We start from the raw sequence: 57671 nt of genomic DNA, 5'->3' as shown, positions 1-57671 counted from the left end.
AAGGTCCAATTGGCGTTGGTAAAACGTCATTATCCAATAAAATTGCAACTCACTTTTATTATCATTTATTAAAAGAAATCGTTGAGGAGAATCCGTTTCTCGGAAAGTTTTACGACAATATTGAAGAGTGGAGCTTTCAAACAGAAATGTTCTTCTTATGCAATCGATTTAAGCAACTAGAGGACATTGAGAAGCATTACTTGAACCAAAGTAAGCCCGTCGTTTCTGATTATCATATAATGAAAAATATGATCTTTGCGAGACGGACATTAAAACCGGAACAATACGAAAAATATGAACAAATTTTTAATATCTTAACCCAAGACTTAGCCAAACCAAATGTCATGATCTATATCCATGCTAGCCTTGATACGTTGTTAAAACGGATTGAAAGTCGTGGCCGAGAAGTTGAACAAAATATCCAATCAGACTACTTACAACAACTATCTGAGGACTACGAGGAATTTATGAATCATTTCGAAAAGGAAAACCCTGAAATTCCTGTCATCCGTATTAACGGAGACGAAATTGATTTCGTTAAACATCAATCTGATTTAGATTATATTTTGACAGTCGTGCAACAACATATTAACAAAGGAGAATTTATATCATGAGCGATCTAAACCAATACGGCATCCCGAAAAACGCGGTCATAACTGTCGCCGGAACAGTAGGGGTCGGTAAATCAACAATGACGAAAGCGCTAGCCAATAAAATCGGCTTTCGTACATCTTACGAAAAAGTTGAAAACAACCCTTACCTAGATAAATTTTATTATGATTTTGAACGGTGGAGCTTTCATTTACAGATCTACTTCTTAGCTGAACGATTTAAAGAGCAGAAAAGGATCTTTGAATACGGGGGTGGGTTCATCCAAGACCGTTCAATTTACGAAGATACGGGCATCTTCGCAAAAATGCATTATGACAAAGGAACGATGACCCCTACGGATTATAATACGTACAAGCATTTATTCGATTCGATGGTGATGACACCATACTTCCCTCACCCTGATCTCTTAATTTATCTAGAAGGCTCATTTGACGATGTTTTAGAGCGAATTAAGAATCGTGGGCGTGAAATGGAGCAAGAAACACCAATCGAATACTGGCGTGAAATGTATGACCGTTATGAAGAATGGATCAATAACTTCAATACATGCCCAGTGATGCGTATTAATATCAACGATTATGATTTACACAACCCGAATACATCAGTCGATCCCATCCTTGAGCGCATTGGCAATCATATTCAAACTTCAAGACAATATATTAAATCATAATAAAACGCTCTATACGCCGATCGGCGTATAGAGCGTTTTTATGTCATCAATCACATACGATTAATCATATGACAGTGATTATCGTCATAATATTCAAACTTTTGATAAAGGCATAAAAAAATGGCTACATCATGTAACCAATTACTCTAAAAATAATATGGCGGAGGAGGAGGGATTCGAACCCCCGCGGGGCGTAAACCCCCTGGCGGTTTTCAAGACCGCTCCCTTCAGCCGAACTTGGGTACTCCTCCGTGAACTCACAAAACAAAATATATCATATGGTTCGACATTATGCAAGGTGTTTTGTGAAATAATTATATTTTCTTGCGTAGGCGCCTTTAAGACGCATTTTGTCGACCAACGATTGTTAGTATACCACAGCTCACAAACATTTATAAAGAGGAAAATAATAAAAATTTCGATGAAACTTATATTCTTAATGTTCTTACAAATTAGTGAGCTTCACACTCCTGCATAAGACAAATATTAACCCTCCGCTTAGGTCATACAGATCACTTAAGCAGAGGGTCTTTAATTTATTGGCTAATACGTTCCACATTACCCATATAAGGCTTTAGCACGTCTGGAACGGTAACTGATCCATCATCGTTTTGATAGTTCTCTAAAATCGCGGCGACAGTTCGTCCTACTGCTAGGCCTGAACCATTTAAGGTATGCATGTACTCTGGTTTGCTGTTCGCTTCACGACGGAAGCGTAAGCCAGAACGTCTTGCTTGGAAGTCTTCGAAATTCGAACAAGAAGAGATTTCACGATACGTCTCATAACTTGGAATCCACACTTCAATATCGTACTTTTTCGCTGCTGTGAAGCCCAAATCACCTGTGCACATATTCATCACACGATAAGGTAATTTTAATTGCTGCAGCACTTCCTCAGCGTCGTTTGTGAGCGACTCTAATGTCTCATAAGACTCTTCAGGTTTTACGAGTTGAACGAGTTCGACTTTATTAAATTGGTGCTGGCGGATTAATCCACGCGTGTCACGACCAGCTGAACCCGCTTCACTACGGAAATTCGTGCTAAATGCCGTAAATTTCTTCGGCAAATCATCAGCCGTTAAAATCTCATCACGGTGATAGTTCGTCACAGGCACTTCAGCTGTTGGAATTAAGAAATAATCCCAATCTTCTAGTTTGAAGACATCTTCACCGAACTTCGGAAGTTGACCTGTTCCTGTTAAACTATCGCGATTAACGATTTGTGGTGGCATCATTTCTTCATAACCATGACGATCTGAATGTAAGTCCATCATGAAGTTAATTAACGCACGTTCTAAGCGTGCCCCTAGACCTTTATAAAAGGCAAAACGACTGCCTGTGACTTTAGAAGCGCGTTCGAAATCAATAATGTCTAACTCATCTGCAATATCCCAATGTGGCTTAACATCGAAAGCAAATGACGGCACTTCTCCCCATTGTTTTACTTCAACGTTATCATCTTCCGTTTCGCCAATTGGAACTGACTCATGAGGAACATTTGGAATCGAAAGCATTAACTGGTTTAATTTCGTCTCAACTTCATTTAGTTCATTGTCGATCTCTTTGATGCGGTCACCCACTTCACGCATTTCTTTGATCAAATGATCAGCATCTTCTTTATTTTTTTTCAGTTGAGAAATTTCTTTGGAAACTTCATTTCGACGTGCTTTTAACTCCTCTGATTCTTGGATGTAAGCACGGCGCTTTTCATCCCAATCAAGAAACTGATCGAGATCCGTTAAATCTTCTCCTCGGTTTTGCATCTTTTGTTTCACTTCATCAAAATTGTCACGTAAAAATTTCATGTCTAACATACATTTGACCTCCCTAATATCGTTAATCCAATAAAAAAACGCCCCTTTACTGCACATGCAGTAAAGGGACGAGTATAACCCGCGTTGCCACCCTTGTTGAAGGTCTTAAACCTTCCAACTTGTACAGTCATAACGGGACTGTTTTCCGGGTAAACTTACGTCATCATTCAGTTCACCTGCTCCAGGATGGATTCGCGGTCTGTTTATACTAGTTCACAGCCACCACTAGCTCTCTGTGATAAACACCTACCACTACTAATTCCTATCAGCGCAATTAATTCATTACTATTGTAGCTTTTAATATACCTTATTTTTTAGACAGAAGCAAGTTTTGATTGTTCTACCATATCGATAAAATAAGCCATTAAGCGATGATCATCAGTCAGTTCTGGGTGAAATGCTGTGGCTAAATAATGTCCTTGTTTAGCCGCAACTATTTTATCACCATATGTTGCTAAAACCTCTGTGTCATGGTGTACATCAAGAACATAAGGGGCACGAATGAACACCGCTTCAAAATCATCTGCCACCCCTTTAATTTCAAGTGGCGCTTCAAAGCTTTGTTTTTGACGTCCAAACGCATTACGAGCCACTGTCATATCCATTAAGCCTAAATGATTGTCATCGTCATTTTCGATCTGTGAAGCGAGTAGAATTAATCCTGCACACGTTCCAAAGATTGGTTTACCAGCTTGACCAAATTGAACAAGTGCATCAAAAAATCCGTAACGGTCAATTAATCTGCGCATCGTTGTGCTTTCGCCGCCAGGTAAAACTAACCCATTGACAGCTTCTAATTGCTCCACTTTTTTAATTAATACTGCATCGTGACCACATGCCTCAATTGACTGGATGTGCTCTCTAAATGCTCCTTGTAAGCCTAATACACCTATTGTTGCCATGATAAGACTCCTTTACTCACTACGATCTTGCATACGATCGTTACCTTCAAGCGTTGATGTTTCAAGACCAGGCATTGCTGTACCTAGATCTTTAGATAACTTAGCAATTAGTTCATAGTCTTGATAATGGGTTGTTGCTTCGACGATTGAGCGGGCGAATTTCTCTGGATTATTCGATTTGAAAATACCAGAACCAACAAATACGCCGTCCGCCCCTAATTCCATCATAAGCGCAGCATCAGATGGCGTTGCAATGCCCCCAGCAGCAAAGTTTACAACTGGTAAACGGCCTTCTTCTTGTACCTGCAAGAGTAATTCATATGGCGCGCCCGTTTCTTTGGCATACACCATTAGTTCATCTTTTGCCATATTCTGAACGTAACGAATTTGTGTTTGAACTTCACGCATATGACGAACAGCTTCAACAATATTACCTGTTCCTGGTTCGCCTTTCGTACGTAACATAGAAGCACCTTCACCAATTCGACGCAAAGCTTCGCCTAAGTTACGGCAACCACAGACAAATGGCACGGTATAATCATTCTTATCAATGTGATAAATATCATCAGCAGGTGTTAATACTTCACTTTCATCAATATAATCTGCACCCATTGCTTCTAGCACGCGCGCTTCCACAATATGACCGATTCGTGCTTTAGCCATAACTGGAATACTCACCGCATTTAACACTTCCTCAGTCACTGTTGGATCTGCCATACGAGCAACTCCACCTGCAGCACGAATATCTGATGGCACACGCTCTAGAGCCATGACAGCAACAGCACCTGCTTCTTCTGCAATCTTAGCTTGCTCAGCATTCACAACGTCCATAATGACGCCGCCCTTTTGCATCTCAGCCATTCCTCTTTTCACACGATCTGTACCGACATTTGACATATGATCTCCCCCTATAACCTATCAATCTGTATTATTAAGCAAATAACCCTTTGATACTATTAAATAGTCCAACAAAGAAGTCACCAATTGCTTGTAGCATTAACATAAACCAATTTGATTTCTCGACACCATTATTGGTTTCAACTGGAACTGAAATAGTAGACTCATCTGATAAAATATTACCATAATTTTGTTCTCCATCATATGTTAACACTAATTCGCCAACTTCTAAACCTTCTTCTACTGGCGCCTCAATTGCACCTTCATCATTTAAGACATCTTCATTAATTTGATAATTGACTGAATACTGATCCTCTTCACCTTCACGAATCATCGCTTCTATCGGTTCAGCAGACGCAATCTCAACTTCATTCTCTTTTCCTTTTACTACAGGAAGCGTTGATTCGCCTTCAATTTGATGGCCTTCCTCAAATAGAGTTTGATTTGAGAAACTATTAAAGCCATAATCAAGTATTTTCTGTGTTTGACTAAAACGTTCTTCTACACTATCTGTACGCATGACAACTGAGATTAAACGTGTACCGTCACGCTTAGCTGTTCCAGTAAAGGTGTAACCTGCTAATTCTGTACGACCTGTTTTAAGACCATCTAAGCCTTCATACGTATATTGTGCAATATGACCTGGCATACCAGGAAGCATCCAGTTAAAGTTAATCATTTCATTTCCTTCAAATTCCTGCGTCGGAACACTCGATATTTCTAAGGCTTCTGGATAATCATTGACTAAATGATAAGCAAGCTTGGCCATTGATTTCGCAGAAATTAAGTTATTATCGTCAGGGTTTGTTCCCTCTGGGTAGTTTTCACCTAAACTACTATTAGATAAACCAGTCGAATTAACGAACTCTGCATCTTCTAAGCCCATTTCCTCTGCTTTTTCATTCATCATTTTAACGAATTCGCCTTCTGAACCTGCGATGAGCTCGGCTAATGCAATGGTAGTCGCATTATCCGAATAAATCGCCATCGCATCATATAACTCTTGAACTGTGTATTCATGATCTAAACGAAGACCAACCCCGGAAAAAGAATTATTAGCCGAAATAGAATAGGCATAATCACTGATCTCTGTTGTTGTATCCCAACTGATATCACCATCTTCAACGGCTTCCCATACTAAGTATTCTGTCATAACCTTCGTCATACTTGCTGGTGGTAATGCAATATCAGATTCTTTCTCAAATAATATGTTTCCTGTTTCTGCATCAACTAAAATAGCTGACTCCGCTTCAACATTAATTTCAGCATGCGCTGTTGTCACGCCTGTCATCAATAAACTAAACACCATCACCGTTAATACGAGGATGCGTGTCAAATATGTCTTTGTTTGTTTCATTCTCGGTTCCCCCATGTCTCATTAATCCTTTTCGAATCAATTCTGTACCGTTTTTTATTATACAATATTTTGAGTCTCACCACATCGCCAATTTAAAGAAATTTTAAAATGTGAGTATCGACTTAAACAAGATCAACTATTTATAAAACAAAAGTCACTAGCTACATATAGCTAATGACTCTATAAGATTTCTTCAATATATAAATCTTTTTCATCAATAAGATTTAAAATCTCTTTATTTTTCCTTAATCGAACGAGCGGTCTAGTGGGATAACGCTCATCTGTAAAAACGATCGTCCCATACTCATTATTCGATAACTTGATTTCCGTTCCGTTGCCGAAATTAACAATACATCTAACAAGTTCATTCAATACTTCCATATCCAATTGTGTTAATTGGTCTTTTCGCATCTCTTCGATGACTTTATAAGGCGATTGTTTTTGACGATACATTCGCTCAGAAGTCATGGCATGAAACATATCTGCCACGGCTAAGATTTTTGCAAAACGATGCAATTTATCCATTTTTACGCCTAATGGATAACCTGACCCATCTAACCGTTCATGATGCTGTAAAACAGCTATTTTAACATCTTGGTTAAACGGTTCCTTTTCTAGTAAACGATAAGATTCAATAGGATGTTTCTGAATTTGTTCATATTCATTATAGTCTATCGACCGCTCTTTTAAATAAACGTCCTTTTGTGACTTTAACATCCCTAAATCTGATAAATAAGCAGCTAAGGCAACACTATGACGCTCACTCTCATCAAACCCTAGCCGTTTAGCTAAATATGTTGAAATAACAGCCATTGCCACCATATGATAATACATATACAATTTTGGATCGTTATAATGATGTAGTTTTAAAATGACATCACGTTTATCCTCAGCTTGCTCTGTTAAGGGCAAAATTAATTCGCGAATCCTTTTCGAATCAAGTGGTGTACGGTAATCCCAATTCTCAAAGATTATTCGTGTTTGTTTAACGACATCCACGAAGTGTTCAAAGAATGGCAATTTTTGAAGGGATTGTTCTTCTTCTTCGGTTAATTCTTCTGCTTCAAACTCTTCACCTGTGACAAGTTTATTAGCCACTTCAATTTCACTAATCCTGAATTTTTCTAGTACTTGGATATGAATAGGTTCCACAACCGTATTGCGTGGAATAATAGGTGTCACTGTATTTCCTATTACGTCTTTCGTAATTAAACAACCTGGCACAATTTGTTGTGGATGCACTTTCATAACCTAACACCTCTATTATTCTTCTTCAGGGGATTCACCGTCTTCTAGTGTTTCTTCTTCTTGGTTTTCTATTTCCTCTTCTTCATCTTCTTTTTCAACGCGGGCAACAGTCGCTACCTCTTCTTCATCACCTAAGCGAATCAGTTTAACCCCTTGCGTATTACGACCTGTCGTTGAAATCGATTCTGATGACATACGAATTAATACACCATCAATCGTCATAATCATTAAGTCTTCTTCGCCTGTTACAGGTTTAACGGCTACAACATGTCCATTACGAGGGTTTAATTTACACGTTAAAATACCCTTACCGCCACGGTTTTGCATGCGATATTCTTCTTCAGGTGTACGTTTACCATACCCTTTTGAAGTGACAGTTAAGACCTCAGATCCTGGTTCTAAGATATCCATGGAAATAACAGCATCATCTTCGCGCAATGATATACCTTTAACACCAGATGCCGTACGTCCCATCACTCTAACATCTTCTTCGTTAAAGCGAATTAAATGTCCTGCTTTCGTACCAATCATCATTTGTTTACTGCCATCAGTTAGGCGAACGGAGATTAATTCATCATCTTCACGTAAATTAATTGCTCGCAATCCACCTCGGCGAATATTCGCAAATTGTTCAAGCGTCGTACGTTTGGAAATACCGTTTTTCGTTGTAAAGAATAAGTACCAATCGCTCAAATATTCTTTCACCGTAATCACAGCATTTACCCATTCATCCTGATCAATTTCGATCACATTAATTAACGGAAGACCTTTAGCAGTACGACTGAACTCAGGAATTTCGTATCCTTTCGCTCGGTAGACTTTCCCTTTATTCGTAAAGAATAACAGCGTGTCATGAGTGGACGTGGTTAGTAAATGCTCCACGAAGTCATCATCATTCATATTCATACCTTGAATGCCTCGTCCACCGCGGTTCTGTGTCTTATAAGTCGTTGCAGGCAGTCGTTTCACATAGCCTTTATGCGTGACAGTGACGACAACCGTTTCTTCAGGAATTAAGTCTTCATCTTCAATTAAATCAGCGCCACCAACTGTAATATCTGTTTGGCGTTTGTCATTAAAGCGCTCTTTAAGTTCAAGTAACTCTTCTCGAACAATTTCAAGCACTTTATTTTCATCAGCTAAGATCGCCTTTAATTCAGCAATTAATTCAGTCAGTTCTTGATATTCATTTTCGATTTTCTCACGTTCTAACCCTGTTAAACGTTGCAAACGCATGTCTAAAATCGCTTGCGCCTGTTTTTCGGATAATCCAAAACGAGAGATTAGTTCATCCCGAGCAATATCTGTTGTTTGTGATTCACGAATCAGCGTGATGACCTCATCTAGATAATCAAGCGCTGTACGTAAACCTTCTAAAATATGAGCACGGGCTTCCGCTTTATCCAGTTCAAACTGAGTACGGCGCGTAATAATTTCTTTTTGGTGTTCTAAGTAATGACTTAATGTCTGTTTTAGATTCAATACTTCTGGTTGTCCATTAACAAGAGCCAGCATATTGATTCCAAAAGACGTCTGTAAGGCAGTTTGTTTATATAAATTATTTAAGACAACATTCGGATTAGCATCACGACGAACTTCAATCACGATTCTTAAACCATCTCGGTCAGACTCATCGCGTAAATCGGTAATGCCGTCGATTTTCTTATCTCGTACGAGTTCCGCAATTTTTTCGATTAAGCGTGCCTTATTTACTTGGAACGGGATTTCATTGACAACAATTCGTGGTTTGCCATTTGAATCCTCTAAAATATCAGCTTTCGAACGAATTGTAATAGACCCTTTACCAGTTTCATAGGCATTACGTATTCCACTACGACCTAAGATTTCTCCACCTGTTGGAAAATCAGGTCCATAAATATAATCATCCATCAACTCTTGGATCGTGATATCAGGATTTTCACTTAAAGCTAAAACCCCATCAATCACTTCACCTAGTTGGTGCGGTGGAATATTAGTCGCCATACCGACAGCAATTCCAGAAGCACCGTTTACAAGTAAATTAGGGAAACGGGCTGGAAGTACGACTGGTTCTCTTTCAGTGCCGTCATAGTTATCATCATAATCAATCGTATCTTTATTAATATCGCGCAAGATCTCCATCGAAATCTTGGACATTCTAGCTTCTGTATAACGCATCGCAGCAGCTGAGTCACCATCTACTGAACCGAAGTTACCATGGCCATCAACAAGCATGTAACGGAAGTTGAAATCTTGTGCCATACGGACCATTGCTTCATATACGGCTGAGTCACCGTGCGGGTGATACTTACCAATGACTTCACCGACAATACGTGCGGATTTTTTATAGGCTTTATCCGAATACATGCCTAAATCGTGCATCGCATACAGAATACGACGGTGAACAGGTTTTAACCCATCACGTACATCGGGTAAAGCACGTGAAACAATGACACTCATCGCATAATCTAAAAATGAGGTTCGCATTTCTTGACCTAAATTAATTTCTTGGACTTGAGGACGTTCTTGATCCAAAAGTAATTACCTCCCTAACAGAAGAACATGAACGTTTGAAGCAAACGTTCATGAACTTTTATTAAACATCTAAGTTTTGTACATATTGTGCATTTTGTTGAATGAAATCGCGTCTAGGTTCTACTTGATCACCCATTAATACTTGAAAGATCTCATCGGCATCCATTGCATCCTCTAAGTTAACCTGAAGCAATGTCCGCGTTTCTGGGTCCATCGTTGTTTCCCATAATTGCGACGGATTCATTTCACCTAAACCTTTATAACGTTGATAACTAATTTTAGGTGAGGCTGGCAATTCATTATAAATGCGCTCCATTTCAGCATCATTATACGCATAGTAAATTTGTTTACCTTGCGTCATTTTATACAATGGTGGCTGAGCGATATAGACATACCCATTTTCTACTAATGGGCGCATATACCGGTAAAAGAAGGTTAATAATAATGTACGAATATGGGCTCCATCAACGTCAGCATCCGTCATGATCACAACTTTCTTGTAACGGGCTTGCGATAAGTCAAATTCTTCTCCAATGCCTGTTCCTAAAGCGGTAATCATTGAACGAATTTCGTTATTCGATAAAATCTTATCGAGTCGTGCCTTTTCAACGTTAATGATTTTACCGCGTAACGGAAGAATCGCTTGATAATGACGATCACGACCTTGTTTAGCTGAACCACCCGCTGAGTCACCCTCTACGATGTATAATTCACTAATATCAGCATCTTTGGATGAACAATCAGCTAACTTACCAGGTAAGCTAGATACTTCTAATGCACTCTTACGACGTGTCACTTCCCGTGCTTTTTTCGCAGCGATTCGAGCGCGTGAAGCCATTAACCCTTTCTCGACGATTTGTTTAGCCACTTTGGGATTCTCAGCTAGAAACTGTGAGAATTTATCGGCGAAAATTTGATCCGTAATGGTTCTGACTTCACTGTTACCGAGTTTCGTTTTCGTTTGGCCTTCGAATTGTGGGTCAGGATGTTTTACAGAAACAATCGCTGTTAAACCTTCGCGCACATCGTCACCAATTAAATTCGGATCATTTTCTTTATATAAATTATTGCGGCGAGCATAGTCATTAATGACACGTGTTAAAGCTGTCTTAAAGCCTGACTCATGCGTTCCACCTTCTGTTGTTTGAATGTTATTAGCAAATGAATATAAGTTGCTAACATAGCCGTCATTATATTGAATAGCGAATTCAACCGTAATATCATCGAGTTCATTCTCACCATGAATTGGTTCGTGTAATGCCTGACGCGTATGGTTTAAATGCTCAACATATTCTGAAATACCGCCTTCAAAATAAAATTCTTCACGTATTGGCTCTTCTTCACGTAAATCTTCTAAGGAGATTTTTAATTTTTTATTTAAATACGCTAGTTCACGCGTACGATGTAATAATTGATCATAGGAATACTCTTCTGTTTCAGTGAAAATGCTTGGATCAGGTTTAAAACGCGTTTTCGTTCCTGTAATATCTGTTTCACCAATGGCTTTCACTTCATCATCGGGAATTCCGCGTGTATAGCTTTGGTAATAAAGGGTACCATCACGATGAACAAACACTTCACATTCGCTGGATAATGCATTAACAACTGAAGCCCCAACACCGTGAAGACCGCCTGAGACTTTATACGACCCACCATCGAACTTACCACCTGCGTGAAGGACAGTCATGATAACCTCTAAAGCTGGTTTACCTGCCTTTTTGTGTAAATCAACAGGAATTCCTCGGCCATTATCGATTACTGTAATGCTATTATCTTTACCAATTTGGATCTCAATTGTGTCACAATGACCTGCTAACGCTTCATCAATACTATTATCGACGACTTCCCAAACAAGGTGGTGAAGACCACGTTCACTCGTAGACCCAATATACATACCTGGTCTTTTACGAACAGCTTCTAAACCTTCTAATACTTGAATTTGGCTCGCACCATAATCCCCTTGTTGCATTAAATTATCTTCCATAGACATTGTCTCACCTTCATTTTCATAATGATCATGCTTTTATTTTAGTTCTGTCAAAACTAGTGAGTTGATTTGAAATATCAATTAAAGTACTTAGTTGTTGAATTGGGAGTAGCGAAGGTGGCGACTCCTGGTCGACTAAGTTCGGTCACGTCCTGTGACCAACGTCGACATTAGGCCGTCCGGGCCGTCATGGGAATAGCACGTGTCTCGAGACCCCGTAGGCCACGCTTTTTAGGCCGAGGAGGCTCGAGCCGTGCCCACGGAAATCGTCCACCGAAAGCGGATCCCAATATCAACAACGAACCTTATCAGAGCTCTAATTTAAATCCGGTGTTTCGTCCGCGATATCTTCTATTCCATCTAACATATGAGATAATTGCGACCGTTTATTTAATGTTGCAACGGATAAAGAACTAAAATAAATCTGGTCTGTTGTGATCACAATTGCCTTAGGTTCTTCAAATGGCACTTCCACAACATTTCCTGCTTTTCGTTGATTAAAAATCATCTCTTCAACAATCGAAGAAGAATGATAGAGGTTATAATCAATGATTGAAACAACTTCACTTGAACGTATAACGTGTTCATCACCGATATGAATAAACAACCTGAAACCTCACCTTTCTTATTTCAAACATCCGTTATGAATATTAAACATTTTAGCTTGCTTCAATGTATCATGATGAATCCCATCAACACTCGTTGTCGTAACAAACGTTTGGACTTTACCTTGAATGGTATTGAGTAAATGCGATTGCCTGTGATCATCCAGTTCACTTAACACATCATCAAGCAATAACACTGGATACTCACCAACTTCTTGTTCTATGAGTTCAATTTCTGCTAATTTCAAAGATAATGCTGTTGTTCGTTGTTGTCCTTGAGAACCATATGTTTGGACATTACGACCATTCACTTCAAACATTAAATCATCACGGTGGGGACCAGCTAATGTTGTCCCACGTTCCACTTCACGGTCTTCAATCGACGTGAAATGGGCTTTATATATTTCTATTATTGTTTCCAAATCCGCATCCTCTGATACGTCAATGGTTGGTTCGTAATTAATAGTGAGCTCTTCTAAACCGCGACTTATACCATGATGGATCGGAATTGCCCACTCTCTTAATTTTTGTAAGAATTGCAGTCTTCTAGTTAAGACAATACTACCGTGTTCAATTAATTGCTCAGTCAAAATATGTAACATAGTCCGATCTTGTTTTGATTGTCTTTGTAAATCTTTTAATAGCGCATTACGCTGTTTTAAGATTTTTTGGTACTGACCGAGGTGATAAATATAAACTGGTTGAACCTGGCCCAATTCCATATCAATAAATTTACGACGTTCCTGTGGGCTTCCTTTTACTAAATTCAAATCTTCTGGTGCAAACATGACAACATTAAGTGAACCAATATAATCGCTTAATCGCTTTTGTTCTATATGATTGAACTTAGCCTTCTTCCCTTTTCCTGAAAAAATCACTTCGAGTGGGAAAGTACGATTTCTCTTAAAGATGTTCCCTTTTATTTTACCATACTCTGAGTCCCATTTTATTAATTCTTTATCTTTTGACGTTCGGTGAGATTTCGTGAAGGCTAATACATAAATAGCTTCCATCAAATTTGTTTTACCTTGGGCATTTTCTCCAATCATGACATTGATTTGATGATCAAATTCTAAAGATAATGAATCGTAATTACGATATTGTTCAATTGTTATATTTTCAATATGCATCATGAGACCCCTAAGTCTTTAATCTTCTTTAGTAACAATAAACGTACCAACGTCCTCTATCTCAACTTCATCATTAAGATACAATTTCCGTCCGCGACGTTGATCTTGTTCACCATTCACATAGACATTGAAGTCTTGTAAAAACAACTTCACCATCCCGCCAGATTCAACGATATTAGCCAGCTTAATAAACTGTCCTAGGGTAATTTCTTCTGTTTGGATTTCAATTGGTTCAGCCATGTTGTCACCTCATTTTATGAATTACTCTTAGAATTTCCCTAACTATATATTTTACTAAAAATTTGCCGATAAGAAAAGAAAACTGAGCCGTAGAGTTAAAAAGTTCTCTTTAGGCTCAGTTAGCTTGGAAGTTAATTAGTACGTTCTAACTGGTGTGATGAGTTGTAAAATGTGTTCCGAATCGTCCGTTGGTTGAATGATAAATGGTCGCATAGCCCCTGTGAAACTGATTTTAACTTCTTCGGCATCGATTGCTCTTAAAGCATCAATCATGTATTTAGCATTAAATGAAATCTTTAACTCTTCACCAGAGATGTCATTTGTTTTTAGCATTTCTTCTGCTGTTCCGATTTCTGGTGAGTTACTCGAGATTTCTACTGTATTCTGTTCTTGAGTCACTAATTTAACGATATTATTGCGATTATCTTTCGCTAGTAGACTAGCACGATCAATCGTTTGCATTAGCTCTTTAGCGTTAACATGCACTTCTGTTTTACTTTGATCTGGGATTAAACGTGATGTTTCTGGATAATTGCTATCTAATAAACGAGATAAGAAGAATAAATGCTTGGTTCTAAATAGAATTTGATTATCCGCAACACTAATCTGGATTGACTCTTGAGATTCATCGAGTATTTTATTTAATTCACTTAAACTTTTACCAGGGATTACAGTGTTTTTGAATTCTAGTTGGATCACGTCTTCTTCCATTGAGACACGGCGCGAAGCTAGGCGATGACTGTCAGTCGCAACAAGTTCTAGCTCACCATTTTCTAATTTAAAATGAACACCCGTTAAGATTGGACGAGTTTCTGATGTTGAAACCGCAAAATTTGTTTGGCGAATTAATGTTTTTAATAAATCAATTGGCATATGAAAACTATTTTCGGTTTCTAACATTGGGAGTTGTGGATATTCTTCTGGATCTTGTCCATTCAATTTGAATTCTGCTTGACCTGAACGGATTAAAATATTCAAGTCACCATCAGATTCTATTTCAACGGTTTCATCAGGTAACTTTTTAATAATGTCTGGTAAGAACTTGGCTTGAACGACAATTTTACCTGGGTTTATATCATGAATGTGAATGATGCCATCTTCTTCTTTAGGAATAATTGATTCGATCGTTACATCAGAATCACTACCTGTTAAAGTCACTTCATCTTCAGTCGCTTCGATTTTCATTCCGGACAGAATAGGAATAGTTGTTTTTGGTGAAATAGCTTTCATTACGTCTTGGATGCTTTTCATTAATTGGTCACGGTTAATGACGATTTTCATAAGTGCCTCCCCTTAAATACGTGTCATATTATTTATTTTGTTTTAATAATTTCAGTCATAATAATAATAGGGCATGTGGATTTGTGGAAAACTGTCGAAATATCGCTAAACGTTTGGTTATCCACATGTGCATAACTTGTGCTTAAGGTTGTTATTTTTGTCCACATTATTCACAACATCATTGTGATTAACTTGATTTAATTTGTTCGGTTAATTCGTCAATTTCTCGTTGGAGTTGAATATCATCAGCCATCATTTTAGAGATTTTTTCGTGCGCATGAATCACTGTTGTATGATCACGTCCCCCGAATTCCTCACCAATTTTAGGTAGTGAAAAATCCGTTAATTCGCGTGTTAAGTACATCGCAATTTGACGAGGAAAAGCGACTGATTTTGTTCGTTTTTTTGCTGCGAAATCTTCTAAATAGATATTAAATCGATTCGCGATCACTTCTTGGATTCCTTTAATCGTAATTTCTTTCGGTCTAGCATGCGGCACGATATCTTTAAGTGCATCTGCTGCAAGTGAGGCGTCGATCTCTTCATTGACTAGAGAGGAGTATGCAACAACACGTATTAGTGCCCCCTCTAATTCCCTGATGTTCGTGTCAATTTGATTAGCGATATAAAGCATGACCTCGTTAGGGATTTCTAAGCCATCCGCTTTTGCTTTCTTGCGTAAAATAGCAATCCGCGTTTCTAAGTCAGGCGGTGTAATATCTGTAATTAACCCCCACTCGAATCGTGACCGAAGTCGATCTTCAAGTGTCGGTATTTCTTTTGGAGGTCGGTCACTAGAAATGACGATTTGTTTATTATCTTCATGTAAAGAATTAAAGGTATGGAAAAATTCTTCCTGCGTTTGTTCTTTTCCAGCTAAAAATTGAATATCATCAATTAAAAGCACATCGACATTTCGATATTTATTACGAAAATCAATGGTCCGGTTATCACGAATTGAGTTAATAAACTCGTTAGTGAATTTTTCAGATGAAAGATAGACAACCTTAGCATCTGGATTATGTTCAATCACATAATGGCCAATCGCGTGCATTAAGTGGGTTTTACCTAAACCAACGCCACCATAAATAAAGAGTGGATTATAAGCTTTTGCGGGTGCTTCTGCAACAGCTAGTGAAGCAGCGTGTGCGAAGCGGTTTCCAGAGCCTATGACAAAGGTTTCAAAGGTATATTTGGAATTAAGCATGGTCTTGGAATCTTGCTCATTTGACTTTGCTTGATTCACCTTTTTCATAGGTTGAGAATCTTCGTCCATGGATTGACTAGATTCAGGAATGACAAATTTGGGCGTTAATTGTGAACCTGTTATGTCATAAACTGTTTCAGAAATTAATTCAGCATAACTGTTTTCTAGCCAGTCACGAGCAAATTCATTAGGGGCTACAATGTAGATTGCATCACCTTCAATGGATCTTGCTTCTGTTGATTTTAACCAGGTGTCGAAACTGGGTTTACTGACCTTTTTCTCGAGTTCGTTTAGAGTCTGATTCCAGAGGTCGGAGATGTTTTCCAAGCTAGTTTCACATCCTTTCTAAGATGTTTTAATGGATCGATTGAGTCTGTGGATGGTTTAACTATGATTATATGCCAAATGATAACATTTATCGACAACATCCACACTATTGTGTATAACCATAAAAACAGCCTGTGCAAATTTATTCACAACGTGTCCACAGTCTGTGGAAAACGTATGTTTGGTTATTCATTTATCCACTAGAAAAACACTATAATCATATCAAACTAAACCAGATGTTGCAATGGTTATAACAACTTATCCACATTTAAAACAGACCTCTTTATAATTATTATCCACAACCGTGAATATTGTGGGTTTTGTTGTTTAAAAATGTGGATATAATAAAAGAAAAAATAAGTTTAAGAACAGGGGTTGTGGATAAAAGTTGGGAGCTTAATTTTAGTGTTGTGGATATAGCGTTGGATTATAGTGAAAAGGGAAATTGCTTATATTTAAAAGAGAGGAAATAAGATTTTGGAAAAGGCACGACGCTATTTAATTTTCTATATAAAAAGTTAAGTGAGTGACGCTTCCTGATCTTGTTTTAACTAAGTTGGACAAGCAGTTGCTTAACTGTGGATAGTTTTTTTGAAGTTTTAGAGGACTATTAACATGTGCATAATTTAAATGAATCTCTATTTGAGTTATCCAGACACTTACGTTATAATGTACATTGGTTTGTCTATTGACATTCAAGGGAAACTTTTTATATACTATTTTGGACTGCTTATTGAACGTTTAAGTTTGTCGCCTAGGAGGTGTAGAATATGAAACGTACGTACCAACCAAATAAACGTAAACGCAACAAAGTGCACGGCTTCCGCGCACGTATGGCTACAAAAAATGGCCGTAAGACACTAGCGCGTCGTCGTCGCAAAGGTAGAAAAGTTCTATCTGTCTAGACCACTGAAGCTTGATCAGTGGTCTTTTTTCTAGTTTTAGTTTAGTTTTGTGACATGTTAATCGAATTAGTTCGATTTAAAGCATAGTGCAGTGATTGTATTACAGTTGGGATGATGATGGTTGAAAAAAGCTTATCGGGTGAAGAAGAATGAAGAGTTTCAAGAGATTTTCAAAAAAGGAGATTCTTTTGCGAATCGTCAACTCGTCATTTATTCATTAAAAAAAGAAGGCCAATCTCATTTTCGTGTCGGTTTCTCTGTTGGAAAGAAAATCGGCAATGCTGTAATGCGTAACCAAATTAAGCGATATTTACGTGAGGCATTCCATGAATTAGCACCTTATATTGAAGTTGAATACGATTATATTATTATTGCCAGAATGCCGACGCGAGAGATGGGCTATCATGAAATTAAAAGTAGTTTACAACATTTATTAAAGAAAACGAAAAAAATTCGTCACTAAAAAGTCTAATAAATTGTAGTATCACTTATTGAATAATGCTAAAATACGTTTAGTAAAATAGCTTTTCTTTGTTTAGAAAGATAGGAGGAACATGAAAGTGAGTAAAAGACTATTACTCATCGGGGTATTAATTGCCATGACAGCCGTACTATCAGGTTGTTTTAATATTGATGAACCGATCACACCAGAAAGCGAAGGGATTTGGAATAGTTTCTTTGTTTATCCTTTATCGTTTCTTATCACATATATTGCTGAAGATATCTTCACTCATAACTTTGGAATGGCGATTGTGATTGTAACGATTTTATTAAGAACATTAATTTTACCATTGAACATTAAGCAATTGAAATCAACGCAAGCGATGCAAATGATTCAACCAGAATTACAAGAAATTCGTGAAAAGTATTCATCTAAAGACGCTGAAACACAACAAAAATTACAACAAGAAACAATGTCGTTATTCCAACGTCACGGCGTAAACCCATTAGCAGGTTGTTTACCGATCTTTGCACAGATGCCGATCTTAATCGCATTCTATCATGCAATTTCTAGAACAGAAGAAATTAGTGATTATGGCTTCTTATGGTTCCAATTAGGTGATCCGAGCCCAATATTAGCGATTATTACATCCGCAACAACATTTGCGCAGCAGAAGATTATGATGTCTGGTTCATCAGCTGGCGATAATCCGCAAATGAAAGTCATGCTATATGTATTACCAGTTATGATTGGTGTATTCGCATTCTTCTTCCCATCAGCATTAGCGCTGTACTGGGTGGTAGGTAACTTCTTTATGATTGCTCAAACATTATTAATTCGTAAACCAATGATGCGTGAATTCGAAAAAAATAATGGAGGATCGAAAAAGTGAGAGAAATAACGGCGAGTGGTCTAACAGTTGAAGAGGCAAAACTAAACGCACTTGATCAATTAGGTTTAAATGAAGATCAAGTGACCGTTGAAGTGATTGATGAAGGTAAGAAAGGTTTGTTCGGCGTATTTGGTACGAAACGTGCTTACGTTAAAGTACAAGAACGAGAAGACTTAGTAAGTGATGGTAAAACGTACTTAAAACAAATGGTTGAACAAATGGGCACATCCAATGTCGATATCAAGGTTCACCAAGATGATGATGAGATTAGATATGAGTTAACAGGTGATGAAATCGGAAAACTCATTGGAAAACGCGGTCAAACATTAAATGCCTTACAGTATCTAACGAGTTTAGTCGTTAACCAACACCGCGGTGTTCATTATACTGTCGTTGTTGATGCAGAAGGTTATCGCGAACGTCGTAAAGAAACATTAGAACAATTAGCGAATAATCTTGCGAAAAAGGCGACGCGTACTGAAGAAGATGTATTCATCGAACCAATGCCATCTTATGAACGTAAAATCATTCATACGGCTCTTCATGACCACAGCGATGTTTCAACTTACTCAGACGGACAAGATCCTAATCGAAGAGTTGTCATTCGTCCACGTAAATTAGACGACTAAAACAAAGTAGCTAGCCTCTGTCTAAGAGGTTAGCTATTTTTTTGGGGTTTAATATTTAGATAAGTAGTTTTAAATTCAATTTAATTTAGCTCTTAGTTGTTGAATTGTGAGGAGCGAAGGTGGCGACTCCTGGTCGACTAAGTTCGGTCACGTCCTGTGACCAACGTCGACATTAGGCCGTCCGGGCCGTCACGGGAAAAGCACGAGTCTCGAGACCCCGGAGGCCACGCTTTTAGGCCGAGGAGGCTCGAGCCGTGCCTGCGGAAAGCGTCCACCGAAAGCGGATTACAATATCAACAACGGACTTTAGTTAAACTTATTGATGAATGAAATGATTTAGGCAAATGTTGAAACACTGTAAAACAACATTTTTACTGATGTTACCAACCGGTATAATTCTTTTCTTTTGACGTGTTTTGTGTTATTGTTTTAAGTTAGGAAATTGATGCGAAAGGGGTGAAGGTTATGGAACAAGATACGATAGCAGCGATCTCGACACCACTTGGTGAAGGGGCAATTGCGATTGTTCGTTTAAGTGGTGATGAAGCGTTAGCCATCGCAAATCATGTTTTTTCAAATAAAGATTTAACACAAGTAGATAGTCATACCATTCAATATGGCACATTAGTCGATCCGAAAACCGATGAAAAAGTTGAAGAAGTGATGGCTTCCGTGATGAAGGCGCCTAAAACCTTCACCCGTGAAGATATTGTTGAGATCAACTGTCACGGCGGCATGGTTTCAGTTAACCGTGTCTTACAACTTGTACTACGTTACGGTGCTCGCTTAGCTGAACCAGGTGAATTTACGAAGCGTGCCTTTTTAAATGGTCGAATTGATTTGTCACAGGCTGAAGCGGTCATGGATTTAATTCGTTCCAAAACAGACCGTGCGATGTCGCTGGCTTTGAAACAAATGGATGGACGGTTATCACAATTAATCCGTGATTTGCGCCAACAATTGATTGAAACGGTTGCGCATGTAGAAGTGAATATCGATTATCCAGAATATGATGACGTTGAAGAAATGACGAATGAGTTGTTAAAAGAACGCGCTCGAAACGTTAAAAGTGAAGTTCACACGTTATTAAGAACCGCAAAGCAAGGGAAAATTTTGCGTGAAGGAATTGGAACAGCCATTATTGGTAAGCCGAATGTTGGAAAATCTTCCTTAATGAATATATTAGCTCATGATGATAAAGCGATTGTGACAGAGGTGCCTGGAACAACGCGTGATGTCATTGAAGAATACGTCAATGTGCGTGGGGTCCCGTTACGCCTGATTGATACAGCAGGAATCCGTGAAACAGAGGATATTGTTGAAAAGATCGGAGTAGAACGCTCTCGCCAGGCACTACAAGATGCGGACTTAATTTTACTTGTCTTAAATGGCAATGAACCATTAACTGAAGAGGATCGAGCTTTATTCGAGGCAGCTAAGGATCTTGACTCAATTGCTATTGTGAATAAAACAGATTTAGACCAACAAATTAATATGGACGAAGTAAGAGAAGTAGCCCAAGGTTCACCTGTGATTACAACATCACTTATTGAGGAACAAGGCATTGACGAATTAGAGCAAGCAATTGCTGATACGTTCTTCGATGGTGAAGTTGACCAAGGTGATCTGACTTATGTTTCGAACGTGCGTCATATCCAACTATTAGAACAAGCGAACGAAGCGTTGGATGATGCTTTAGAGTCATTGGAAATGGGAATGCCATTAGATCTCGTTCAAATAGATATTACAAGGACGTGGGAATTACTCGGTGAAATTATCGGTGAAGATGTGAGTGAATCACTCATTGATCAGTTATTCTCCCAGTTCTGTTTAGGAAAATAATTAAAGGAGGTTATCGTCATGTATGAAGCAGGACGTTATGATGTTATTGTCATCGGTGCGGGTCATGCAGGCGTCGAAGCAGGTTTAGCTGCAGCTAAACGTGGAGCAAAAACGTTAATGCTCACACTAAACCTTGATTTGATTGCTTTTATGCCATGTAACCCATCGGTTGGCGGTCCAGCTAAAGGCGTTGTTGTTCGTGAGATCGACGCACTAGGTGGACAAATGGGTAAAACGATTGATAAGACCCATATTCAAATGCGTTTACTCAATACAAGTAAAGGCCCAGCAGTTCGTGCACTGCGAGCTCAAGCTGACAAAGTATTGTATCAACAAGAAATGAAACGCGTGCTTGAAAATCAAGAAAACCTAACCCTAAGACAAGGTATGGTTGAAGAATTACTCGTTGAAGATGGTGCTGTTAAAGGCGTTAAAACAGAAACGAAAGCTTGTTATTATGCAGATCAAGTGATTGTTACGACAGGTACATTTATGCGTGGTAAAGTGTTGATTGGTGACATTGAGTATGAAAGTGGACCTAACAATCAACGACCAACCATCACACTGTCTGAACAGTTAGATGATCTAGGCTTTGATATTGTACGTTTCAAAACAGGAACACCAATGCGTGTGAATTCTCATAGTATTGATTATTCTAAAACAGAAATCCAGCCAGGAGACGAAGTACCACGTGCGTTTTCTTATGAAACAACTGAGTATATCTTAGATCAAATTCCGTGCTGGCTCACGTATACAGGTGAAGTTACTCACCAAATCATCGATGATAATCTAGCAAAATCTGCGATGTATTCAGGTGCTGAACGTGGAACTGGACCAAGATATTGTCCATCAATCGAAGATAAGATCGTACGTTTTAATGATAAGCCACGTCACCAAGTTTTCTTAGAACCTGAAGGACGCAATACAGACGAAGTGTATGTGCAAGGGTTATCAACTTCACTACCTGAGTATGTTCAAAAAGAAATGCTTGAAACAGTTCCAGGATTAGAGAATGCTGAAATTATGCGTGCAGGCTATGCGATTGAATACGATGCTGTTGTGCCGACACAATTATGGCCAACACTTGAAACGAAGAAAGTCGATGGCTTATTTACAGCCGGTCAAATTAATGGCACAAGTGGTTATGAAGAAGCGGCAGGTCAAGGCCTAATGGCTGGTGTGAACGCAGCGGCTAAAGCGCTTGATAAAGAAACGCTTATCTTAGATCGTTCACAGGCTTATATTGGAGTCATGATTGATGATCTCGTAACTAAAGGTACGGATGAACCTTACCGTTTATTAACATCACGTGCTGAATATCGTCTGTTGTTACGTCACGATAATGCCGATCTACGCTTAACAGATATCGGTTATGATATGGAATTAATTCCAGACGAACGTTATGAACGATTTAATCACAAGAAAGAACTAATTGAAGCGGAAATTAAACGCTTATCAGAGGTTCGTTTGAAACCAACAGAAGATGTGCAACAAACGATCCAAGATAAAGGCGGTTCACCGTTAAAAGATGGTGTCTTAGCTGTTGATCTTCTGCGTCGACCTGAAATGACTTATGAAACGATCGTGCAATTGGCACCACATGATCATGAATTACCAGCAGATGTAGAAGAACAAGTTGAAATCCAAGTTAAATATGAAGGTTATATTAAGAAATCTAACCAACAAGTCGATAAGATGCGTAAAATGGAGAATAAGAAGATTCCGGAAAATCTTGATTATGACGATGTAGATAACTTAGCAACTGAAGCACGAGAACGTCTAAAACGTGTACGTCCATTATCAGTGGGGCAAGCTTCACGCGTATCAGGCGTTAACCCAGCAGATGTTTCCATTTTACTCGTTTATCTAGAGCAGGGTAAGCATGCTAAAGTAGCAGCGAATGAATAGAGGGTGCTTATGAACGAAAATCAATTCCAAGAGGCCTTGCAAGCGCAAGGAATTTCATTAACTGAAACACAATTACAGCAATTTCGAACGTATTATGACGTGTTAGTTGAATGGAATGAAAAAATGAACCTGACAGGGATCACAAATCGAGAAGATGTCTATTTAAAACATTTTTTTGATTCCATTTCAGCTGCTTTTTATACCGATTTTGCTTCAGAACCTTTATCAATTTGTGATGTAGGGGCAGGGGCTGGATTTCCATCGATTCCGCTCAAAATAGTGTATCCACATTTACAAATCACGATTGTCGATTCGCTAAAAAAGCGAATCACTTTCTTAAATCATTTAGCTGATCAATTAAATCTATCTGATGTTGCATTTTATCATGATCGTGCTGAATCATTTGGTAAAAATACCAAGTTTCGTGAATCATTTGACTTTGTACTAGCACGAGCGGTTGCGAGAACATCAGTTTTAAGTGAATTATGCTTACCACTCGTTCGAACAGGTGGCACATTCATGATGATGAAAGGTGCCGATATAAATGAAGAACTTGAGCAAGGTGGTATGGCGATTAAAGCTTTAGGTGGTGAATTAGTTGAAACGTCTAAATTTCAGCTACCAATTGAACAAAGCGATCGCCATATTGTCCTGGTCAACAAAAAACGAAAAACACCTAATAAATATCCTAGAAAACCTGGCACACCAAACAAAGATCCGATCGAATCTTGATTGGTTTGTGCAGTTTTTGACGGATAGTGGCGATTGATTATTTAGAAGTTTTTCTTTATATTTCGATTCATTCTATGGTATTATAATAATAGAGTGCATAGATTGAGACGGTTTTAAATAAGTTGTTGAGTAATGATAGAAATGAAATGTTTCACGTGAAACATTTCATTTTTTACATAGCTTAAGAGAGTTGTAGAAGGTAGGTGCCAACAGGATGAGTTCGCTAAGTAGGTTGTTTGGCAAAGGGGAAACGAAAGACGATTCGCAAAATGAAATTCAGACGAATGAAGTGGTTGATTTAGAAATCCAACGTATTGAGCCAAACCAATATCAACCAAGAACGATTTTTGATGAAGATAAAATTGCTGAATTGGCCCAAACAATTCATACCCACGGAATGATTCAGCCGATTGTCGTTCGTCAATTACAAGACGGTGAATCATATGAATTGATCGCTGGTGAACGCAGATGGCGTGCTGTATCAACATTAGATTGGAAAACAATACCTGCTATTGTTAAGAACATGACCGATACGGAGACAGCGTCAGTTGCTTTAATTGAAAACTTACAGCGTGAGGAATTGACCGTCATAGAAGAAGCAATTGCATATGATCAATTACTTCATTCACATGGGCTTACACAGGAAGCATTAGCGCAACGTTTAGGTAAGAGTCAGTCAACGATTGCTAATAAGATGCGTTTGTTAAAATTACCAAGTGTTGTTCAACAAGCTCTACTAAACAAGCAAATTTCTGAACGACATGCTAGAGCGTTGATTCAACTTCAAGATGAAACGTTGCAGGAACAAGTTTTATCACAGATTATTGAAGAACAATTAAGTGTTAAACAAGCAGAGGATCGAGTTGAATCGATTCTCAATCCGGAAGAAAAGACTGATGAAAAGAAAAAATCAAAGCCAAAAGTTCAGGGCGTTAATAAAGACATAAGAATTGCGCTTAATACAATTCGTCAGTCTCTTAGTATGGTACAAGATACAGGTATGGATGTAGAAACCAAAGAAGAAGATGACGAAGATTATTACCAGATTACGATTAAATTACCAAAGAAATAAAGAACAACATTTGTTTTTCCCATCTTTAATGTAAAGATGGGACTTTTTTCACTTCATACAAGGTTAATTTTAGTGAAGGATTGAATATAAGACTATTTTTAATAAGAAAAGACTTAAGGTATTTATACTCGAAACGAGCTTTTCATGATAGAATACTAATATCGATGTTTAAATTTAGGCAGGTGACATTATGGGCAAAGTAATCTCCATAGCTAACCAAAAAGGTGGCGTTGGAAAGACAACATCAGCAGTGAATTTAAGTGCTTGCTTAGCAAACTTGAATTATAAGGTATTACTTGTTGATATTGACCCACAGGGGAATGCAACAAGTGGTGTCGGAATCAATAAAGGTGATTTAGACTCATGTATTTACGATATTTTAATAGAAGAAGAGGATGCACATTCTGTCTGTGTAGCATCGAAAGTACCTAATTTAGATGCGATTCCTGCAACGATTCAATTAGCAGGATCTGAAATTGAACTTGTACCTACGATTTCAAGAGAGTTGCGGTTACGCAAGGCATTAGAATCAATACGTCATGATTATGATTTTGTGATTATTGATTGCCCACCATCACTTGGATTATTAACTTTAAATGCTTTAACAGCTTCAGATAGCGTGATTATACCTGTCCAATGCGAATATTACGCACTAGAGGGATTGAGTCAATTACTTAATACGGTTCGTTTAGTTCAAAGAAGATTGAATCAACATTTGCAAATCGAAGGTGTATTATTAACAATGCTTGATGCGCGTACGAATTTAGGCATACAAGTGATCGAAGAAGTGAAGAAATACTTCCAAGACAAAGTGTTTGATTCAGTTGTACCGAGAAATGTTCGTTTAGGTGAGGCACCAAGTCATGGTGAGCCTATTATTCAGTATGATTCAAAATCAAAAGGTGCAGAAGTTTATAGTGACTTAGCGAAGGAAGTGATTGCCAATGGCCAAAGGGTTGGGTAAAGGACTAAATTCTATTTTTCAAGATGTCGATTACCATGCTGAATCGGTTCAAGAAGTTGATATGAGTCAATGTCGGCCGAACCCATATCAGCCCCGTAAAGTATTTGATACAGAGGCTATTGAAGAATTAAAAGATTCGATTTTAGAACACGGCGTCCTGCAACCCATTATTGTCCGTCAAGCGATTAAAGGGTATGAAATTGTGGTTGGTGAAAGACGTTTCCGTGCGTCTAAAGAAGCCGGTTTAACAACAATTCCAGCAGTTGTTCGTGAACTTACAGATGAACAAATGATGGAGTTGGCATTACTCGAAAATCTACAACGTGAAGACCTAAGTCCGATAGAAGAAGCGGAAGCATTTGATCGTTTAATCAATGAATTAAAGATTAGACAGGATGATTTAGCGAAGCGTCTAGGTAAAAGTCGTCCGCATATTGCTAATATGGTTCGTTTATTATCCTTGCCAGAACGGGTGAGGGCTCTAGTAAATAGTAAAGAACTATCAATGGGGCATGCGCGAGCGCTCTTGTCAATTAAGGATGAAGAGCAGTTAATGTTAGTAACAGAGAAAATCCGTAAAGAGGGCTTAAACGTCCGTCAAACTGAACAGTTGATTACGAAGTTGAATAATAAGCCTAAAAAGAAAACGAAAGAGAAGAAAGACGTTTTCATTTCCTCAAAGGAATCTGAGCTGCAAGAACGGCTCGGCACAGGTGTTAATATTCAACAAGGAAAGCAAAAAGGGAAAATCGAAATCGAATATTTTGATCGAGAAGATCTAGATCGCATTATTGAATTATTAACGAATGCTTAATATTTAGTCTATCCTTTATAGAAGGATAGGCTCTTTTTTCAAATTGAAATTGGTTAAGTATTAAAGATAAGCCAATGTTTCACGTGAAACATTAACGATTGCTTTAAAGTGTGGTGATACATATGGAATTGCTTGGGCCTATTGTGAATGGGTTTGGCATTGTAGTTGGTACATTAATAGGTTTGTTTTTTAGTCGTATCCCTGAGCGTTTTAAAGAGACAGTTATGAGCGGAATTGGTCTAACTGTCATATTAATTGGGTTATCAATGAGTATGACATCAGATCGGATCGTGGTTATTTTGCTCAGTCTCTTAACAGGTGCTATTATTGGCGAGCTGTTTGATATTGATGAGAAATTAAATCGTTTGGGTGGCTTTATCGAAGCAAAATTCAAAAATAATACTCACTCAGAATCTAGAATTGCAGAAGGCTTTGTAACAGCATCACTTATATTTGTTATTGGTGCTTTAGCTGTGGTGGGCGCGCTCGATAGTGGTTTAAGGGGGGACCATGAGGTGTTATTTACCAAGTCGTTAATTGACGGCTTTGTAGCACTTGTATTAACGACCACTTTAGGGATAGGGGTCATCTTTTCAGCTATTCCAGTGTTATTATATGAAGGTGGCATAGCATTATTCGCCACACAAATCGATCGCTTTGTCTCAGAATCATTTCTCGATTTATTTATTGAAGATATGACATCGACAGGAGGTCTGTTGATTGTGGCAATTGGTTTGAATTTAATTAAAGTGACTAATATTCGTGTAGCTAACTTATTACCTAGCCTTATTACAGTTGGTTTTATTTTATATGCCTATACGCAAGTTGAATTATTATTTTAGCAGAAAACCCGTCTCAATCATGAGCTTGATTGGGCGGGTTTTGTTTGTGTATCTCTAATGTGACGTAAACGATAGTTTAGTAAGGATAAGGCTTGAGCTGTTGTTTTTGCTAATTCCATAACAATAGATAAACGGGTGCTTTGAAGCACTTGTAATGGCATAACCCCTCCCACATTGACGATGCCTTTAATAGATAAATCGCCAACTGCAGGAATTGATTGGTCGGTAGCAGCCCCAGGTAACATAGAACCACGCTCAACAATGATCGAGTGTTGAGACTCAATGGAGCCTAAAGCTGCATCTATGGCAATGATAAAAGGCTTTTCGAAGGTTTTATTAATATTATTTAAGATTTCCTCTAGATTCTTCGCATGAACAGGGTGATCAAGTGTGCCATAGATAATAAATTGGTCATGCTGCCGTTGATGAATAAAACTACCAGTTAAGGGTCCGAAACTATCACCCGTTGACCGGTCAGTACCGATGCATAAAATGATAATCTCACAATTAGGGCTATGAATCGATTGTTGGATTTGGTTAGTTAATTTCCAAGTAATATGTGGCTCTTGGTAGTGCACAGAAAATAGATAATCGTCTTCTGACTCTCGCATAGGCGTCACTCCTTCAGCATATGTATAAATAGTATATGGATAAGCTGTTGTTTTTATACGTAATATGAGGCGGAGGACGTGTATGGCTAAAGGAATTCAATGGATTGGTTTAATTGTCGCAACTATGATAGGAGCGGGATATGCTTCAGGACGTGAGATCTGGGAGTTTTTCGGTCATGAAAGTAGTTTAGCTATCGTGTTATTTGCAATACTATTTACTTTGAGTTGTCACGCCATATTAACCTTGAGTTATGAACTTAATAGTGAAGATTACATGCCGCTATTAAAACGGTTAGTGGGTGAGCGGTGGGCGAAATTTTATGACTGGAGTGTCTTGTTATATTTATTTACAACGATATTTGTTATGATATCAGGGAGTGGCGCGACAGTTGCTGTATTTGATTGGCCAACGATTGTGGGTGTGATCTGTATGGTGGTCGGTTTGCTGGTCATTATACCTAGAGGGATGGATGGCATTCTATCAATCAATCGACTGTTACTACCTGTGATGATTGTTGCTTTAGGTGTTGTGCTTATTCTGTTTATTTGGCGAGAAGATGTTCCGTTACTTTATCATGATCTAGCTGATCAGGATAATTGGATGGCTTCTATTCCATTTACATCATTGAATGTGATACCATTAATAGCAGTGTTGGGGGCAATAGGGAAGAAGATTACAAGTTATTTAGAAATATATATTGCAAGTATCGGGAGTGGCCTGATTTTAGGTGTATTATCCTATTTATATAATATTAGCTTAATTCAAGTGGCTGACCAATTATATTTTTACGACATTCCATTATTTGCGATCCTTTATGGATATCGAATTGAAATATTTTTTGGGATGACTGGATTATTAGTATTTGCGATTTACACTACAGCCTTAACTAGTTTATTTGGGTTAATCGCACGGCTTCAATCACAGATTGACTTTAGTAAAGGGAAATTAGGCATCTTAATCATTGGACTAGCTTTACCTTTTACTTTTGTAGGTTTTTCAAATTTAATTAGTTTTCTATACCCCCTTTACGGTGTTATAAATCTTTATGTCTTAGCTATGTTATTATTATTTCCTATTATTAAACGAGCGAAGCAGCACAAAATTTGATAAACTATAAGTGTAAGAATGAACGGGAGGTAGGATGATGAATCAACCAGAGTATGAGTTACATGATTATGTAGAAATGAAAAAAGAGCATCCATGTGGCTCTAATGAATGGCAAATCATTCGCATGGGCATGGATATCCGCATTAAATGCCAAGGGTGCGGCCATAGTGTTATGATCCCTCGGAAAAAATTCAATAAGAATGTAAAAAAAGTGATTAAAAATGAAGAAAAATCATAAATGTTTCACGTGAAACAATCGATAAATTTTTGAGAAAATACAAATAACCTTTATTTTAAGAAAAACAAAGGTGCTAATGCCTTTGTTTTTTTGATTTTCGTAGCGGTTGTTTTTTTCTATATAAATCACTATAATTGGTATGACTAATCTTGAAATTGGGACCGGAAAATTGAAGGAGTGCAATAAAACATGTCATTAACAGCAGGGATTGTTGGTTTACCAAACGTAGGGAAATCAACATTATTTAATGCAATTACACAAGCTGGAGCAGTATCAGCAAATTATCCGTTTGCGACGATTGACCCAAATGTTGGAATCGTAGAAGTGCCAGATCAACGTTTGTTTAATTTATCAGAACTCGTACAACCTCAAAAAACAATTCCAACCGCTTTTGAATTCACAGATATCGCCGGCATTGTTGAAGGTGCTAGTAAAGGCGAGGGACTTGGAAACCAGTTTTTATCGCATATTCGCCAAGTAGATGCGATTACTCACGTTGTGCGTTGTTTTGCGGATGATGATATCACACACGTTTCAGGACGTGTAGATCCAATTAGCGATATAGAAACGATTAATTTAGAGCTCATTTTAGCTGACTTAGAAACTGTAACGAAACGATTGCCAAAAGTTGAAAAGTTAATGAAGCAAAAAGATAAAGATGCGCAGTATGAATATGAAGTGCTGGAGAAATTGAAAGAAGCGTTCGAAGCAGAGCAACCTGCAAGAGCGATTGAATTCACTAAAGAGCAAATGAAGTATGTTAAATCGCTTCATTTATTAACGATTAAACCTATTTTATATGTAGCTAATGTGGGTGAAGACGAACTGCTAGAAGCTGATGAGAATGAAAAGGTGCAACAGGTGAAAGAGTACGCGGCTAATGAAGGTGCCGGCGTAATCGTGGTTTGTGCTAAGGTTGAATCAGAAATCGCTGAATTAGAAGGCGAAGAGAAAGCTGAATTCTTAGATGAATTAGGGATCGAAGAAGCAGGATTAGATCAATTGATAAAAGCGTCTTACGATATGTTGGGTCTTGCAACGTTCTTTACGGCGGGTGAGCAGGAAGTTCGTGCTTGGACGTTCAAGAAAGGTATGACGGCACCACAAGCAGCTGGTGTGATTCACTCTGACTTTGAGCGTGGTTTTATCCGTGCGGAAACCGTTTCGTACGATGATTTGATGGAAGCTGGTTCAATGGCTAAAGCTAAAGAACAAGGCAATGTTCGCTTGGAAGGAAAAGAATACATTGTGAAAGACGGCGATGTCATTCATTTCCGATTTAACGTATAAAGACTTGATCAATGGTTGTCATTGCATTTAGTTTTTGTTATAATCTTATGATGTGAGTAATTGACAAGAAAAATTACTCCTTGCCCTATTTAATGGGCCGCTAAGTCCAAGAGGAGGTGAAGACGGATGAATAAATACGAAATCATGTACATCATCCGCCCAGACATGGAGGAAGAAGCTCGCCAAGCTGTTGCCGAGCGTTTCAACAAAGTCCTAACTGATAATGGTGCGGAGATCGAAAATGTAGATGAAATGGGTATGCGTCGTTTAGCTTACGAAATTAATGACTATCGTGATGGCTATTACGTTGTGGTTAATTTCACAGGCGACTCGGCAGCTATCGAAGAATTCGATCGTCAAGCGAAGTTCACTGATGACATTATTCGTCACATGGCAGTTCGCGACGAACAATAAGGAGTGTTTGATGTGTTAAATCGTACAGTATTAGTAGGTAGGTTAACGAAAGACCCTGAACTACGTTATACAGCGAATGGTGTTGCTGTTGCTAATTTCACATTAGCTGTAAATCGCCCTTTCTCTAACCAACAAGGTGAACGAGAAGCGGATTTCATTAATTGTGTTATTTGGCGAAAACAAGCGGAGAACCTAGCTAGCTACATGGGTAAAGGTAGTATGGTTGGGGTTGATGGACGTATTCAAACGCGCAGCTTTGACAATCAAGAAGGTAAACGAATCTTCATGACCGAAGTTGTAGCAGAAAGTGTTCAATTCCTTGAGTCAAGAAACAGCAACCAGGGTAAACAAGGTGGACAACCTGGAAACACATCAAACCAAGCGCAACAATCAAATCAAGGCGGGTATCAACCGCAGCAACAATCACAATCAAAAGAACAGAATCCATTTGAAGATAGTGGTGAACCAGTCGATTTATCAGACGATGACTTACCATTTTAAAATCATCATTTAAAGGAGGTAGTCTCAAATGGCAGCACGTCGTGGACGCAAACGTCGTAAGGTTTGTTATTTCAAAGCTAACGGCATTACACACATCGATTATAAAGATGTTGATCTTCTAAAACGTTTCATTTCAGAGCGTGGTAAAATCTTACCTCGCCGTGTAACTGGAACGTCTGCCAAGTATCAACGTAAATTAACAGTAGCTATTAAGCGCGCTAGACAAATGGCTTTATTGCCATACGTTAACGAATAAGTTATCAAATGGTGTTGTAAATCATCGGATTTACAACACCATTTTATTTATTCTTCAACTACATAATTAGAACGTCATATTATGTCTGTTCATTAAGTGTTATTTCATATATGATAGATATAACTTTATCTTAGTGGTTTGTTTTTACATTTTGAAGTGATCATTGGTAAAATAGTAATAAGCGACTGACAAATTGAAATGAACAGATTAATTGAGGTGCCAGCTATGACTGACAAACGAATCATTCAACATGCCGCCACATATGGTTTAACTTTCTTAGGGTTATTGATGGTTACATTCTTTGTGCCCATGATTAGTGTTCTAACCATAATCCTTTTACCGATTCCGATGATTATTTTTTCATCGAAGTATGGTTTTAAACCAGCGCTGTTTCTGTGGCTGTTTGTTTTGGCTATAGGTATGTTACTAACATGGTTTACGCTACCGTTCGTCCTCATTATGGGCCTAGGTGGGTTAATGATTGGTGTTGCTATTAATCAAAATCAACATCCGTATGAAGTTTTAGCCAAGGGAACGATCGCTTTTGTTGTGACATTAGCCGTTGTCTATGCATCAACCCAACTGATCTTTAATATGGATTGGGTAGGACAGTTTGAAGCGTCCATGGAAGAATCAATAGATACAACAGTTTCAACTGTCGAAGACATTGGAGTCGATGTCTCATCTGAAGATTTAGAGATCGTTAGAGAAGGGTATCAAGAATTGATTTATTTATTACCAACGTTGATGGTGTTGGTTGGTCTTTTCTTGGCTTTCGTATCGCAGTGGTTAAGTTATAAATGGATGAATCGTAAAGAAAAGAGGAATTACAAGTTCCCACCATTTAGGGACTTTTCATTTCCAACGAGTATTATATGGTTTTTCTTGCTAGGTATTATTATGTCATGGATTTATACCGATCCAGCTGATACGATGTACTTAGCAGCCACTAATCTGTACGCCCTACCAGGGTTGTTATTAGTATTACAAGGCTTATCATTTACTTTTTACTATACACATTATAAAAATTGGAATAAATCAATTCCAATTATTGTTGTAATTGCATTTGTGCTGTTTCCGTTTTTGCTCGTATTTCCGCTACGAATGATTGGAATCATTGATTTAGGGTTGCAATTACGGAAAAGACTTGAAGGAAACAAATAAGTGATAAACTTCATCTTAGGAGATGACGTGTTATGAATGATGTCAAAAAGTTAATCACAAATAGAACCATTTGGCTATTACACGTGTTAACGGTTGTCCTACTCTGTATTGTATTTTATTATCATTGGATCGTTGGGATCGTTTTAACGGTTGTTTTTGCCTTGATTATTGTCTCAGGTTTAAGAGCGGAAGACCGTTTGAAACGTAAAATTGAGCAATATATTTCAACGCTATCCTACCGAGTGAAAAAGGTCGGTGAAGAGGCACTATTAGAGATGCCTTTTGGAATCGTCTTGTATAATGATGAGTACCAAATTGAGTGGGCCAATCCGTACATGAATGACTTTATGGAAGCGGACGATACTTTAATCGGAGAGAGTTTATCAGACTTATCTGATGACCTTATTAAAGCGATTAAAGATGAAGATGATGAACTACGTATAGAAATTGACGGCAAGGTTTATCGTGCTGTCATTAAGCGAGAAGAAAAACTCGTTTATTTCTTCGACCGAACCATGTACGCAGACTTAGAAACACGTTACCAAAATGAAGAAACGGTTTTATCCATTATTTATTTAGATAACTACGAAGAATTAACTCAAGCAATGGATGATACATCGAAAAGCCGTATGAATTCACGTGTGACTTCCATTTTAAATCGTTGGTCAAAAGAGTATGGATTTTACTTGAAGCGGACGTCACAGGAACGTTTTCTTGCTGTGATGAATCGTGAAATCTTAGAGAAGTTAGAATCAAGTAAGTTTGAAATACTAGATGATGTTCGTGAATTGATTTCTGACCAAAATGTTCCGTTAACCTTAAGTATTGGTATAGGAAGAGGGACGGCTGATTTACGAGAATTGGGTGACATGGCACAGTCAAGCTTAGACTTAGCCTTAGGTCGTGGTGGTGACCAAGTTGCGATCAAAGATGAACACGGAAAAGTGAAATTCTTTGGTGGTAAAACTAACCCAATGGAGAAACGCACACGCGTCCGTGCACGAGTTATTTCTCATGCATTACGGGAATTGGTTAATGAAAGCGAGCAAGTACTAATTATGGGTCATAAAATGCCGGATATGGACTCGATTGGTTCATCGGTTGGTATTTTAAAACTGGCTCAACAAAATAATAAAGAAGGCTATGTTGTATTTGATCGAGATGGCATGAATACAGGTGTTCAAAAGTTAATCGATGAAATAGATGAAGATGACTCGTTAGCTGAACAATTCGTCTCACCAGATGAAGCGTTAGATATGGTGACGAAGAATACGCTTATTGTCGTTGTCGATACGCATAAACCGTCGATGGTGATGGAAGAAAAATTATTAAATCGAACAGAACATGTTGTGGTGATTGATCACCATAGACGGGCCGAAGAGTTCATCAATGATCCGACACTCGTTTATATGGAACCATATGCCTCATCAACTGCAGAACTCGTAACAGAGTTGTTACAATATCAAGATGGACGGGTGAAATTAAGTACACTCGAGTCTTCAGCTCTATTAGCTGGCATCATTGTCGATACGAAGTCGTTCACATTACGTACAGGGTCGAGAACGTTTGATGCAGCGTCTTATTTAAGGTCGAAAGGGGCAGACACCGTTTTCGTTCAAAAGCTGCTTAAAGAAGATCTAGACGTTTATGTGAAACGAAGCGAACTGATTAAGAATGCGACGATCTTTAAAGAAGGTGTCGCGATTGCGAAAGGTAATGAAGGCGAGAGTTATGGGCCGATTATTATCGCACAAGCAGCTGATACGTTACTGACGATGGATGGGGTGCAAGCATCCTTTGTCATTTCCGAACGAAGTGACAATCAAATTGGTGTTAGTGCTCGTTCATTAGGTGATATTAACGTTCAGGTCTTGATGGAGAAAATGAACGGTGGTGGCCACTTAACGAATGCGGCGACTCAATTAGAGGATACGACCATTGAACAAGTAGAAGAACAATTACGAGATATCATCGATGACTATATGCAAGGAGGGAATTCGTCATGAAGGTAATTTTCACAAGTGACGTTAAAGGTAAAGGCAAAAAAGGTGAAGTAAAAGACGTAAATGAAGGTTATGCACGTAACTATTTACTGAAACACAATCTAGCAGTTGAAGCGACAAAAGGAAATCTCAAACAGCTAGAAGGACAGAAGAAGAAACAAGAAGAAAAAGAGCAAGAAGAGCTAGATGAGGCCAAACGACTAAAAGATACACTTGCGGACTTAACCGTTGAATTATCTGCGAAATCAGGCGATGGTGGCCGTTTATTTGGTTCTGTAACAAGTAAGCACATTGCTGATGAATTAAAGCAAAACTATAATATCAAAATTGATAAACGTAAGATTGAACTCGATGAACCTATTCGCACACTAGGTTACACAAATGTTCCAGTCAAATTACATCCAGATGTAACAGGAACGTTAAAGGTACACGTCGCAGAGAAGTAAGGGAAGCACTCCGGTGAAGAGGAGGAACGAATGTGGCTGAAGATATGACAAACGATCGCACCCCGCCTCATAATATAGAAGCAGAACAAGCTGTTTTAGGGGCAATATTTCTAGAACCGAATGCTGTTGTGACTGCGAGTGAAATTATCTTACCTGAAGATTTTTATCGGGTAAGTCACAAGCGCGTGTTTGAAATGATGGTTCAGTTAATGGACAGGGGCGAACCGATTGATTTAGTAACCGTGACAACCGAATTATCAAATGCCGACATGTTGAATGATATAGGTGGTGTCTCATACTTAACAGACATTGCTAATTCAGTCCCAACGGCAGCTAATATTGAATATTACGCTCAGATCGTAAAAGAGAAATCGACTTTACGACATATTATTTCATCTGCTACAGGAATAGTAACGAAAACATTTGAAGAAAATGAAGCCGTCACTGAATTACTTGATTATGCGGAACGATCAATTTTAGATATTTCACAAGCTCAATCCTCAGGTAAGTTCCGTAATATTAAAGATGTTTTAGTCAATGTTTATGATAATATTGAACAATTACACTATAATGATGAAGATGTGACGGGGGTTGCGACAGGCTTTAATGATTTAGATAATATTACATCTGGCTTTCAGAAAAATGACCTCGTGATTATTGCTGCCAGGCCATCTGTAGGTAAGACGGCCTTTGCGTTAAATATTGCTCAGAACGTGGCGATTAATGCTCAAGAAAATGTTGCCTTATTCAGTCTGGAGATGGGCGGTGAACAACTCGTTAGCCGTATGCTATGTGCGGAAGGTAATATCGATGCCCAACGTCTCCGTACTGGTAAGCTTGAAGATGAAGACTGGGGTAAATTAACGATGGCTATGGGTAGTTTATCAAACGCCGGGATTTATATTGATGATACGCCAGGTATTAAGATTAACGAGATTCGCTCAAAATGTCGTCGTCTTAAACAAGATCAAGGCTTAGGCATGATCATGATTGATTACTTACAGTTAATCCAAGGTTCTCCTGGAGGCAGTGAGAGTCGTCAACAAGAAGTGTCCGAAATATCACGTTCACTTAAAGCGTTAGCGCTTGAGTTGGGCGTTCCTGTGATCGCACTATCCCAGTTATCGCGTGGGGTCGAGCAACGCCAAGATAAACGACCGATTATGTCTGATTTACGTGAATCAGGAAGTATTGAGCAGGATGCTGATATCGTCGGTTTCTTATATCGTGATGATTATTATGAAGAAGAAAGCGAAAAAGAGAATATTATTGAGATTATCATTGCTAAGCAACGTAATGGTCCTGTCGGTACAGTTGAACTGGCTTTTGTGAAAGAGTACAACAAGTTCGTTGATTTGGACAGGCGTTATAGTGATGCAGATATTCCACCAGCATAACCTACACCATTAAGATGTGTAGGTTATTTTTTGCCATAAATACGTACATTATCAAATTTAATTAAAGTTTTATTCGGATTTTGTTTCAATAGGTATCTTGTTTATGATAATATAGCCGTGGATGAAAAAGATATCGGAATGTTTAGGAGGAATCAGCATGACGACAGCAGTGGTTGTAGGAACGCAATGGGGAGACGAAGGAAAAGGTAAAATTACAGATTTCTTAGCGAAACAAGCAGATATTGTCGCACGTTATCAAGGTGGCGATAACGCTGGCCATACGATTCAATTTAATGGAGATACGTATAAACTCCACTTGATTCCATCAGGTGTGTTTAACCCTGATAAACTATGTTTATTAGGCAACGGCATGGTCATTAATCCAGAATCTTTGAATAAGGAAATGAATTATCTAAAGGAATTCGGGATTACCTTAGACCATTTACGCATTAGCAACCGTGCTCACGTGATTATGCCTTATCATATTGAGCTAGATCGTTTGCAAGAAGCGGCTAAAGGGAAAGAAGCTCAAATTGGCACAACTCAAAAAGGGATTGGTCCTGCCTATAGTGATAAAATTAACCGACAAGGTATTCGAATCGCAGATCTCATTGAACCTGACGAGCTATATGCACGAGTGACTCGTGAAGTAGAAGAGAAAAATCACTTATTAACCAAATTATACGATGCAGAGCCGCTAGATGCTGAAGAAATTTACGAAACATACCGAGCTTATGGCGAACAATTAGCACCGTTTGTAACAGATACATCATTTATATTAGATGAAGCTCTAAACGAAGGCCAAGATGTCTTGTTTGAAGGGGCACAGGGTGTCATGTTAGATATCGACCATGGTACTTATCCTTACGTGACTTCATCGAACACATCAGCTTCTGGCGTTGCAACAGGAAGTGGAATCGGTCCAAATAAGATTGATCGAATTATTGGTGTTTCAAAGGCCTACACTTCACGTGTAGGAGACGGCCCGTTTCCTACAGAGTTAGATGACGAGGTCGGTGAGCAAATCCGAGAAGTTGGACGCGAATACGGTACGACAACAGGACGTCCTCGTCGTGTCGGTTGGTTTGATGCGGTTGTCTTAAACCACGCTCGTCGGACAAGTGGTGTGACTGATTTATCATTGAATTCATTAGACGTAATATCAGGACTAGACCAAGTGAAAATTTGTGTTGGTTATGATGTGAATGGTGAAACAATCAAGAGCTATCCAGCGACTCACCAAACGTTAACGTCATGTACACCAGTTTATGAGACTTTGCCAGGCTGGCAGGATGATTTATCGAATGTCCGTTCATTTGACGATTTACCTGAAGCGGCACAACATTATATTGAGCGCATCGAAGCTTTAACTCAGACACGTGTTTCAATCTTTTCAGTTGGACCAGACCGAGACCAGACAATTGTCCGTCACGCACTTTTCCAGTAACTTATTAAATAATCTCTTGATTTTATTTAATAAGTAGAAGAAGATATCTCATAAATAGTGCTATTAATTTAATAAATTATGAGCTCATATAAAGAACCCGCCTCCTCAACTGGTATGAGGAGGCGGGAATTTTTATTAATTTTATAAAATAGCTTGTCAAAGAGAAAAGGGCTGTGATAAGATTTAATCTGTCGGCAAAAGGTCCGGTAGTTCAGTTGGTTAGAATGCCTGCCTGTCACGCAGGAGGTCGCGGGTTCGAGTCCCGTCCGGACCGCCATTTTAACCGTGTTTCACGTGAAAACAAGATCATCACCTAAGTCTGTAAGCACTCAAAACACTATTTATTAGACAATATTTTAATATTTGATATGGCTCGGTAGCTCAGTCGGTAGAGCAACGGACTGAAAATCCGTGTGTCGGCGGTTCGATTCCGTCCCGAGCCACCATTTTTACACAGTTAATAGGCTGTGTCTTTTTTGTATCAATAAATTGACAATATTATCCATTAATAAGTAATTTAACTACCATTACATTGGTTGGAGTTGAAATTTATTCCAAGTTCTATACAATTTCATTACAAGTGTGTTAAAACGGTTTATTCTAGTAAAGAATTTATGGTACATTGTAAAATGTCAGTTTAAATCTATCTAAATATAATAGAGTAAACATATAAATAACATAGGAACTTATTGGGGGAAAAGAAATTGGTTAACTTGAGGACGTTAATGTCTCATAATAAGACACAAATCAGCAATCTCCTCAATCAATCTTGGCTAAAGAAAATAGTTGTAACATCTGTTTTAGGTGCAGGATTGATCTTCGGAACGGTTCACGCTGATAGTGAAAACGTTAATCTATCAAATGTATACCACGTCTACATGGATGATAAACATATAGGAACGGTAGGAAATAAAGAAGATATTCAAGATTTTATAGATGAACAAGAACAATCAGCTGAAGAGTCTCAGTCCGGTGATAATATCGACTTGGTACCAGCTCAGGATATTAAATTCGTTGAAGAATTTGTCTTCTCAGAGCCAGATGGTACAGATCAGGTAAAGACTAAATTAGAAGACGACTTATCATTTGCTGCATCAGCTATTGAATTAACAGTTGATGATCAGGTGCTTGGTTATGTAAACAATTTAGATGAAGCCAATGAAGCAGTCAACCAAGTTATTGACGACCATTTACCAGATGATGTTGATCAAGATTTCGAACTATTAAAAGAGAAATTCGATAAACAAGATCAATCAGCGAAAATCAGTCAGTTGCTACCAGAATCATCATTAGAGACTGATTTATCTGATAACCCAGATAAAGAAAATCAAGAATTATACTTCCAACAATCCATCGAACTAGATGAAGGTTCTACTAAATTAGACGTTGGATTCACTGAAAATGTGTCATTTAAAGAAACAAAAGTAGAATCTCAACAATTACTAGAAGTTGAACAGCTAGCTAAGCTAATTGAACGAGGCGTTGAAACAGCACAGTCTTATAAAGTTAAAGATGGTGAAACATTATCAACTGTTGCTAGTAAGCATGATTTAAGCACTGATGAGTTAGTCAGCTTAAATTCAGATATAGAAGAAGATAGCGTGATTCAAGTAGGGCAAAGCCTTGACGTAAAAGGGATGAGTTCTCTAGTTGATGTTAGTTATACGAAAGAAGTGACAGAAGAAGAAACGATTGAATACGATGAAGTGACAAAAGATACTGATTCACTTTATGAAGGTGAATCAGAAGTAGAGCAAGAGGGATCTGATGGTAAGAAAGAAATCACATATCAGGTTAAAGTAGAGAATGGAGAAGAAGTCTCTAAGGAAAAATTAGATGAAGAAGTCGTAAAAGAAGCTCAGGATAAAATTATTAAAGAAGGAACTAAAGTGATTCCTTCACGTGGTACAGGTGACTTCGCTTGGCCTGCTGTAGGTGGTCATTTAACAAGTACTTATGGTCCACGCTGGGGTTCTCACCATAATGGAATTGATATTGCTGGTGTCAGTAATCGCACGATCAAAGCTGCTGATAACGGAAAAGTTGTTGAAGCGGGATATCATTCGGGTGGACATGGTAATCGTGTTATTATTGACCATAATAATGGTTACCGTACGTTATACGCTCATTTGTCATCGATTGATGTCAATGTTGGCCAAACTGTCCAAAAAGGACAATCGATTGGTCAGATGGGGAATACTGGACGTTCAACTGGCGTTCACCTGCATTTAGAACTTAAGAAGAATGGTAGTTCCATTAATCCTGGACCTTATTTCAAATAAGATTAGAACCTCTAGCTAATATTAGCTAGAGGTTCTTTAAATAGGGCCAGGAAGTGTAGTTATAGTAAAAATCGGGAAATAGTAAGACAATTACGCTAAATTACGATAGAATAGTAAGTAAATACGTTTAAGGATGGTGTCAGATGATGCGACATTTAGTTTTAGTTGTCGATGATGAAGAACCCATTGCAGATATATTAAAATTCAACTTAGAAAAAGAAGGCTATGATGTAATCTGTGCTTATGATGGAGACGAAGCAGTCAATTTAACGAAACAAGAAGACCCCGATTTAATCTTGTTAGATATTATGTTACCTGAGAAAGATGGTATGGAAGTTTGTCGGGAAATTCGTCAAGATTATCAAATTCCGATTATAATGCTGACAGCCAAAGACTCAGAAATTGATAAAGTGTTAGGATTAGAACTAGGTGCTGATGATTACGTGACGAAGCCATTCAGTAATCGGGAGCTAATTGCCCGTGTCAAAGCAAATTTAAGACGTCGCGGGACAGAAGGGCAAGAATTACCTCAAGGGTCGATTCCTAATATTAAAATCGGTGGCCTTGATATTAACCGTGAAAATTATTCCGTCACACGCTACGGAGAACCTGTAGACTTAACACACCGAGAGTTCGAACTTTTATTATATTTAGCTAAACATATAGGACAAGTCATGACACGTGAACATTTACTTGAAACCGTATGGGGTTACGATTATTACGGCGATGTCCGGACGGTGGATGTGACTGTTCGTCGTTTACGTGAAAAAATTGAAGATAACCCAAGTAACCCGACATGGATTGTGACGCGACGAGGTGTGGGCTACTACCTACGAAATCCTGAGCAGGAGTAGATTGAATGAATAGGCTTAAAAGCTTCTTCAAATCGATTCAACTAAAATTTATTATTATTTATATTCTATTATTACTGATTGCCATTCAAGTGATTGGTGCTTATTTTGCCCGTCAACTTGAAACGCAATTATTAGATAATTTTACTGAATCGATTAACGACCGTGTGGAATTACTGAATTACAACTTAGAACAAGCTCTATCCGCTGAACGTGAAGAGGACGGACCAACACTTGAACAAGACGTTCAGTCGATTATTTATGATTTTGATTCAGAAGACATTACCAAAATCCAAGTGATTGATAGTAATAATCGTGTTTTAGGAACCACGAGTCAATTCGACCAAGAGAATGTCGGCAATCGAACGACAGAGCTGAGGATTCAAAGAGCTCTCTCTGCTGGTAACAGGGAAGAAACGATCGTATATAATCCTCAAATCGGGCACCGTACTCTTGTTATTTCTACGCCAATTGAAGCAGATGGTGAAATCGTCGGGGCACTGTCACTTGAAGCATCGATTGAGAGTGTGTATTCGCAGCTAGATGATATTAATAGTATCTTCGCAAACGGGACAATGCTAGCCATTACGGTTTCTGCCTTATTAGGTGTATTAGTTGCCAGGACGATCACTCGACCCATTATGGAAATGCGAAAACAGGCGAAAGTGATGGCAACGGGTGACTATTCTAATCAAGTAGAGGTTCATGGTGAGGATGAAATTGGTCAATTAGCAGTCAGTTTCAATGAATTAAACGAGCAATTACATTTGGCTCAAGCGACAACTGAAGAAGAACGGCGTAAACTAAGTTCCGTCTTATCGAATATGACGGATGGTGTGATTGCGACAGATGACTTTGGTGATATCATTTTAATGAATGAGCCCGCAGCGAAATTAGTCGGTAAAGAGTACGTTGAAGTCCAAGGACAACCACTTCTTGATGTGCTCGGTTTATATGATCATGTGGATCACTTAGATGAAATTAAGGATCTTAGCAGTACAATTATTGACTTTTCAGATGAAGATCAAGAATTATTACTAAAAGCCAACTTCTCAGTCTTTCAAGATGAAGATGAGGAGATGAATGGATTCTTAACCGTATTAAGTGATGTTACTGAAGAAGAGAAAGTGGAACGCGAACGACGCGAATTTGTGGCTAATGTTTCGCATGAGTTACGTACACCACTAACCACGATGCGGAGTTATTTAGAAGCGTTAACCGACGGGAATACATGGCAAGATGAACAGATTGCACCCAAATTCCTAAATGTCGTTCAAAATGAGTCTGAACGAATGATTCGACTCGTCAATGACTTATTACAACTGTCAAAAATGGATAATAAAGATTACCGTTTGGAGAAACAGCGAACAGAATATATTGCGTTTATTGATCAAATTGTCGATCGATTTGAAATTAATATAAGGTCGGGCCTTTCAATCGAACGTGACTTGCCGAATAAACGCTATTACGTTTGGATGGATTCCGATAAAATCACACAAGTGATCGATAATATTATCTCTAATGCGATGAAGTATTCTCCAGAAGGCGGTCAAATCAAAGTCAAAGTTGAAGTCCAAAAACACCACATCGTCACGAAAGTTACTGACGAGGGTGTTGGTATTCCAGATGAGAAGATCGATAAAATCTTTGATCGCTTCTATCGTGTTGATAAGGCTCGAACACGTCAGTTAGGCGGAACGGGACTTGGTTTGGCTATCGCAAAAGAAATAATCGAAGCACATGATGGAACTATTCGTGCAGAAAGTCGTGAGAATCAGGGTACCACGATTTCATTCCGTCTACCGCTGATGCGTAAGAAACGAGGGTGATGAAGCATGAATTTAGAAAAATTAAAAACAGCTGTATTAGTGATCCTCGTTGCGACAAGTTTAGGACTAACATTTGCCCTATGGACGTATCAACCTCAATACGAAGAAACGGATGAGATTACGTATTTAGAAGAAAATGAACTAGACGGCGAGCAGCAGACAATTAGCGATGTCATTTCGCCGAAGCATATTATTTTTCATAATAATGCTCATACGACTCCGCGGAGTAAATCGAATGAACAACAATTGTTCCAAGAGATGTCTGATTGGGCATTTTCAGAATTGGATCAGTACCCGTCAGAAGACGCAAGTAGTGTATGGACACCAAATGTGGAAGTTGTAATGCCAGTAAGTGTTCCGTATGAGATGATTAATCAACTATTTAATGTTGAGGATACCACCAATCTACAAAATGAGTCGTTTAATCGTGTCTTCTTTCAATTAACCCAAGGGTCAGAAGAACAAATTCGAGTGAGTTTCACTTCAGATACGCATGACCAAGTGTTAAACGGTTTAATTGAGTCTGTTAGTGCTTATGAACATTTACAAAGCTATATATACGATGACAATATGATTCCTGTGGAGAAGGTTGAGCTTCACGAAGACCAACCGACTGATTATGTCTATTTAACACAGGAAGATACAACCGTAACAGAGCACACTGTATTAATAGATGAGTTGGATGATCAACCATTAAAAAATGTGTTATTCAGCAATCCCACATTAATTAGTCAACAAAATACAGGCGACGATTATCAAGAAGTATTAACAGATGGCACACGCCTATTAAGATATAATAATGCATTTAGTACAGGTCGTTATATTTCTTACTACAAACCTCCGACTCAAGAACTGAGTGATTTAAGCTTAATGGAGCTACTGAATCGAAGTGTTGAACACACGAATGATTATAATGGTTGGACGAATAATTTTAACGTTAGCCAGTTAAGTGAACAAAACCAAATGATTCAGTATCGATTACACCAAAATGGCTATCCTGTATTCGATGATAATCAATATGTGACGTTGCGACAGGAGTGGGCTAACCAAGAACTACAGTTGCTGAAACGACCGTTGTTTAAATTAACGACACCGTTTCAGGATCATGATGAGGTTGAACTTCCTTCAGGTGTATCGATTTACGATTACTTAGAGAGTAGCTCCCAAGAAATTTCACTATCATTAGTCAGTGATATTAAAATGGGCTATCAGTTGAGTGAAGAAGAAGGATCGAGTAACGTGTTATTCTTGGAGCCAACATGGTTTATTAAATACGCAGGGGTATGGCGTCCGTTTGGCTATTTTGAAGAACGAATTACCCTGCAGGAGGATGGATAAGCATGCAGTGGGGACAAATCAAAACATTGTTTATAATTAGCTTTCTCATCCTTAATGTGTTTTTAGGACAACAATTGTTTGAAAAAATCAGTGACACAGATTTGGAACGGTCGTCACAAGCAAGTTTTGAAGATCGCTTAAACGCACAAGAAATCGAAATCGGTGAATTGCCAGAACCAGGTGAGGAAGAGGTCTATATTTCATCGAATCGTTATGAATTCACAGAAGAAGACTATGACAATATAGATAACTCATTTAATAATCAACAAATGGTGATTATGAATGATGATACGATTGTGAGCCAATTCAATGAACCCCTTGAACTTGATGGAGGGGATAATGACGTATTAGATCATGTGTATCGTGGTGAGGAATATCAGTTCTGGAAATCGTATAACGATCGGATAATCTTGTATTTCCAAAAACAGAACGATCGACCCGTTTTTTTCAATTATTCAGGTGTATTAGCTGTACTCTTAAATGAAAATGGCGAAGTGACAAGCTACGCTCAAACCTTATTAGGTGAACCGGAAGAAGAAAGTGAACCACAAACTGTTCTTGATCCGATGAGTGTCATTAAAATCTTATATTCTGACGTATTAGAGAGCCAAGATGAGATTACGGACATGAGTTTGGGGTATCATACTCTAGTGCCATTAGAAGAAGGGGAACAAATCTTTACTCCAACATGGAAAATCACAATTAATGATGAAGAAACACACTTTGTGAATGCGATTGAAGGACAGGTCATCCCTAATGAGGAAGAGGAGTTTGTTGATTCCATCACCTATTTTGTAGACTATCAAGTAGAGGAACTGATTCGGAGTGAAACAGAATGAGCTTAGAATTTAGTGTTTTAGCATCAGGAAGTTCCGGGAATGCATTCTTTATCGGAACAGATCAAACGAAATGGCTCGTTGATGCAGGGTTAAGTGGTAAAAAGATTGAAACATTACTTGATGAAGTAGAAGTCAATCCACATGACTTAGATGGTGTCTTAGTCACGCATGAGCATAGTGACCATATTAAAGGGTTAGGTATCATGGCTAGACGCTATAACTTACCGATTTATGCTAATGAGAAGACATGGGATGCTATGAATTCATCGATTGGCAAAGTCAGCCAAGAGCAGAAATTCGAATTTGATATGGAAACTGTTCGAACCTTTGCTGACTTAGATGTCGAAAGTTTCGGCGTGTCTCATGATGCGGCAGATCCGATGTTTTATGTCTTTCACCATGAAGGAAAGAAAGTCGCTCTATTAACCGATACAGGCTATGTGTCAGAACGAATGAAGAAAACCGTCGAAAATGCTGATGCAATTCTATTTGAAACGAACCATGATGTGGGTATGCTACAAATGGGTCGGTATCCGTGGAATGTGAAGCGGCGAATTCTCAGTGATTTAGGTCATGTGTCGAATGACGATGCCGCATGGGCGATGATGGATGTCATCGGTAATCGAACGAAACAAATATTTTTAGGTCATTTAAGCCAAGATAACAATATGGTTGATTTGGCGCAGATGAGTGTTTCACAAACCTTAACCCAATATGACTATCCCATCGGAGACGGCTTGGACCTTGTCCCGACAAGTCCAATTAAGCCGACATCTTTGATACGTTTATAACGTTGGTAGGAGATTCTAACAACGTTGTAATAGATTAAAATTCCATAGCGAGGTGGTAAGATGAGTTATGATGACCAACACGAGCATAACCAGACACCTAAGTCTAAATCGAATAAATCATGGCTTATAGGTGTAGTGGGTGCAGTTATTGGCTCAATTATCATGTTTATTTTGCTAACGTCATTCACAGATATGAATATGACGTTAGGTGAGTCGAATGATTCAAATAATACTGAGGAAACGGATAACGGAAACTCAGAAGAGTCACAAGGACAAAGTGGCGACAGTGAATCCGAAAGTGTTAATGTCGATATTTCCACACAAACAACAGAAGTGGTTGATAACGTATCGAATGCCATAGTTGGTGTTGTGAACATACAAGAACAGAATATTTTTGGCCGACAACAGCAAAACTCTGGACAAGGCTCAACAGGTTCTGGTGTTGTCTATAAAGAACAAGACGGCTCAGCTTATGTCGTGACCAACCATCACGTGATTGAAGGCGCTAGTTCAGTTGAGGTTGTTTTCCAAGACGAAACACAAGTGGAAGCCGAAGTTGTCGGAAGTGACATGTACACTGACTTAGCTGTTCTACGTATTGATAACGAACATGTCAGTGAAGTCATTGAGTTAGGCGAATCAGACTCCTTAAATGTAGGTGAACCAGTCGTCGCGATTGGTAACCCATTAGGTTTACAATTTGCAGGATCTGTAACTAAAGGGATTGTTAGCGGTAAAGATCGCTTAATTCCAGTCGATCTAGATGAAAACGGATCTAAAGACTGGCAAATGGAAGTCCTACAGACAGACGCAGCCATTAACCCTGGTAACTCAGGTGGTGCACTGGTCAATATGGAAGGTCAACTTGTCGGGATTAACTCCATGAAAATCTCTTCTGCTCAATTAGAAGGACTAGGCTTTGCGATCCCGATTGGTTCCGCGAAACCGATCATGGATGAGCTAGAAGCAGATGGAGCTGTCACTCGACCGTACGTCGGTATTTCACCAATGTCACTCGCAGATGTACCGAAATATCATTGGCAGAATACCTTAAACTTACCTGAAGATGTACAAGAAGGTGTCATTGTCTCATCCGTTGAGAATATGTCTCCAGCAGCACAAGGTGGCTTAGAACAATATGATGTGATCGTTGAAATTGATGGTCAGTCAATCGAAAATGTTCTTCAGTTACGACAGTATCTGTACAACGAAGCAGAAGCAGGACAAGAAATTAACATCACTTACTATCGTAACGGCGAACAACAAGAAACAACCATCACACTCACATCACAAGAATTCTAAATGATCAATGAAGAACTTACTCACACTGTGGGTAAGTTCTTTTTAATATTCGGATATAGCCAGTTGTGCACATTATTCACCGATTTATACACATCATGTGGGTGGAAAAGGGTTTGATTCTCTATATATGGAGGTAGAAAAGAATATATCACTAAATATAGCACGAACATATGTTGATATGTGTGTAACTCTGTGGATAAACCCAGTTATAGACAACATTTCACAGGCTATAAAGAGTTTATGAACAAGTTATCAACAACACCTGTGAACAGTCTGAATAACTGCAAATCCGACAACATCAACGTTGCAAGAAATACATGACTTATGACATAGTGAAAGAGACATAGGATAAAAAACGAACATTTATAATCGAAAGCGATGAAACAAACGTAAATATTAAAGTTAGTATAAAGCGATTCTTTAGAATCCGTTCATGGAGGGATTTCATGCAGATCACCATCATATCTGTCGGCAAGCTAAAAGAGAAGTATCTAATCCAAGGCATCGACGAATACTTAAAACGACTAAGCAAATACGCCAAAGTTAAAATTGAAGAAGTACCAGACGAACAAGCACCTGATCAACTAAGTGAAGCGGAAGAAAAACAAGTCAAACAGAAGGAAGCCGAGAAGATATTCACAAAGTTATCCACAGACCAGTACGTCATCACCCTAGAAATCGAAGGCAAACAACTCACATCTGAACAATTCGCCCAAAAACTCGATGACTTAGCTACATACGGCAAAAGCAAAGTAGCTTTTGTAATCGGTGGATCACTTGGATTAAGTGACGAAGTTAAACAACGCAGTGATTTAGCCATTTCGTTTAGTAAAATGACGTACCCTCATCAGTTGATGCGACTGATCTTGGTGGAACAGGTTTATCGGGCATTTCGGATCATGCGGGGGGAACCGTATCATAAATAGTGGAGAAGCGAAGAGTTTGTCATTCTCAATAATGAAGTATTAAAATGCTGATCTAAATAGAAGGAGACTGTTCATGTAAAAATTCAAGTGATTTTGATGAATCCGCTGCACCATTCGTTAAAACGATCATGACTTCAAAGGCTAAAACGTTTTAAAATTTCCAAGTCTTAATGTTTTAGTGCAGTATATAAGTGGAAAATTAAGTATATAACCACATGTTAAGGAGGAGTTTAGTTGAAATCGTTAGAGCAAGCACTTAAACATAAAGTGGGTTTTGGAACCGCGCCATTAGGAAATATGTACAGAGATGTTCCCGAAGAGGAAGCACAAAAAACCATTCAAACCGCCTGGAATCAAGGAATTCGCTATTTTGATACTGCACCTTTTTATGGAGCAGGTTTAGCGGAAATGCGTTTAGGCGAAGCGTTATCAGCGTATAATCGTGATGATTATTTCATAGGGACGAAGGTTGGACGTTATGTTACCAATGAAAAAGAAGATATAGAAGGCTTATTTGAGGATGGTCGTCAAAATAAAGTTATAACGGATTATACAGAGGAAGCCACTATGAAATCTATTGAACAAAGTTTGGAACGGTTAAAAACCGACCACTTGGATATGGTCTTCGTTCATGATGTTTCCCCTGATTTTCATGGAGATGAATGGATTACAAAGTTTGATGAGGCTAGAAATGGCGCCTTTCGTGTCTTAAGTCGCCTTCGTGAAGAAGGGGTGATTAAATCATGGGGACTTGGTGTTAATACAACCGAACCTATTGAACTTGCTATGGACTTAGAAGAAGCTCAACCTGATGTCTGCTTATCTGCCACACAATACACGCTTTTAAAGCATGAGCATGCCTTAGAGCGCATGTTGCCAAAAGCTGAGGAAAAGGGTGTAGATATCATAGTAGGAAGTCCATTTAATTCTGGTGCGTTACTTGGAGGCGATCATTTTGATTATGCTAAAGCTGATTCTAATAGACTCAATCAAGTAAGGCAGTTACAAGAAATTGCAGAACAGCATAATGTAAGCTTGAAAGCAGCAGGCCTACAAATTTCAACTGCTCATCCAGCAGTAAAAGCTGTTATTCCAGGTTCAACACGTCCAGAGCACACTGCAGAAGATATAGAGATGATGAATCAAAACATCCCACAATCCTTTTGGAATGAATTAGTGGACAAAGGGTTTATTTCTCAGCGAGCACCATTACCAACTAGATAACGAAGTTTTTCGAGAATAGTTATGGACTTATCAAAAATCGGGTGCATTAATGAAGTATAAATGCACCCGATTTTAGTCATATAAGGAGTTCTAGTTCTATGAGATAACAGAGTTGAAGAGCAGAACTAGTGAATATTAAGAAGTATAAAATATTCACTTAGATACATCGGTGAGAACCTTATCCCCGTTAATGGTAAAGAAAGGTGATGTGAGTATTACCTTAAATAAAGAGTAAATTGATCCGTTATTAAAGGAGTGAAAAAGGATTTTCAGGCTATCACATTGACCGTACTTAATTGTAATTTCCAAAAGTGCCCCAATTTTCTATCTTATTAAACTGAGGATATTGTGATATAAAGTGAACTATTATTGGAGAATTATTCAACTCAGGATGTGAAATGAAAAATCTACTATCTCCATATCTGATTGCTTTCAAGGCAAGTGGTAATTCACGTCTGAATATGTCGTTTCGTTTTGCTGCAATAGTCTGATTTGATTGTCCCTCTACATCTAAATACACATGGTATACATAGCAGCCTCTAATTTTAATCCACTCACCAAGTACTTGATCTCTCATTATAGGGTTAATTTTATCTTGGGCAAATCTTAATCCCACTGTCAAAAAAAAGGTCTGCGGTAAGATCAGAGTGGGTCAGTGTGTAGCGCCTATGGAGAATAGGTTCTGTAGAGGTGATTCCTTCTCTAAACTCAACATGAAGTTTATCGGGGTTAAAAAAGCTCAAGTAACCACTTCCCAACACTTTTTTTCTTAATAGTATGATTTTTGTAAATCATTTATACATGGATACTTGTTTGTGTCATCTAATGAGAGTTGTGGTGAACCGAAGAGTTTGTCATTCTCAATATTGAAGTATTCAAACGCTAATCTAAATAGAAGGAGACTGTTCATGTGGTTCAAACAGTCTCCTTTTAATATTGTGATCGGATTTATGCCCAAGTTACTTCATTCTGATTGATCGCGTTATGAGTCGTTTTTGAAAAGGTTAAGACATCTATACTTGTGAGCGTCATATGGCTTTCAAGACGACTTTTCCTCTGGTGGAATGAGGCTAATGACTTGATCGCCTGCTTCTGCTGTTATTTCCGAATCAGGAGTGAAAAACTCTAGTTCTCCTGACTTTCTATGCACGAATAAACGGATTTCTTTTTCGCTACGGTCTTCGTTATATTGTTGGTAAGTAAATTGCTCTGTGATGGGCGTTTTTTTAAATTCAAAACCACTTTCAATTGCTTCGGAAAGGGCTGTTAAGGAATATTCCTCATCAGATAAAACTCGCCCGCCTATTGTGGGTTTTAGATCTTTAACTGTTTCACCTTCTTCGACGCTTAATCGAAATACATTATGGCGGCCATATTCAGGGATGTATGTCGAACAGACGAGTGCATTGTAAGAATCGGAATCTGTCCCTGTAATCAGGTAATCAAATGGGGTCAGATCAATAGAGTGTTCAGTTTTTTCCGATAAGATCTCACCATGATGATATGGTAAGTCAGCTTCCTTTACGTTTTCTAACCTCTCAGAAGAAGAATCCACGATTTTAAAAGGAATATTTAACTGTTGTAAAAACTGCCCAAATGATAACGAGAAAGGGTTACTACCAACTAGCAACACCCCAGGTTGGTCATCGATTGAGAGATCTAATTTCTTTGCTAGTGGCTCTAACGTAAAGCCGTGTGCACATACCGTGAAAAAGACGAGTGCAAAAGTTACAGGTGTGACAATGGTTGCATCTGTGTATCCTTCTTCTAATAAGATAGAAGCAAAATAACTTGATACGGTTAAAGCCACGATCCCTCGTGGTGCAATCCAACCTACTAATGCTTTTTCACTGAGAGATAAATCCGTTCGAATCGTGGAAAGCAATATAGAGAGTGGACGAACAAGAAATAACATTAACACGACAAATGCCAAGATCTCTGGCTGTAAGATATCCAATAGTGTGTCCATCGTTAAAGATGCTGTTAACATCACAAAGATGGTTGATAGTAGCAGAATCGAAATATTCTCTTTAAAATGGCGCATATCTTCAATTGACCGAACGCCAATGTTAGCTAAGGTCATTCCCATGATGGTGACGGCTAGAAGGCCAGACTCGTGCCTAATTTCATCCGCAAGAGTAAAACAAGCAATCACAATTGTAAAAACAATGGGAGATTTAAGAAATTCAGGGATATAACCTTTTTTAAACATCCAGCCAACGCCACGACCACAAGCCCAGCCGAGAAGTCCAGCTAATAGAAACCCAACAAAAAATTCGAGTAATCTTGATGAATCAGCTGCGCCATTCGTTAACACGATGATAACTTCAAAGGCTAAAACGGCTAGTAAGGCTCCTAAAGGGTCTACGATAATGCCTTCCCATTTCAATATTTTGGCTGGTCTTGGTTTTAATTTTGATTGACGTAATAACGGTAGAATAACGGTGGGTCCAGTTACGATAAATAAAGCGCCAATCACGAATGCGACAGCCCAGCTTAACCCTGCGACATAATGGGCAGCGAGTGAACCTAATATCCAACTTAATAATGCACCAATTGTGATCAGTCGAATAACAGGCCTACCCAGACCCTTTACTTCTTTTATATTTAGACTTAAACTACCCTCAAATAAAATAATGGCAACTGCAATAGAAATTAACGGTTTATATAAGTCGCCAAATGTACTTTCAGGTTGGATTAGGCCAAAGAAGGGTCCTGCCAATAAACCAACAACAGACATGACGACAATGGCGGGCATCTGAAAACGCCAAGAAATCCATTGTGAACCCATTCCTAATAAGATAATGATCATGATTTCAGCTAAAACAGATAGTGTCATATGGTATTGCTCCTCCTACTGCATCTTGCCTAATCCTGTTTTAGATTTCCGGTATTAACCTTGAACTCTTTTGCACGACCAAGTTTGGTTGCTGTTTATGTAAAGGCATCTTTACTTAGATCAATAATTGCTACCAAATCATTATTATTAATGATCGCTTTCCTTACTGATTTACATATAGCTTTTGATAAGGAAAAAAATCTATACTTTGGAAAAATGGTAAGAATATAAAAGCATACGATGGGAAAACAGTAACTTTCTATAGGCTTACAGGCACTAACTGTCGGACTTAAGCTACCCTTATTACTCTAAAACAGATAAGATAAGCCCTAGTCACAATTCAATAAATTTTTATTGAATAAATGAGTCAATGGATTGAAGGATTTATAGCGTTTATAAATAACTATAAAAAAGGAGGGATGTTGATATGAAATGGAAGAGTAATGATTCAAATGAAGAGTGGTTGTTGTTAGGTTTGTTCTCGAATCCTCTTCACATCAAGCAATTGAGTAAAGAGTTGTCCCTTTATTCGAGTGAGTTGTTAATAAAATTTCGTAACTATAAGTCACATCAACTGCATTACTGGAGGATCGTTGGTGCTGAAAATGATGATGGAGAGGATTTTCTTGAACTTTTTGAGCAACAAGATCCCTATCCTTTTGAATATGAATTAACGGAAGAACCTAACGGAGGTCAAGACCATATTATAGCGTGCTCTAGTTTTACAACTGAACATGATCTAATCAAAAGTGTTCAAGGTTATGGTTTTGATAATAGTGGTAAGAAGGTTTTATCTTCTATTGTACTGGGGTTACAACATTCGTATGTCATAGTTCACGCAGCGCCAGTTCTACAAATCCAAGTGACTGATCAGGAGCCTGAAATGTTGGATGATGATTTACTTTTTTCATCGCTTGATTGAAAAACTGGTCCAAAATCTAATTGTTTTACCTAGTTTAGTTTTGATATTCCAGAGTTATTCATGAAGGATAAATCCAATGTCCATCTATAACCAAAGAATTTAAATCGAAAAATTTAACAAGTAGGAATATAATTATAAATAATTCCTCGAATAAAAAGGTTATTTGTCTATAATTGTTGAATTAGTATATATCTAACATTTGTATTACTATGTTATAAAAAGAAAGGAGATTAATATGAAAATTATTGGTTTTACTTTAATTGTTGTAGGTGTAATTGGTATTTTATTAAGTATGATGATGTTCGGTGATATTGGAATTGCTGCATTTATTGGATCACTTTCAGCACTATTATCTGGAATAGGCTTTGTACAAGTTAATAAATCTCTTAGTAAAAATTATGTTCCAGAAAACTAAACTGTTGATATTTAGCACTATTTATTTTTTGAACTTATTTATAAAAGAGGATCACGAATATGAGGGTTTTGTTGTTATAGAAAACCACTGTGTTAACAAGTCTAAACCATTTAAGAAGGTATTTTGACATAATCAAATTTCAAAAATCAATCCCGTATGACCATTAAAGTCGTACGGGATTTTTTATGCTATGTAAGCATTTTAATCCAGTAAAACACATTCCAAACAGAAATGTTTCAGATACTGCGCAGTCAACCACTTTACTTTCGGAGTTTATTGAAGGAATGTGGTTGTCCTGTTAAAATTACCTTATTTATATGATATATAGAACATATATAATTACCTTTTACTTTTGGGGGAAGGAGAAAAAGGAAAATGGATACCCGTTATCAATATGAGCAAATAGACTACCAAGAAGATTTGCCGGTTAGAGTTTTTACACAAACCGTTGAACATTTTCCATTTCATTGGCACGAAGATCTTGAGATCCTTTTTGTTCTAAACGGTTCCATAGAAATAAGAGTTAATCAGGATAGCTTTCAACTTGAAGAGGGGGATTTATTTCTTGTGAATGGGAATGAACTCCACTTCATTAACTCTAAGGGTAGGGTTGGGGAAACACAAGTTTTAGCACTTCAAATTGATCATAACCATGTAAAAACCCATAATATTAATCTTTCAGAAAAAAGGTTTTATTTAAACTCTAACGAAATGGGAACTGAATCCACATACACACTTGATCAAATTAAATATATTCTAGCAAATATGATGGACCTCATACTTAACAGAAAGCATCTGTACTACTTAAAAGTTGAGAAATTATTACTTGAATTAATCGTCATACTTTTGGAACACTATGAACTCCCTACACAGAGTAAAGTTAAAGAGATAGAGCGTGACCATAGGTTGCTAGAGATATTAAAATATATGAATCAACACTGTAGGGATTCCCAATTAAGTTTGCGGAAAATTGCAGATGAGTTTTCTTTAAATCCACAGTATTTATCAAGGTACTTTAAGTCTAATGTTGGAGAGTCATTTAAGAAGAAACTAGACAGCATCAGGCTTAATAAATCATTATCTTCATTACGAACCACTGATGAGACAATTACCGATATAGCACTTAAGTTTGGTTTTCCAGATAGTAAAGCTTATTACAGGGTCTTCAAGGAGATATTGGGAATTACACCAATGCAGTACCGAGAGCAATATAAAGTGGACATCGATCAAAGCATTCCTAATGATTATTTGAATATTAATAGCCATGAATCACTGAAGAACTTGTTCAAACATATTGAGAAAAGCGAAAATAGGGAAGACCTAATAACCGCTGAACAAAAATATCATGTTGATATGAATCGAACTAAAGAAAAGATTACTCCAACTATTACTAAACTAATGACTTTTGGATACGCCCCTCATGCTCTTAGAAGGGATTTTACGGATCAGCTACATCAAATCCAAAAAGATATTAGGTTTGAATATGTTCGATTTCATGGAATCTTTGCCGATCAACTTCTTGTTTATAATGAGAAAGAAGATGGAACATATTACTTTAATTTTAATCATATTGACTCTATTATAGATAATTTATTACAGGCCAATGTAAAACCATTTATTGAAATAGGTTTTATGCCAAAGGATTTAGCAAGTACAGGAGATAAGATTTTCTGGTGGAATGCGTATATTTCTCCACCTAAGGATATGAATCGGTGGTTAGCATTGTTAGAAGCCTTCTTTAAACATATTATTAACCGTTACGGCTTGATGGAGGTAAGAACTTGGTATTTTGAATTTTGGAATGAACCTGAGGTTAGAAGTTTTTGGTCAGGAACCCAAGAAGAGTTTTTTAAGTTATATGAAAAAAGTTATAAAAGAATTAAAAGCATTGATTCTGAAATTAAGCTTGGTGGATTTGGGTTTATTTCAGTTGAAGACGCTTGGTTAGAAAACTTTGATATTTTTATGCAGGAAAAAAACATTCATCCAGATTTTATTAGTTTTCATGTCTATAACCTCACTCGAAATAATAAACGACTCAATAATCCATCACCTAATTTTGATAATCCTAGTTTATCAGAAAACCCGATTGAACAATTATCTGAATATGGGAGTGTCATGTTAGGGGATGCACAGAACCTTACTAATGTTATTGACAAAACGATCCAAAAGTTTCAAAGCTATAATTTCGCTAACGAGATATGGATCTCGGAATGGAATGCAACTATTAACAGTAGAGATTTGCTTCATGATACTTGCTACATGGCTCCATTTATTGTGAAGAACGCCATTCAAAATTATTGGAAAGTGTCGGGTATGGGTTTTTGGACTTTTACAGACATATTTGAAGAATTTCAAATAGAACAGCCTTTATTTCATGGTGGTTTTGGACTAATGACTTATAATGGTCTAAAGAAAGCAGCTTATCATGCCTATTACTTTCTGAATAAGTTAGGAGACGAGTTGGTCTATCAGGAAGATGATATAATTGTGACAAGAAAAGGGAATGATTATCAGATTTTACTATATAATTATAGTCATCCAAATCAACTGTATCGATCATTTGATTATTCCCAATTAAATCAAACTAGTCGTTATACGGTATTTGAAAATGAAAATATTAAGTCCTATGAATTATCCTTGCTTGGTTTAAAAGGGGACTATCTACTAAAGAAACAGTTTGTGAATAGAGATCAAGGCTCTACCTATGATGCATGGCTAGATATAGGAGCACCAGAACATCTAGATACAGATATGATGAACTACCTCAAAGGAAAGGCAGAACCTGGAATACACACTGAGTTAATAACAGGAGAGGATGAGTATACCGTACATACGACTCTTCAGCCCCACGAGGTTCAGCTTATTGAAATAATACAGAGATATTAAGAGAATCTACTCTAGATACACACTCTAGTTAGAATTCACTAATCATTTGGGGGATCTCTTTGCAGTCGTAAAAAAAATAATGGATGACAATAATTCAGCGATATTTTGTTGTATAGGTCCAAGTTGTACATCTTTAGATAAAGAATGAAATTTAGGCATTGCCATTTTTGGGCAATGCCTATTTTTTATAAAAAGTCAAAAATCGGAATATTATTTCTAAATTAATGGAATGTATTCGATAATAGCGGCTAGTATATTGATACTAAGGAGTAAGATAGTACTTAAGATTAAGACACTATCACTAAATCACTTAAAAAGTGTTGAACAAAAATGAAAGCGCTATTATGTAGTCTGGAGTGGAAAGGCTTATATTATTTGAAATTAGCCTCTAACTGAGGTGGATAAGTTGCAATTTAAAATTGAAATAACATGATCGTTTTTAACGAAGTAGCAATACATACGTTTTGAAAGGAAAAGAAGGACAAAAAGATAGGAGAGGTGTATCGTGATTAAATA

53 protein-coding genes, 3 tRNA genes and 1 other annotated feature (2 of these 57 only partly in view) are annotated in these 57671 nt (G+C 38.0%); of the genes, 39 read left to right on the top strand and 17 right to left on the bottom strand.

What is annotated here, in order from left to right:
* A protein-coding gene (locus tag J2S77_RS01745) for a deoxynucleoside kinase (protein ID WP_306974068.1) crosses the window boundary here: on the top strand, positions 1–614 show its 3' portion. The gene continues 34 nt to the left of window position 1, outside the view; 614 of the gene's 648 nt are visible here — the last part of the coding sequence; the start codon falls outside the window, past its left edge; it ends in the stop codon at positions 612–614.
* On the top strand, positions 611–1282 hold the full coding sequence (locus J2S77_RS01740; protein WP_306974066.1) for a deoxynucleoside kinase: 672 nt from the start codon (positions 611–613) through the stop codon (positions 1280–1282). Before J2S77_RS01745 ends, J2S77_RS01740 begins: the two co-directional genes overlap by 4 nt.
* Positions 1283–1440: 158 nt before the next feature.
* Here the strand turns inward: J2S77_RS01740 and J2S77_RS01735 are convergent.
* The 13 genes from J2S77_RS01735 to dnaA all read right to left on the bottom strand — a co-directional run bounded on the left by J2S77_RS01735 (position 1441) and on the right by dnaA (position 16791).
* A tRNA-Ser gene (locus tag J2S77_RS01735) sits at positions 1441–1533 on the bottom strand.
* A 285-nt stretch (positions 1534–1818) separates the two neighbouring features.
* A complete protein-coding gene (gene serS / locus J2S77_RS01730; RefSeq protein WP_306974064.1) occupies positions 1819–3096 on the bottom strand; it encodes a serine--tRNA ligase in 1278 nt (425 codons plus the stop codon).
* 61 nt (positions 3097–3157) lie between these two features.
* Positions 3158–3374, bottom strand: a binding site (T-box leader).
* A gap of 36 nt (positions 3375–3410) precedes the next feature.
* Positions 3411–3998, bottom strand: coding sequence for a pyridoxal 5'-phosphate synthase glutaminase subunit PdxT (gene pdxT, locus J2S77_RS01725; RefSeq protein WP_306974062.1), 588 nt, complete (start codon positions 3996–3998; stop codon positions 3411–3413).
* A 12-nt stretch (positions 3999–4010) separates the two neighbouring features.
* The gene (gene pdxS / locus J2S77_RS01720) at positions 4011–4895 is read right to left on the bottom strand and encodes a pyridoxal 5'-phosphate synthase lyase subunit PdxS (RefSeq protein ID WP_306974060.1); all 885 of its coding nucleotides are present in this window, start codon (positions 4893–4895) and stop codon (positions 4011–4013) included.
* A 34-nt stretch (positions 4896–4929) separates the two neighbouring features.
* On the bottom strand, positions 4930–6252 hold the full coding sequence (locus J2S77_RS01715) for a serine hydrolase (protein ID WP_306974058.1): 1323 nt from the start codon (positions 6250–6252) through the stop codon (positions 4930–4932).
* 180 nt (positions 6253–6432) lie between these two features.
* Positions 6433–7500 carry an HD-GYP domain-containing protein gene (locus tag J2S77_RS01710; protein ID WP_306974056.1) on the bottom strand — a complete coding sequence of 356 codons (1068 nt, stop codon included), beginning with the start codon at positions 7498–7500 and terminating at the stop codon, positions 6433–6435.
* Between the two features lie 15 nt (positions 7501–7515).
* Complete coding sequence (gene gyrA / locus J2S77_RS01705) at positions 7516–10014, bottom strand: DNA gyrase subunit A (protein ID WP_306974055.1); 2499 nt, start codon at positions 10012–10014, stop codon at positions 7516–7518.
* Between the two features lie 61 nt (positions 10015–10075).
* Positions 10076–11998, bottom strand: coding sequence for a DNA topoisomerase (ATP-hydrolyzing) subunit B (gyrB, locus tag J2S77_RS01700; RefSeq protein WP_306974053.1), 1923 nt, complete (start codon positions 11996–11998; stop codon positions 10076–10078).
* Positions 11999–12317: 319 nt separating this feature from the next.
* Entirely contained in the window at positions 12318–12608 is a 291-nt protein-coding gene (gene remB / locus J2S77_RS01695) for an extracellular matrix regulator RemB (RefSeq protein ID WP_306974051.1), read from the bottom strand.
* A gap of 18 nt (positions 12609–12626) precedes the next feature.
* Positions 12627–13736, bottom strand: coding sequence for a DNA replication/repair protein RecF (gene recF / locus J2S77_RS01690; RefSeq protein WP_306974049.1), 1110 nt, complete (start codon positions 13734–13736; stop codon positions 12627–12629).
* Positions 13737–13754: 18 nt separating this feature from the next.
* Positions 13755–13976 (bottom strand): S4 domain-containing protein YaaA, encoded by a 222-nt coding sequence (gene yaaA, locus J2S77_RS01685; RefSeq protein ID WP_306974048.1) that lies wholly within the window; start codon positions 13974–13976, stop codon positions 13755–13757.
* A 135-nt stretch (positions 13977–14111) separates the two neighbouring features.
* Positions 14112–15257 (bottom strand): DNA polymerase III subunit beta, encoded by a 1146-nt coding sequence (gene dnaN, locus J2S77_RS01680; RefSeq protein WP_306974047.1) that lies wholly within the window; start codon positions 15255–15257, stop codon positions 14112–14114.
* Between the two features lie 187 nt (positions 15258–15444).
* Positions 15445–16791 (bottom strand): chromosomal replication initiator protein DnaA, encoded by a 1347-nt coding sequence (gene dnaA, locus J2S77_RS01675; protein ID WP_306974046.1) that lies wholly within the window; start codon positions 16789–16791, stop codon positions 15445–15447.
* 770 nt (positions 16792–17561) lie between these two features.
* Here dnaA and rpmH point away from each other — a divergent pair.
* From rpmH to J2S77_RS01620, 11 genes are all read left to right on the top strand, one after another.
* A complete protein-coding gene (gene rpmH, locus J2S77_RS01670; RefSeq protein ID WP_167263023.1) occupies positions 17562–17696 on the top strand; it encodes a 50S ribosomal protein L34 in 135 nt (44 codons plus the stop codon).
* Between the two features lie 121 nt (positions 17697–17817).
* Positions 17818–18159, top strand: a complete 342-nt coding sequence (rnpA, locus tag J2S77_RS01665) for a ribonuclease P protein component (protein WP_306974045.1) — start codon at positions 17818–17820, stop codon at positions 18157–18159.
* Positions 18160–18295: 136 nt separating this feature from the next.
* Entirely contained in the window at positions 18296–19030 is a 735-nt protein-coding gene (spoIIIJ, locus tag J2S77_RS01660) for a YidC family membrane integrase SpoIIIJ (protein ID WP_370871765.1), read from the top strand.
* Entirely contained in the window at positions 19027–19659 is a 633-nt protein-coding gene (jag, locus tag J2S77_RS01655; protein WP_306974043.1) for an RNA-binding cell elongation regulator Jag/EloR, read from the top strand. Before spoIIIJ ends, jag begins: the two co-directional genes overlap by 4 nt.
* Before the next feature lie 465 nt (positions 19660–20124).
* Positions 20125–21501, top strand: coding sequence for a tRNA uridine-5-carboxymethylaminomethyl(34) synthesis GTPase MnmE (gene mnmE, locus J2S77_RS01650; RefSeq protein WP_306974041.1), 1377 nt, complete (start codon positions 20125–20127; stop codon positions 21499–21501).
* A gap of 18 nt (positions 21502–21519) precedes the next feature.
* Positions 21520–23409 carry a tRNA uridine-5-carboxymethylaminomethyl(34) synthesis enzyme MnmG gene (gene mnmG, locus J2S77_RS01645; RefSeq protein ID WP_306974039.1) on the top strand — a complete coding sequence of 630 codons (1890 nt, stop codon included), beginning with the start codon at positions 21520–21522 and terminating at the stop codon, positions 23407–23409.
* A 9-nt stretch (positions 23410–23418) separates the two neighbouring features.
* Entirely contained in the window at positions 23419–24141 is a 723-nt protein-coding gene (gene rsmG / locus J2S77_RS01640; protein ID WP_306974037.1) for a 16S rRNA (guanine(527)-N(7))-methyltransferase RsmG, read from the top strand.
* 214 nt (positions 24142–24355) lie between these two features.
* Positions 24356–25213 (top strand): nucleoid occlusion protein, encoded by an 858-nt coding sequence (gene noc / locus J2S77_RS01635; RefSeq protein WP_306974035.1) that lies wholly within the window; start codon positions 24356–24358, stop codon positions 25211–25213.
* A gap of 190 nt (positions 25214–25403) precedes the next feature.
* Complete coding sequence (locus J2S77_RS01630) at positions 25404–26177, top strand: ParA family protein (protein ID WP_306974034.1); 774 nt, start codon at positions 25404–25406, stop codon at positions 26175–26177.
* On the top strand, positions 26158–26991 hold the full coding sequence (locus J2S77_RS01625; protein ID WP_306974032.1) for a ParB/RepB/Spo0J family partition protein: 834 nt from the start codon (positions 26158–26160) through the stop codon (positions 26989–26991). The genes J2S77_RS01630 and J2S77_RS01625 overlap by 20 nt, the downstream gene beginning before the upstream one ends.
* A gap of 122 nt (positions 26992–27113) precedes the next feature.
* The gene (locus tag J2S77_RS01620) at positions 27114–27833 is read left to right on the top strand and encodes a DUF554 domain-containing protein (RefSeq protein ID WP_306974030.1); all 720 of its coding nucleotides are present in this window, start codon (positions 27114–27116) and stop codon (positions 27831–27833) included.
* Positions 27834–27850: 17 nt separating this feature from the next.
* Here the strand turns inward: J2S77_RS01620 and yyaC are convergent, their stop codons facing one another.
* Positions 27851–28444 carry a spore protease YyaC gene (gene yyaC, locus J2S77_RS01615; protein WP_306974029.1) on the bottom strand — a complete coding sequence of 198 codons (594 nt, stop codon included), beginning with the start codon at positions 28442–28444 and terminating at the stop codon, positions 27851–27853.
* Between the two features lie 82 nt (positions 28445–28526).
* Between yyaC and J2S77_RS01610 the strand changes: the two genes are divergently transcribed.
* The 22 genes from J2S77_RS01610 to J2S77_RS01505 all read left to right on the top strand — a co-directional run bounded on the left by J2S77_RS01610 (position 28527) and on the right by J2S77_RS01505 (position 50090).
* Positions 28527–29552: a YkvI family membrane protein gene (locus J2S77_RS01610; RefSeq protein WP_306974027.1), complete on the top strand. Its 1026-nt coding sequence runs from the start codon at positions 28527–28529 to the stop codon at positions 29550–29552.
* A 37-nt stretch (positions 29553–29589) separates the two neighbouring features.
* Positions 29590–29790 (top strand): DUF951 domain-containing protein, encoded by a 201-nt coding sequence (locus tag J2S77_RS01605; RefSeq protein ID WP_306974025.1) that lies wholly within the window; start codon positions 29590–29592, stop codon positions 29788–29790.
* Between the two features lie 189 nt (positions 29791–29979).
* Positions 29980–31080 carry a redox-regulated ATPase YchF gene (gene ychF, locus J2S77_RS01600; RefSeq protein ID WP_306974022.1) on the top strand — a complete coding sequence of 367 codons (1101 nt, stop codon included), beginning with the start codon at positions 29980–29982 and terminating at the stop codon, positions 31078–31080.
* A 126-nt stretch (positions 31081–31206) separates the two neighbouring features.
* On the top strand, positions 31207–31494 hold the full coding sequence (gene rpsF, locus J2S77_RS01595) for a 30S ribosomal protein S6 (RefSeq protein WP_306974020.1): 288 nt from the start codon (positions 31207–31209) through the stop codon (positions 31492–31494).
* A gap of 12 nt (positions 31495–31506) precedes the next feature.
* Positions 31507–31995 carry a single-stranded DNA-binding protein gene (gene ssb / locus J2S77_RS01590; protein ID WP_306974018.1) on the top strand — a complete coding sequence of 163 codons (489 nt, stop codon included), beginning with the start codon at positions 31507–31509 and terminating at the stop codon, positions 31993–31995.
* A 28-nt stretch (positions 31996–32023) separates the two neighbouring features.
* A complete protein-coding gene (gene rpsR / locus J2S77_RS01585; protein ID WP_167261504.1) occupies positions 32024–32251 on the top strand; it encodes a 30S ribosomal protein S18 in 228 nt (75 codons plus the stop codon).
* A gap of 225 nt (positions 32252–32476) precedes the next feature.
* Positions 32477–33415, top strand: coding sequence for a YybS family protein (locus J2S77_RS01580; protein ID WP_306974016.1), 939 nt, complete (start codon positions 32477–32479; stop codon positions 33413–33415).
* A gap of 32 nt (positions 33416–33447) precedes the next feature.
* On the top strand, positions 33448–35421 hold the full coding sequence (locus J2S77_RS01575; RefSeq protein ID WP_306974014.1) for a DHH family phosphoesterase: 1974 nt from the start codon (positions 33448–33450) through the stop codon (positions 35419–35421).
* Positions 35418–35864 (top strand): 50S ribosomal protein L9, encoded by a 447-nt coding sequence (gene rplI / locus J2S77_RS01570; RefSeq protein WP_306974013.1) that lies wholly within the window; start codon positions 35418–35420, stop codon positions 35862–35864. The genes J2S77_RS01575 and rplI overlap by 4 nt, the downstream gene beginning before the upstream one ends.
* A 44-nt stretch (positions 35865–35908) precedes the next feature.
* Positions 35909–37261 carry a replicative DNA helicase gene (gene dnaB, locus J2S77_RS01565; RefSeq protein WP_306974211.1) on the top strand — a complete coding sequence of 451 codons (1353 nt, stop codon included), beginning with the start codon at positions 35909–35911 and terminating at the stop codon, positions 37259–37261.
* Positions 37262–37418: 157 nt separating this feature from the next.
* Positions 37419–38708, top strand: coding sequence for an adenylosuccinate synthase (locus tag J2S77_RS01560; RefSeq protein ID WP_306974011.1), 1290 nt, complete (start codon positions 37419–37421; stop codon positions 38706–38708).
* Between the two features lie 200 nt (positions 38709–38908).
* Positions 38909–38985: transfer RNA gene (locus J2S77_RS01555), tRNA-Asp, on the top strand.
* A 93-nt stretch (positions 38986–39078) separates the two neighbouring features.
* Positions 39079–39154 (top strand) — tRNA-Phe (locus J2S77_RS01550).
* Between the two features lie 279 nt (positions 39155–39433).
* Complete coding sequence (locus J2S77_RS01545) at positions 39434–40990, top strand: LysM peptidoglycan-binding domain-containing M23 family metallopeptidase (RefSeq protein WP_306974009.1); 1557 nt, start codon at positions 39434–39436, stop codon at positions 40988–40990.
* A 146-nt stretch (positions 40991–41136) separates the two neighbouring features.
* Positions 41137–41844 (top strand): response regulator YycF, encoded by a 708-nt coding sequence (yycF, locus tag J2S77_RS01540; protein WP_306974210.1) that lies wholly within the window; start codon positions 41137–41139, stop codon positions 41842–41844.
* A 5-nt stretch (positions 41845–41849) separates the two neighbouring features.
* Entirely contained in the window at positions 41850–43670 is a 1821-nt protein-coding gene (gene walK / locus J2S77_RS01535) for a cell wall metabolism sensor histidine kinase WalK (RefSeq protein ID WP_306974007.1), read from the top strand.
* Positions 43671–43676: 6 nt separating this feature from the next.
* Positions 43677–45008: a YycH family regulatory protein gene (locus J2S77_RS01530; RefSeq protein WP_306974006.1), complete on the top strand. Its 1332-nt coding sequence runs from the start codon at positions 43677–43679 to the stop codon at positions 45006–45008.
* Positions 45009–45010: 2 nt separating this feature from the next.
* Positions 45011–45847, top strand: a complete 837-nt coding sequence (locus tag J2S77_RS01525; protein ID WP_306974004.1) for a two-component system regulatory protein YycI — start codon at positions 45011–45013, stop codon at positions 45845–45847.
* Entirely contained in the window at positions 45844–46638 is a 795-nt protein-coding gene (locus J2S77_RS01520; RefSeq protein ID WP_306974002.1) for an MBL fold metallo-hydrolase, read from the top strand. The genes J2S77_RS01525 and J2S77_RS01520 overlap by 4 nt, the downstream gene beginning before the upstream one ends.
* Before the next feature lie 60 nt (positions 46639–46698).
* Entirely contained in the window at positions 46699–47940 is a 1242-nt protein-coding gene (locus tag J2S77_RS01515) for a S1C family serine protease (protein WP_306974000.1), read from the top strand.
* Positions 47941–48386: 446 nt separating this feature from the next.
* The gene (gene rlmH, locus J2S77_RS01510) at positions 48387–48866 is read left to right on the top strand and encodes a 23S rRNA (pseudouridine(1915)-N(3))-methyltransferase RlmH (protein WP_306973998.1); all 480 of its coding nucleotides are present in this window, start codon (positions 48387–48389) and stop codon (positions 48864–48866) included.
* A gap of 234 nt (positions 48867–49100) precedes the next feature.
* Complete coding sequence (locus J2S77_RS01505) at positions 49101–50090, top strand: aldo/keto reductase (protein ID WP_306973996.1); 990 nt, start codon at positions 49101–49103, stop codon at positions 50088–50090.
* Positions 50091–50382: 292 nt separating this feature from the next.
* On the opposite strand, the gene J2S77_RS01500 is transcribed toward J2S77_RS01505, so the two are convergent.
* The 3 genes from J2S77_RS01500 to J2S77_RS01490 form a co-directional block, all read right to left on the bottom strand.
* Positions 50383–50706 (bottom strand): staygreen family protein, encoded by a 324-nt coding sequence (locus tag J2S77_RS01500; protein WP_306974208.1) that lies wholly within the window; start codon positions 50704–50706, stop codon positions 50383–50385.
* Positions 50681–50851 (bottom strand): staygreen family protein, encoded by a 171-nt coding sequence (locus tag J2S77_RS01495; protein WP_306973994.1) that lies wholly within the window; start codon positions 50849–50851, stop codon positions 50681–50683. The genes J2S77_RS01500 and J2S77_RS01495 overlap by 26 nt, the downstream gene beginning before the upstream one ends.
* A gap of 278 nt (positions 50852–51129) precedes the next feature.
* A complete protein-coding gene (locus J2S77_RS01490) occupies positions 51130–52929 on the bottom strand; it encodes a cation:proton antiporter (protein ID WP_306973992.1) in 1800 nt (599 codons plus the stop codon).
* 427 nt (positions 52930–53356) lie between these two features.
* Between J2S77_RS01490 and J2S77_RS01485 the strand changes: the two genes are divergently transcribed.
* The 4 genes from J2S77_RS01485 to J2S77_RS01470 all read left to right on the top strand — a co-directional run.
* Entirely contained in the window at positions 53357–53851 is a 495-nt protein-coding gene (locus tag J2S77_RS01485) for a hypothetical protein (RefSeq protein WP_306973990.1), read from the top strand.
* A 235-nt stretch (positions 53852–54086) separates the two neighbouring features.
* A complete protein-coding gene (locus J2S77_RS01480) occupies positions 54087–54266 on the top strand; it encodes a hypothetical protein (protein WP_306973988.1) in 180 nt (59 codons plus the stop codon).
* Positions 54267–54641: 375 nt separating this feature from the next.
* Positions 54642–57155 carry a GH39 family glycosyl hydrolase gene (locus J2S77_RS01475; RefSeq protein ID WP_306973985.1) on the top strand — a complete coding sequence of 838 codons (2514 nt, stop codon included), beginning with the start codon at positions 54642–54644 and terminating at the stop codon, positions 57153–57155.
* A 505-nt stretch (positions 57156–57660) separates the two neighbouring features.
* Positions 57661–57671 carry the 5' portion of a glycoside hydrolase family 3 protein gene (locus tag J2S77_RS01470; protein WP_306973983.1) on the top strand. The gene runs 2740 nt beyond the window's last position, so the window shows 11 of its 2751 coding nt (coding positions 1–11); the start codon lies at positions 57661–57663; the stop codon falls past the right edge of the window.

It is taken from the genome of Alkalibacillus salilacus, from assembly GCF_030812915.1.
GTDB classification, from domain to species: domain Bacteria; phylum Bacillota; class Bacilli; order Bacillales; family Alkalibacillaceae; genus Alkalibacillus; species Alkalibacillus salilacus.
Note: the sequence above shows the minus strand (reverse complement) of the source record. Positions and strands in the feature narration are given on the sequence as shown.

Excerpts from the sequence above, each read along its gene's own strand:
- J2S77_RS01740 (WP_306974066.1), top strand. The coding sequence starts at position 611 with ATGAGCGATCTAAACCAATACGGCATCCCGAAAAACGCGGTCATAACT.
- serS (WP_306974064.1), bottom strand. The coding sequence starts at position 3,096 with ATGTTAGACATGAAATTTTTACGTGACAATTTTGATGAAGTGAAACAA.
- pdxT (WP_306974062.1), bottom strand. The coding sequence starts at position 3,998 with ATGGCAACAATAGGTGTATTAGGCTTACAAGGAGCATTTAGAGAGCAC.
- pdxS (WP_306974060.1), bottom strand. The coding sequence starts at position 4,895 with ATGTCAAATGTCGGTACAGATCGTGTGAAAAGAGGAATGGCTGAGATG.
- J2S77_RS01715 (WP_306974058.1), bottom strand. The coding sequence starts at position 6,252 with ATGAAACAAACAAAGACATATTTGACACGCATCCTCGTATTAACGGTG.
- J2S77_RS01710 (WP_306974056.1), bottom strand. The coding sequence starts at position 7,500 with ATGAAAGTGCATCCACAACAAATTGTGCCAGGTTGTTTAATTACGAAA.
- gyrB (WP_306974053.1), bottom strand. The coding sequence starts at position 11,998 with ATGGAAGATAATTTAATGCAACAAGGGGATTATGGTGCGAGCCAAATT.
- recF (WP_306974049.1), bottom strand. The coding sequence starts at position 13,736 with ATGCATATTGAAAATATAACAATTGAACAATATCGTAATTACGATTCA.
- yaaA (WP_306974048.1), bottom strand. The coding sequence starts at position 13,976 with ATGGCTGAACCAATTGAAATCCAAACAGAAGAAATTACCCTAGGACAG.
- dnaN (WP_306974047.1), bottom strand. The coding sequence starts at position 15,257 with ATGAAAATCGTCATTAACCGTGACCAATTAATGAAAAGCATCCAAGAC.
- rpmH (WP_167263023.1), top strand. The coding sequence starts at position 17,562 with ATGAAACGTACGTACCAACCAAATAAACGTAAACGCAACAAAGTGCAC.
- spoIIIJ (WP_370871765.1), top strand. The coding sequence starts at position 18,296 with ATGACAGCCGTACTATCAGGTTGTTTTAATATTGATGAACCGATCACA.
- mnmE (WP_306974041.1), top strand. The coding sequence starts at position 20,125 with ATGGAACAAGATACGATAGCAGCGATCTCGACACCACTTGGTGAAGGG.
- mnmG (WP_306974039.1), top strand. The coding sequence starts at position 21,520 with ATGTATGAAGCAGGACGTTATGATGTTATTGTCATCGGTGCGGGTCAT.
- rsmG (WP_306974037.1), top strand. The coding sequence starts at position 23,419 with ATGAACGAAAATCAATTCCAAGAGGCCTTGCAAGCGCAAGGAATTTCA.
- noc (WP_306974035.1), top strand. The coding sequence starts at position 24,356 with ATGAGTTCGCTAAGTAGGTTGTTTGGCAAAGGGGAAACGAAAGACGAT.
- J2S77_RS01630 (WP_306974034.1), top strand. The coding sequence starts at position 25,404 with ATGGGCAAAGTAATCTCCATAGCTAACCAAAAAGGTGGCGTTGGAAAG.
- J2S77_RS01625 (WP_306974032.1), top strand. The coding sequence starts at position 26,158 with ATGGCCAAAGGGTTGGGTAAAGGACTAAATTCTATTTTTCAAGATGTC.
- J2S77_RS01620 (WP_306974030.1), top strand. The coding sequence starts at position 27,114 with ATGGAATTGCTTGGGCCTATTGTGAATGGGTTTGGCATTGTAGTTGGT.
- yyaC (WP_306974029.1), bottom strand. The coding sequence starts at position 28,444 with ATGCGAGAGTCAGAAGACGATTATCTATTTTCTGTGCACTACCAAGAG.
- J2S77_RS01610 (WP_306974027.1), top strand. The coding sequence starts at position 28,527 with ATGGCTAAAGGAATTCAATGGATTGGTTTAATTGTCGCAACTATGATA.
- J2S77_RS01605 (WP_306974025.1), top strand. The coding sequence starts at position 29,590 with ATGAATCAACCAGAGTATGAGTTACATGATTATGTAGAAATGAAAAAA.
- ychF (WP_306974022.1), top strand. The coding sequence starts at position 29,980 with ATGTCATTAACAGCAGGGATTGTTGGTTTACCAAACGTAGGGAAATCA.
- rpsF (WP_306974020.1), top strand. The coding sequence starts at position 31,207 with ATGAATAAATACGAAATCATGTACATCATCCGCCCAGACATGGAGGAA.
- rpsR (WP_167261504.1), top strand. The coding sequence starts at position 32,024 with ATGGCAGCACGTCGTGGACGCAAACGTCGTAAGGTTTGTTATTTCAAA.
- J2S77_RS01580 (WP_306974016.1), top strand. The coding sequence starts at position 32,477 with ATGACTGACAAACGAATCATTCAACATGCCGCCACATATGGTTTAACT.
- J2S77_RS01575 (WP_306974014.1), top strand. The coding sequence starts at position 33,448 with ATGAATGATGTCAAAAAGTTAATCACAAATAGAACCATTTGGCTATTA.
- rplI (WP_306974013.1), top strand. The coding sequence starts at position 35,418 with ATGAAGGTAATTTTCACAAGTGACGTTAAAGGTAAAGGCAAAAAAGGT.
- dnaB (WP_306974211.1), top strand. The coding sequence starts at position 35,909 with ATGACAAACGATCGCACCCCGCCTCATAATATAGAAGCAGAACAAGCT.
- J2S77_RS01560 (WP_306974011.1), top strand. The coding sequence starts at position 37,419 with ATGACGACAGCAGTGGTTGTAGGAACGCAATGGGGAGACGAAGGAAAA.
- J2S77_RS01545 (WP_306974009.1), top strand. The coding sequence starts at position 39,434 with ATGTCTCATAATAAGACACAAATCAGCAATCTCCTCAATCAATCTTGG.
- yycF (WP_306974210.1), top strand. The coding sequence starts at position 41,137 with ATGCGACATTTAGTTTTAGTTGTCGATGATGAAGAACCCATTGCAGAT.
- walK (WP_306974007.1), top strand. The coding sequence starts at position 41,850 with ATGAATAGGCTTAAAAGCTTCTTCAAATCGATTCAACTAAAATTTATT.
- J2S77_RS01530 (WP_306974006.1), top strand. The coding sequence starts at position 43,677 with ATGAATTTAGAAAAATTAAAAACAGCTGTATTAGTGATCCTCGTTGCG.
- J2S77_RS01525 (WP_306974004.1), top strand. The coding sequence starts at position 45,011 with ATGCAGTGGGGACAAATCAAAACATTGTTTATAATTAGCTTTCTCATC.
- J2S77_RS01520 (WP_306974002.1), top strand. The coding sequence starts at position 45,844 with ATGAGCTTAGAATTTAGTGTTTTAGCATCAGGAAGTTCCGGGAATGCA.
- J2S77_RS01515 (WP_306974000.1), top strand. The coding sequence starts at position 46,699 with ATGAGTTATGATGACCAACACGAGCATAACCAGACACCTAAGTCTAAA.
- rlmH (WP_306973998.1), top strand. The coding sequence starts at position 48,387 with ATGCAGATCACCATCATATCTGTCGGCAAGCTAAAAGAGAAGTATCTA.
- J2S77_RS01490 (WP_306973992.1), bottom strand. The coding sequence starts at position 52,929 with ATGACACTATCTGTTTTAGCTGAAATCATGATCATTATCTTATTAGGA.
- J2S77_RS01485 (WP_306973990.1), top strand. The coding sequence starts at position 53,357 with ATGAAATGGAAGAGTAATGATTCAAATGAAGAGTGGTTGTTGTTAGGT.
- J2S77_RS01480 (WP_306973988.1), top strand. The coding sequence starts at position 54,087 with ATGAAAATTATTGGTTTTACTTTAATTGTTGTAGGTGTAATTGGTATT.
- J2S77_RS01475 (WP_306973985.1), top strand. The coding sequence starts at position 54,642 with ATGGATACCCGTTATCAATATGAGCAAATAGACTACCAAGAAGATTTG.